Source organism: Pseudomonas sp. VI4.1 (genome assembly GCF_002029345.1).
Lineage (GTDB): Bacteria > Pseudomonadota > Gammaproteobacteria > Pseudomonadales > Pseudomonadaceae > Aquipseudomonas.
In genome coordinates this window covers 1-57,671 of record NZ_MULM01000165.1, presented here as the reverse complement: position 1 = coordinate 57,671, position 57,671 = coordinate 1, and the positions used below count along the sequence as shown (strand labels likewise).

Here is a 57,671-nt window from a genome sequence, read left to right as displayed (position 1 = left end):
CGGATCGAACTGGCGGATGATCGCCTGGCCCTTGAAATCGAACCCGATCGCCAGGTCGAAGTCGTTTCCGGCAATTTCCACCGCTTGATCGATCAACGCCGGCAGATCACACGGTGCCATCTGCCGGGTGCTGCGGCGGCTGAAGCTGAGCATGTGGGTGACGATCTTCGCCGCCCGGGCGCCCGCCTGTTGAATGCCATCGAGCAACTGCGGCACTTCCCGCGCCTGCAGGTATTGGTTGACCGTCTCCAGTTGAACGCCGATTTGCTCGGCCTGTTCAAGGTTTTTGGGCAGGTCGGGGGACAGGCGCCGACGAATGTTTTGCACGTTGTGCAGGATCGCCCCCAACGGGTTGTTGATCTCATGGGCCATGCCGGCGGCGAGACCGCCAACCGAGAGCATTTTTTCCGACTGCACCATCATTTCTTCCAGGGACAGGCGCTGGGTGATGTCGTCGATCCGGATCACCACACCACGCCCGGCGCCGCCCATCAGCGGATAGAACGTCAGGGCGTAGTGCCTGGGTTCTTCGTCCTTGAACCAGGTCACGCGCTCGATCTTGGCCACCGTATGCTGTTCGACGGTTTGCTTGAGCTGCGGCAGAAACGGCTTGAGCGGTTCGAACGCGAGGAAAATCGGCTGGTTCAATGCCTCGTCCAGGCGCGTGCCGGACAGGGCGCTGGCCTCCTGATTCCACTGGGTGACATAGAGTTGTTCATCGAGGGCAATCAATGCCGAGGGCATGGAGTCGATAATGCTGTTGAGGTAGTTCTGGAACCCGGTGAGCTTCTTTTCGATCTTGCTGCGCACCTGGACTTCCAGTTCCAGCTTGCGATTGGTATGACGGGTTTCTTCGGCCAGGCCCTGGGCCTGGTCATAAGCGGCCTGGGAATCGTCCCGAGCGCGTTTGAGTTGCTGCTCCCTGGCCTCGATGCGCGAGAGCATGGTATTGAAGGCCTCGGCCAGGCTGCCGATTTCGTCATGGTTGCCGCGGGAGGCGCGCAGGGCGTAGTTCTCCTCCCGGGTCACTTGCCGGGACAACTCTTCGAGCTGATGGATCGGCCGGGTGATCAGCCGTTTGATCTGCCGGGCGATCATCAGCCACAACAGCACGCTGAAGATCAGAATCCCGAGGCTGGCGGTCAGGGTGCCGGTGTAGAACGCCATCGGCAATTCGCTGCTGGCCACCAGCAGCAGGTGCCCCGGCGCAGTGCCCGGGCGGGGCAGGGTGATCACTTGATTGCTGCGAAACTCGGTGGCCTGCCAGGATTCGATGTGCCGGTAGCGCTCCGGCAGCTTCAGCTTTTCGCCATGCTGCAACTGCGCCAGGCGTTCGCCCTTGCCGTCATAAAGGGCCGCTGCGCGCAGGGGGGAATAGCTGTTGAGCTCGTTGAGCAAGCGTTCGGCGCTTTGCGGCGACTTCAGGGCGTCGGACACCAGGCTCGGGTTGGACACCAGGCGGCCGATGGTCTGCAAGGCCTGGGGTGCCATGCTTTCCTGAGAAATGTAGTACGCGGCGCTGATGAATGTCAGGTTGGCGACCAGCAGGACGGTGGTCAACAGCACCAGCAAGGCGGCCAGCAGTTTCTGGCCGACTGGAAGGTTTTCGAGGCGCTGGCGCAGTGGCATCAGGTTCATCGCTGAAAAGGAACAAGTGGCCAGCGTAGCCGCTGCTCAGTCGCTGGGCAATCCAAGGCTATGCAGATGGGTCCGCAACCGTTGCTGAAGTTGATTGAGGTGCGGCAGGTTCAACTGATGACGGGAGGCCACTTTGCAGGCATGCCCCAACAGGTAGCTGATTTCGGTCCGGCGCCGGTGGCTGACGTCCTGGTACATCGACGAATAGTTGGCGGCGGTGGCGTGGATCACCCGTTCGACTTCCGATTGCAGGTCCTCGGCGGCTGCCGGTTGGCCGCAACGCTCGAGCAGTTCCGTCAGTTCGCCGCAGAGGGTGGCGACTTCGCAATGATGGTCCTGCAGGCCGCCGTTGCGACAATCGTGCAGCACGGTCAACGGATTGATCGCACAATTGAGCGCCAGCTTTCGCCACAGCCGGGTCAGGATGTCGGTGCTCCATTCGTGGGGAATGCCTGCGGCGTCCAGGTCATCCAGCCAGATCGGCGCCACCGGATGACCGGCGTCCCCCAGCCAGGTGTAACCATGCCCGGCGAATACCACGCGCCAGTCGCCATCGCGAAAGGCCCCTTCGGTGCTTGAAGCGCTGATGCAGCGCGCCTGCGGCACTTGGGCTGCGACGGCATCCTGACTGCCAAGACCGTTCTGCAACAGAATCAGCTCGGCGCCGGGGGCCAGGCGCGGTGCCACCCGGGCCACGGCTTGCTCGGCGTCGTAGGCTTTGCAGGCCACCAGCAGTCGATTGATCGGCTCGGCGCTGTCGGGCGTCTCGGCGGGGACGGGGTAGCATTGCGCTGCACCGTGTTCGACCAGCGTCAACCCGCCCGCCGAGGCGTACGCCTGCAGGCGCGCGGCGTCGCGCACAATCAGCCGGACCGGCACCTCGGCTCGCGCCAGTCGTGTCGCCCATAAGGTGCCAAGGCTGCCGGCGCCCAGAACATGCCAGGTGGTGGACATCAGCTTTTTGCTCTGTTTAAGGCGCGCATGGGAGGCTCGCAGTGAATGATGGGAAAGACCCGTTATAATCAGCGCGGATTTTAACCGCAAGCCAGGCGTGCTCCATCGTGATCGAGCACGCCCTTTTATTGGAGAGATTACATGCCGTCGTTCGACGTGGTATCCGAACTGGACAAACACGAAGTCACCAACGCGGTCGAGAACGCCGTCAAGGAACTCGATCGCCGTTATGACCTGAAAGGCAAGGGCACCTTCGAGTTCAAGGAAAAGGACCTGACCGTCAACCTGACCGCCGAGGCCGATTTCCAGCTTGAAGCGATGATTGAGATCCTCAAGCTGGCCCTGGTCAAGCGCAAAATCGATGTGCAGTGCCTTGAAGTCAAGGATGCCTATGCCTCTGGCAAGCTGATGAAGCAGGAAGCGGTCCTCAAGGAGGGCATCGACAAGGAGCTGGCGAAGAAGATCGTTGCCCACGTCAAGGACGCCAAGCTCAAGGTCCAGGCTGCGATCCAGGGTGAGCAGGTGCGCATCACCGGCAAGAAGCGTGACGACCTGCAAGAAGCCATTGCCGCCCTGCGCGCCAAGACCTTCGACATGCCGCTGCAGTTCAACAACTTCCGCGACTGACCGTTCAGGCGGGAACCTCTCGGCGTTTTCGGCGTCCGAGGCCCGATGGCAGAAACGATCGAGCCCGCCAGGGGCGGGTCTTTTCTGCCGCTCATTTTTCGCGTGCCGGGTAGCCGGGAATCAGGAGAAAGAAGATGGATTTGAATGCTGAAGTGGACAATCTGGTCAAGGCATCCCAAGCCTGGATTCCGATGATCATGGAATACGGCAGTCGTGTACTGCTGGCGATCATCACCCTGGGCATCGGCTGGTGGCTGATCAACAAAGTGACGCAAAAGCTCGGCGGGCTGCTGGCGCTGCGTAACGCCGACCTGGCGCTGCAAGGCTTCATCAGCAGCCTGGCGAACATTATCCTCAAGGTGCTGCTGATCGTCAGCGTGGCCTCGATGATCGGCGTGGAAACCACTTCGTTCGTTGCCGCCATCGGTGCCGCCGGTCTGGCCATTGGCCTGGCCTTGCAGGGCAGCCTGGCGAACTTCGCTGGCGGCGTGCTGATTCTGTTGTTCCGCCCGTTCCGCATCGGCGACTGGATTGAAGCCCAGGGTGTGGCCGGTACCGTCGACAGCATCCAGATTTTCCATACCGTGCTGCGCACCGGCGATAACAAGACCATCATCGTTCCTAACGGCAATCTGTCGAACGGCATCATCACCAACACTAACCGTCAGCCGACCCGCAAGGTTGTGTTTGATGTAGGCGTGGATTACGAAGCGGACTTGCAGAAGGCCCGTGAAGTATTGCTGGAACTGGCGAAGGACCCGCGAGTATTGGCCGAACCTGCTCCGGAAGCGGTGATTTCCACCTTGGGCGACAGTTCGATCACTGTTTCCCTGCGTGTCTGGGTGAAAACGGCCGATTATTGGAGTGTGATGTTCATGTTCAACGAACAATCGCGCGATCGGCTGAAAAACGCCGGGATCGATATTCCGTTTCCGCAGCGGGTTATTCGAGTCGTTCAGGACTCCGCACCGGCGTAATGAACCGTTCAGTTCATGTTTGGCCTGTCGGCCAGGGATGTTCACTAGAGCCCGATTCGTTAAGCACAATGCAGTAGCCAATAAAAAAGGCCCATCCGAAGATGGGCCTTTTTTTTTATTGCCGCAAACTAACTGCTTTCGATTACAAGATCGACAGCGGGTAGTCGACGATCAGGCGGAACTCGTCGATGCTGCCTTCGCCTTGGTCGGCGTTGGCGCGGTGCCATGCTTGACGAATGCGGAAGGACAGGTCTTTGGCCGGGCCAGTCTGCACTACGTATTTGGCTTCAACGTTGGTTTCGTGGTGTTTGCCATCTTCGCCATACAGACCCGCGTAGGCGCTGTTGGTCGGAGTGTTGGAACCGTCGATATCCCAGCCTTTCACATAACGGGTCATGAAGCTCAGGCCCGGAACGCCGTACTCGGCCATTTTCAGGTCATAACGAACTTGTGCAGATTTTTCGTTCGGACCGTTGAAGTCGGAGTACTGGATGGAGTTGGCGAGGAAGATCGAGTCGCCGCCGCGGTTGTTCTTGCCCACGCCGATGTAGTCGAACGGCGTGTCGCCGTTGACTTTCTGGAAGCCGACGGTGAGGGTGTGCGCTTTCAGGAAGGAGAAAGCAGCTGCCAGGGAGAACGTGGTGTTGCTGATGTCGCCTGCTTCAGCGTCACCCGAATCGTCGGTGCGGTAGATGTTACCGTCCAGGTTAACCGACTGATCGCCACCCATTGGGATGGTGTAGTTCAGGTTGGCGTAGTACTGATCCCAGATGTCTTCCAGCTTGGCGCCGTAGAGCGATGCGCTCAGGTTTTCAGTGATGCCGTACTTGCCACCGAAATAATCGATAGTGTTGGCTTCAACGCCGGCGTAGTTGGCGTACAGGCCACCTTGGCTAGAGTTTTTGTCCTGGCTGCTCGCCGAGTAGAAGTGGCCGGCTTCGAGGTCAAGGTCTTTGACTTCGCTGCTCTGCAGTTGGAAACCGGTAGCAGTTTGCGGAAGGATACGGGAGCCGCCAACAGCGAACACTGGTGCGGTGCTTGGCTGCATCTCACCGAATTTCAGTTCGGTTTTGGAAATGCGAGCCTTGACTGCGCCACCGGCCTTGCCCTGGCTGTCATTGTTTTCGCCTGCAGCGTTAGTGCTCAGGTTGCCCGAACCCGAGTACTTGTCGGAGCCGTCCAGTTTGATCGCCAGGTAACCGAAGGCGTCAACCCCAAAACCTACGGTGCCTTGGGTGTAACCGGAGCTGAATACACCGTGGAAACCCTGGGTCCAGTCTTTATCGTCGACTGCGCCATCTTTCTTGTTACGGTTGAAATAGTAGTTGCGAAGCAGCAAGTCGAATTTTGCGTCTTCAACAAAACCTTTGGCTTCGGCCTGGTCGCCTACGAAAGGTGCGGCCGTTGCCAATTGAGTACCGGCTGCTGCTGCAACTGCCAGTGCGATCATGCTCCACTTCATCACGCGCATCGTGATTTGCTCCTTTGGTTTTTAGAAGAGTACTGCCGTCCCACCTGTTTTATTATCTGGGCGGCTCTTTCTTTTTGTGTCGGCGCAAACTTATATCACGCCGACCATGTTGGCGATACTTGCGTACCTCACCTTTCAGCTTCTTTACGACCCTGTCGCAAATGGCTGGGTAGATGTCGCAAATTTACAGCCCCGACGCAAGTGGATTGACAACTTCAGCGTCGTTTTTCCGGGCTTGAGTATCGGTAAAAAGAGTCCCTGATGAAACGTTTGAATCTCCATTGGGCAACCCTGCCACTGTTTTTATGTGCCTCGAAGGCTTCCGCTTCCAGCGGACGCTTTAAAGGCGATGTGGGTGTGAATGCAACAAGCGTGCACAAATCAGAAATCTCTTGCGATATTTTTCTGAAGGCCTGCCTGTCGCGGTAAAAACCTCATGAAACCTAGGGTTCAAGCCTGTTTTGTCGGGCCTTGACGCCATGGATTGCATGGTGTTGCGTCACCTTGGCCGTCGGCGTGACCATCAAAAACGTTACCGGTTCACCCCGCCAGTGAGTAAACGGCGGATGCCCGTCGCATCCAGCGTAGACGCACTGTGCGGTTTTGGTGCAAAAAATCCTGATCGCTGTGCTGATTTCACACAGTGCCGCCCTCTGGAAAATTCGAACGCATCGTTGTTAATCAGTCATTTCGGCGTTTTTTCGTCTGCGCCGGTTCCGTGTTGGTGCGTCTCGATGAAAAATGTCCCAGCTTGGGTCGCTTGTTCATGCTTGGGCTCGCTTTGATGGGTTTCGGCGTGAAGCACGCGCCGATCGCGGGTATGCTGCCGTCCTGTCGCTTGGTGCGCCGCCCCACCGGACGGGCGCTAAGCTGAAAATGAATGACCAGGCGGGAGTGCGCGCGATGTTCGCTTTAGATCCACGACTTCAACAAGACACGCTACCGATCGGGGATTTCCCGCTTTGCCGGTTGCTGTTGTCCAACGACTCGAACTATCCCTGGTTCATCCTGGTGCCACGCCGCGAGGATATCAGCGAGATATTTCAGTTGGATGTCGCAGATCAACAGCAGCTGTGGCAGGAAACGACTGCGCTGGCGGAAACGCTCAAGGACTCGTTCGACGCGGACAAATTGAACGTCGCGGCCCTGGGTAACGTCGTCAGTCAGTTGCACATGCATGTGATTGTGCGCAAGCGCGAGGACGCGGCGTGGCCAGCCCCGGTCTGGGGCAAGCACCCGGCGTTGCCTTACAGTGCCGAACAGGTCGCGGCAATACGTGAGCGGCTGCGTCTGGTGTTAACCGATGATTTCACGTTTTTTCTGGAGGGCTGAATCATGAGCCTGGAAGCACGCGTTACCGATCTGGAGAGCCAGATGGCATTTCAGGATGACACCATCCAGGCATTGAATGATGTGCTGGCGGCACAGCAGCGGGCGGTTGAACGCCTGCAATTGCAAATGGCGGCCTTGCTCAAGCGCCAGGAGGAAATGGTCGGCCAGTTCGAATCCTTCGAAGAAGAGGCGCCCCCGCCGCACTATTGAACCCGCGGGGTTCAATTGACGCGCAATAAAAAACCGCGAACAGCCAGGCTGTTCGCGGTTTTTTTCAGCCTTGAATCAGCGACGCGGCAACGCGGCGATCACATCTTCGGCTTGCAGGCCCTTGTCACGGTTCATGACGGAGAACTCAACGCGCTGGCCTTCGACCAGGACACGATGGCCTTCGCCCCGAATGGCCCGGAAATGCACGAAAATATCATCGCCGGAGTCACGGGAAATAAAGCCGAAGCCTTTGGAGGTGTTGAACCACTTGACGGTGCCCGTATCGCGGTTGCTCATGTCATAACTTGGCGACGCGGCGGCCGGTGACGATTTGTAGAAGCTGATGGCCAGGTGCAGGAGAACGGCGACCAGGGCAGCAAGCAGGCTGAACAGAACGGCAGGTTGACCGGCGATGACAGGCATCTTCGCGATCAGCGTCAGGGTTTGCAAGACAACAGCCAGGACCAGCAGGGCGCTGACCAGGTTTTGCAATTGATGACGCGTACCTTTGTTCCAGTAGGGAATGACAGGTGCAAGGGTGAGGTTGAGCAGGCCGAAAAAGGCCAGGTACAGCGCATCGGGTTGTTGCAGGTAAGGAACAGCTTCAGGTTGCAGGCTAGGGATGAAGGACAGCAGCAAGGCTGCTGCGCCCATTAGCAGGTGGACGATTTTCAACATTTTGATTAACTCACGTTAAGACGGATCACAAGGAAGAGCTGACGGAGCACGGTTCGCTTCAGAACAATAAGAGGCGTTGGACACGTACCCGCTATCAGCCTATGCGCAGCACCCGGAAAAATAGAGGCCGACGACACACCGCCTATTTAACAGCAAAGCCGCAGGCTACTCAAATCAAGGAGTCCGGCGGTTCGCCGGGGACGGTTTGGCGCAGATCACCGGGGCATCCAGGCTGCGGTGTGGCGACAGGCTTGCTACAGTGGTCCTGCACCTGTCGGATGAATTTCATCACCTTTAGGGGAAACGCATGGCAATCGATATCGGAATCAGTGAAGAGGATCGCAAGTCCATCGTCGAGGGGCTTTCACGCCTGTTGTCGGACACTTATGTACTGTATTTGAAAACCCATAACTTCCATTGGAACGTCACCGGTCCCATGTTTCGGACCTTGCACTTGATGTTTGAGGAGCAATACAACGAGTTGGCCCTGGCCGTCGACTCGATTGCCGAGCGTATTCGCGCGCTCGGCTTTCCGGCGCCGGGTGCCTATTCCGTTTATGCGCGTCTTTCTTCTATCAAGGAAGAAGAGGGTGTGCCCAGTGCCGATGACATGATCAGGCAATTGGTCGAGGGGCAGGAAGCGGTCACGCGGACCGCGCGCGGGATCTTTCCGCTGCTCGATAAAGTCAGTGACGAGCCGACGGCCGACCTGCTGACCCAGCGTATGCAGGTCCACGAGAAAACCGCGTGGATGCTGCGATCACTGCTGGACCAGTAACAGACTCGAGCGCGGATGACACCCGGCCAGTGTCGTTCGCGCTTGAATGATTGGGCACCCGGTGGTGTGGGAAATCGTTCTGACGGGGACGGTCTCCATCATCTGTCTTCAGCTGTCGGCTTATCCTACGTTGATGGTCATAAAGTCATCTGGAGATAACTTTGCGCCTGCGCTTTTATAAGAATCGCAACAGGGTTCTTATACAAACCAGGTATGGCAAAGGAGTGTCACCGGTATGGTTAATGAAGGCAGGCAAAGCGAGGCAAGGGGGGGGTTACCCAAGGATATAAGGATCGATCCATTTGTCAGAGAATTCGATATGGGGCTGGCCGAGCCATTTTCCCGGTCCGTACGCTTGAATGGTTTTGCGACCTGTTTGCGGCTTGAACAGGTCTATTGGGATATTTTGGGCGAAATCGCCAAGGTCAATCGTTGCTCGGTCAGTACGCTGCTGTCTCATGTGGACCGTGAAGTGCATTTGCGGCACGGCGGGGTGAAGAATTTCAGCGCTCTGGTACGGGTTGTCTGTGTGGTGCACAGCCTGAAGGAAGGAAGTTGCCCGGCTACGGCCTAGCGGTGGCAGTGGAATGCTCGAGTGTCGATCTGTGCAGTCTTACGGCTGCACAGGCTGCATTTAATGGATATAATCCCGCTCTTTGCCGCAAAACCCAGCGTGAGCGGTAGCAATCTGATCGCCGAGACAACCCCCATGCCGATGTACGACTATCAATGTGCTTCCTGTGGTCATCAGTTGGAAGCCATTCAAAAGATCAGCGCAGCACCGCTGGTCGACTGCCCTGCCTGCCAGGCGCCAGAGCTTAAGAAGATGCTGTCCATGCCGGGATTCCGCCTCAGCGGCAACGGCTGGTACGAAACCGATTTCAAGACCGGTTCGAAGAAGAACCTGGCCGGCGGCGACAAGGCCGACTAGGGTCAGGAACCTGAGTTGAACGACACGTGCGAGCTCTTGCATCGTCTGGCGCCTTTCACAGGGGCAGGATACAGGCAAGGTCTCCAACCGAATTTCGAATTACGAGAAGTGAAACTACTACCATGATGCGCAGCCATTATTGCGGCCAACTGAACGAAAGCCTGGAAGGCCAGGAAATTACCCTTTGCGGATGGGTTCACCGTCGCCGTGACCACGGTGGGGTGATTTTCCTCGATATCCGTGATCGTGACGGTCTGGCCCAGGTGGTGTTCGACCCGGACCGCGCTGAAACCTTCGCCGCCGCCGATCGTGTGCGCAGCGAGTACGTGGTCAAGGTCACCGGTAAGGTCCGCCTGCGTCCGGCCGGTGCCGGCAACGCCAACATGGCGTCGGGCATGATCGAAGTGCTGGGCTACGAGCTGGAAGTGCTGAACGAAGCGGAAACCCCGCCGTTCCCGCTCAACGAATTCTCCGACGTCGGCGAAGAAACCCGCCTGCGTTATCGCTTCATCGACCTGCGTCGTCCGGAAATGCTCGAGAAGCTGCGCCTGCGTTCGCGCATGACCACCAGCATTCGTCGCTACCTGGACGAGAACGGCTTCCTCGACGTCGAGACGCCGATCCTGACTCGCGCCACCCCGGAAGGTGCTCGCGATTACCTGGTGCCGAGCCGTACTCACGCAGGTAGCTTCTTCGCCTTGCCGCAATCGCCGCAGCTGTTCAAGCAACTGCTGATGGTGGCCGGCTTCGATCGCTACTACCAGATCGCCAAGTGCTTCCGCGACGAAGACCTGCGTGCCGACCGGCAGCCTGAATTCACTCAGATCGACATCGAAACCAGCTTCCTCGATGAAAAAGACATCATCGGCCTTACCGAAGGCATGATCCGCAACCTGTTCAAGGAAGTGCTGGACGTGGAATTCGCCGAATTCCCGCACATGACCTGGGACGAGGCCATGCGCCGTTACGGTTCCGACAAGCCGGACCTGCGTAACCCGCTGGAACTGGTTGACGTTGCCGACCAGCTCAAGGACGTTGAATTCAAGGTCTTCAGTGGCCCGGCCAACGATCCGAAAAGCCGCGTTGCCGCTCTGCGCGTACCAGGCGGGGCGAGCATGCCGCGCAGCAAGATCGACGACTACACCAAGTTCGTCGGCATCTACGGTGCCAAGGGCCTGGCGTACATCAAGGTCAACGAGCGCGCCAAGGGTGTCGAGGGGCTGCAATCGCCTATCGTCAAGAATATCCCTGAAGCAGCCCTGAACACGATCCTTGATCGCGTTGGCGCGGTTGACGGCGACATCGTGTTCTTCGGCGCCGACAAAGCCAAGATCGTCAGCGAAGCCCTGGGCGCGCTGCGGATCAAGGTCGGTAACGATCTGAACCTGCTGACGTGCGAGTGGGCACCGATGTGGGTCGTCGACTTCCCGATGTTCGAAGAGAACGACGACGGCAGCTTCACCGCCTTGCACCACCCGTTCACTGCGCCGAAATGCAGCCCGGAAGAGCTGGAAGCCAACCCGGCAACCGCGCTGTCCCGTGCCTACGACATGGTGCTGAACGGCACCGAGCTGGGTGGCGGTTCGATCCGTATCCACCGCAAGGAAATGCAACAGTCGGTGTTCCGTCTGTTGGGTATCAGCGAAGCGGAACAGGAAGAGAAATTCGGCTTCCTGCTCGACGCCCTGAAATACGGCGCGCCGCCGCACGGTGGCCTGGCCTTCGGTCTGGACCGTCTGGTGATGCTGATGACTGGCGCCCAGTCGATCCGCGAAGTGATCGCCTTCCCGAAAACCCAGAGCGCGGCTTGCGTCATGACGCAGGCTCCGGGTCTGGTCGATGCCAAAGCATTGCGCGAACTGCACATTCGTCTGCGCGAAACGCCAAAAGCTGAGTAAGGCTGACCTTGCGGGCGCATCTTCGGATGCGCCCTTTCTTTATAGGCAGGTCGAGATTTTTATTTGCCGGCTGGCGCGTCATGGCGTGGCGGGCAATGTTTCAAAGAGAATTCGGAGCGAGATATGGCGGGTCATTCCAAGTGGGCGAACATCAAGCACCGCAAAGAACGTCAGGATGCCAAGAAGGGCAAGATTTTCACCAAGTGGATTCGTGAGCTGACGGTCGCTGCCCGTCAGGGTGGCGGCGATCCGGGTTCCAACCCGCGTTTGCGACTGGCGCTGGACAAGGCCCTTGGCGCGAATATGAGCCGGGACATCATCGACCGTGCGGTGGCCCGCGGTGCCGGTGCGGCCGATACCGACGACATGGTCGAACTGACCTACGAAGGCTACGGCCCAGGGGGTGTGGCGGTGATGGTCGAGTGCATGACCGACAACCGCAACCGTACCGCCGCGGCTGTGCGCCATGCGTTCAGCAAATGCGGGGGCAACCTCGGTACCGACGGTTCGGTGGCTTACCTGTTCGAGCGCAAGGGCCAGATCTCGTTCGCGCCAGGGGTCGATGAAGACGCGCTGATGGAAGCGGCCATGGAAGCCGACGCCGATGACGTGGTCACCCACGAAGACGGGTCCATCGACGTGTTCACTTCGTTTGCCGGTTTCTACTCGGTGCGTAACGCCCTGGAAGCCGCCGGTTTCAAAGGTGATGACGCGGAAATCGTGATGCTGCCGACCACCAGTGCCGAACTGGACCTGGAAGGCGCCGAGAAGGTGCTCAAGCTGATCGACATGCTCGAAGACCTGGATGATGTGCAGAACGTTTATTCCAACGCGGACATCCCGGAGTCAGTGGCCGCACAGCTCGGATAAGGGCAACTATTATTCAATGTGGGAGCGCTTGCTCGCGATGACGGATTTTCAGGCAACATTGTTGCTGAATGTGGAACCGTATTCGCGAGCAAGCCCGCTCCCACATTTGTTATTCGTGTATTGAATACCGTGTTTTTTCTGAACCCGCAGGCGTTATGACTTTAATTCTTGGTATCGACCCCGGTTCGCGCATCACCGGTTATGGCGTGGTATGTGATACCGGCCGTGGCTGCGTATACGTGGCATCGGGCTGCATCCGCACCGGTTCCGGCGAGTTGCACGAACGCCTGCAAATCGTCTATCGCAGCGTGCGTGAGGTCATCCAGACCTACGGGCCGGTGACCATGGGCATTGAAAAGGTGTTCATGGCGCGCAACGCCGACTCTGCGTTGAAGCTCGGCCAGGCCCGCGGCGCAGCGATCGTTGCCGGTGCCGAAGAAAACCTGGAAATCGCCGAATACACCGCCACCCAGGTCAAACAGGCCGTGACCGGCACCGGCGCGGCCAATAAAGAGCAGGTGCAGATGATGGTCATGCACATGTTGAAATTGACCAGCAAGCCGCAAATTGATGCCTCGGACGCCCTGGCCATTGCCATTTGCCATGCCCACACTCGTTCCAGCCTGTTGCCGCATGGCCTGGGCGCGGCACGCAGTCGTGGCGGGCGCCTGCGTCTCTGATAGCATCAACAATCATTTTTTATGGAGCGGGGGTTTTGCGCCTGGGTCGTCGGCGCAAAACCCTTGTTCCGTCAGTCGCCAGCACTGATCTGGCCAACGCTCAAGGATCTGAAACGTGATTGGACGCTTGCGCGGCACACTGGCTGAGAAACAGCCGCCGCACCTGATTCTGGATGTAAATGGTCTGGGGTATGAGCTGGAAGTGCCCATGACCACGCTGTATCGCTTGCCGTCGGTCGGTGAACCGCTGACCTTGCACACCCATTTAGTCGTACGCGAAGACGCGCAGTTACTCTATGGCTTCTTCGGCAAGCGTGAGCGAGACTTTTTTCGCGAGTTGATCCGTCTCAATGGTGTAGGGCCGAAACTGGCCCTGGCCTTGATGTCGAGTCTGGAAGTCGATGAGCTGGTGCGTTGCGTGCAGTCCCAGGACACCTCGGCCCTGACCAAGGTGCCGGGCGTGGGCAAGAAGACTGCCGAGCGTTTGCTGGTGGAACTCAAGGACCGCTTCAAGGCCTGGGAAACGGTACCGGCGATGTTCGCCCTGGTGCCAAACCAGCCGGGCGGGCCGGACGCGGCTCCGGTCGCCACCGCCGAAAATGACGCGGTCAGCGCGCTGATTTCCCTGGGCTACAAGCCGCAGGAAGCCAGCAAGGCGATTTCCGCGATCAAGGAGAAAGGTTTGAGCAGTGAAGACATGATTCGTCGCGCCCTGAAGGGAATGATTTAAGTGATTGAAGCTGACCGTCTGATCGCCGCCACGGGTGCCCCCCGTGACCGCGAGGAAGTCCAGGACCGGGCCATTCGTCCCGTCAGCCTGGCCGAATACATTGGCCAGCCGACCGTTCGCGAGCAAATGGAATTGTTCATCCAGGCGGCCCGTGGACGTAACGAGTCCCTGGACCACACATTGATCTTCGGCCCGCCGGGTCTGGGCAAGACCACCCTGGCCAACATCATCGCCCAGGAAATGGGGGTGTCGATCAAAAGCACGTCGGGCCCGGTCCTTGAGCGCCCGGGCGACCTGGCTGCGCTCCTGACCAACCTTGAGCCGCACGATGTGCTGTTCATCGACGAGATCCATCGACTCTCGCCGATCGTCGAAGAAGTGCTGTACCCGGCGATGGAGGATTTCCAGCTCGACATCATGATCGGCGAAGGGCCGGCTGCGCGCTCGATCAAGCTCGACCTGCCGCCATTCACCCTGGTCGGCGCGACCACGAGGGCCGGCATGCTGACCAATCCGTTGCGTGACCGTTTCGGCATCGTCCAGCGCCTTGAGTTCTACAGCACCGCCGACCTGGCAACGATTGTCGGCCGTTCGGCGAACATCCTCGGCTTGCCGCTGGACCCGGAAGGCGCCTTTGAAATCGCCCGTCGTGCCCGCGGCACCCCGCGGATCGCCAACCGCCTGTTGCGCCGGGTGCGGGACTATGCCGAGGTTCGCGCCAAGGGCCACATCACCAAGCCGATCGCCGACCTGGCCTTGAACCTGCTGGATGTCGATGAGCGTGGCTTCGATCACCAGGACCGACGTCTGTTGCTGACCATGATCGAGAAGTTCGACGGTGGCCCGGTCGGGGTCGATAGCCTGGCAGCCGCGATCAGCGAAGAGCGTCACACCATCGAAGACGTGCTGGAGCCGTACCTGATCCAGCAGGGCTACATCATGCGCACACCGCGGGGGCGGGTGGTGACGCGGCATGCGTATCTGCATTTCGGTTTAAACATTCCGTCACGATTGGGCGAGATGCCCGTGGTAGACGAGTTCCTCGATGCAGTGGACGATTAATTAACTTTTTCGCGTTGAATTTTCGGGCATTGTGCTGTCCTAGGACCGTACTTTCGCGAGAAAGCCGCAGAACAATGAAAAACAGTTGCCTGGCCGGATTGGCAACCTGAGGAGTAAGCACTAGAGTATGCGCGCGCAAAACGGGCTTGGGCCTTTCGCATTTCGTTGTCGCGTTTATTACGAGGACACCGATGCGGGCGGCATCGTGTATTACGTCAATTACCTCAAGTTTATGGAACGGGCTCGAACCGAGCGGCTCCGGGAGCTGGGCTTTGCCCAGTCGGCGCTGGCAGGTGAGGACCTGTTGTTTGTCGTGCATTCCAGCGAAGCGCGTTACCACGCGCCGGCGCGACTGGACGACGAACTGCTGGTAAGCGCCGAGGTAATCGAATTGAACCGTGCCAGTCTGCGTTTCAAGCAGCAGGTCAGGCGGGCTACGGATGATGTGCTGCTCTGTGAAGGGCAGTTTCTGGTGGCCTGTGTGCGCACTGACAGTTTAAAACCCCGGGCCATTCCCGAAGCTCTACGTACGGCCTTTGCCGACGTGAGCGGCGCGGGTACACACTCAAAGCAGGAGATAAAGCGTGGAAGCTAACGTCGTCGACCATTCCTCCATGTGGAGCCTGGTCAGCAATGCCAGTATCGTGGTGCAACTGGTAATGCTGATCCTGGTAGCCGCATCGGTGACCTCATGGATCATGATCTTTCAGCGCAGCAACTTGCTGCGCGCCGGTCGGCGTGCCCTGGAGAGCTTCGAGGAGCGTTTCTGGTCGGGCATCGATTTGTCCAAACTCTACCGCCAGGCCGGCAGCAACCCTGATCCGGATTCGGGTGTCGAGCAGATCTTCCGTGCCGGTTTCAAGGAATTCTCCCGTCTGCGCCAGCAGCCTGGCGTTGATCCGGAAGCGGTCATGGAAGGCGTGGCCCGTGCCATGCGCGTCGCCATTTCCCGTGAGGAAGAGAAGCTCGAGCAGAGCTTGCCGTTCCTCGCCACCGTCGGTTCCGTCAGCCCCTACATCGGTCTGTTCGGTACGGTCTGGGGCATCATGAACTCCTTCCGTGGCCTGGCCACTGCCCAGCAAGCGACCCTGGCCACTGTGGCCCCAGGCATCGCCGAAGCGCTGATTGCCACCGCGATCGGTCTGTTCGCCGCGATCCCGGCCGTTATCGCTTACAACCGTTTTGCTGCCCGCAGCGAAACCCTGCTGAGCCGTTACTACACCTTCGCCGATGAATTCCAGGCGATCCTGCACCGCAAAGTGCACACCAGCGAAGAATAAGCAGGTAATTTCCAATGGCTTTAATCGCTCGAGCTCGCAAAAAGCGCAAGCCGGTCGCCGAGATGAACGTGGTGCCTTACATCGACGTGATGCTGGTACTGCTGGTCATCTTCATGGTGACCGCGCCGATGCTCAATCAGGGCGTGAAAGTTGATCTGCCCAAGGTTTCCAGCGAAGCCTTGCCGCAGGACAACAACACCCAGGTCCTGACCATTTCGATCAAGGCTGACAAGACCTATTACTGGAACCTTGGCAGCGAAGTCGACACCGAAAAGCAGCAGGACAAGGCCATGACCTTGCCGCAGATGACCAGCGCGGTGACCAAGATCATCAGCGCCGGCAACAGTAACGGCAAGCGCACCCAGGTGTTCATCCGCGGCGACAAGACCGTCGATTACGGTGCCGTCATGGGCGCCATGGGCGGGTTGCAGAAAGCCGGGGTCGGTAATGTTGGCTTGATTACCGAGGCACCCTGATGCAGCAAATGCGAGAGCCGTCCGCCTCGGAAAGCTATTTCTGGCCTAGTGTCTGGGCGCTGGTCTTGCACGTGCTGGTTTTTGGCATGCTGTTCGTCAGTTTTGCCTTCACACCGGAACTGCCGCCGGCCAAGCCGATTGTCCAGGCGACCCTGTACCAGCTGAAATCGAAAAGTCAGGCGACCACCCAGACCAATCAGAAGATTGCGGGTGAGGCGAAGAAATCCGCCGCGCGCCAGACCGAAGTCGAACAGATGGAACAGAAAAAGATCGAACAGGAAGCGATCAAGGCCGCGGAACAAAAGAAGGAAGACGCGGCTCAAAAAGCCGAAGAATCCAAGAAGGCCGACGAGACGAAGAAAGCGGAAGAGGCAAAAAAGGCTGATGAAGCCAAGAAAGCCGATGAAGCCAAGAAAGCTGACGAAGCGAAGAAGACCGCCGAAGCCAAAAAGGCCGAAGAGAAACAATTGGCTGATATAGCCAAGAAGAAGTCTGAAGAAGAAGCCAAGAAAGCAGCTGAAGAAGAGGCCAAGAAAGCGGCCGCTGAAGAAGCGAAGAAAAAGATCGTCGAAGACGCGAAGAAGAAAGCCGCCGAAGACGCCAAGAAGAAGTCTGAAGCTGAAGAGGCGAAGAAGAAAGTCGCCGAAGACGCGAAGAAGAAAGCTGCTGCCGATGCTGCGAAGAAGAAATCGCAGGAAGCGGCACGTAAATCCGCCGAAGACAAAAAGGCTCAGGCCCTGGCAGATTTGCTTTCCGACACGCCACAGCGTCAGCAGGCCTTGGCGGACGAGTTGGGTGACGAAGTCGCCGGCAGTTTCGATGATCTGATTCGTGCTCGCGCAGCAGAAGGCTGGGCTCGTCCACCTTCGGCACGCAAAGGCATGACGGTCGTGTTGCAAATCGGCATGTTGCCGGACGGTACATTGGCTACGGTCAGTGTCGCCAGGTCCAGTGGCGATGGTCCGTTTGATGCTTCGGCGGTAGCCGCGGTCAAGAATATTGGACGTTTGACAGAAATGCAGGGAATGAAACCGAGCGATTTCGCTCCCTATCGTTCATTCAAGATGACATTCACACCTGAGGATCTAGCCTTGTGAGAAACCTTCTTCGAGGAATGCTTGTCGTTATCTGCTGCCTGGCAGGTATGGCGACAGCAGATGAAAAAAACATTCTGGTTACCAGCGGCAGCGATCGGGCTACTCCGATCGCCGTCGTTCCATTCGGCAACCAGGGCGGCAGCGTGCTGCCGGACGACATGGCCGAAATCATCGGTAACGACCTGCGCAACTCGGGTTACTACTCGCCGATTCCAAAGCAGAACATGATCAGCCAGCCGAGCCAGGCCAGCGAAATCATCTTCCGTGACTTCAAGGCACTGGGTGCCCAGTACGTCATGGTCGGCAGCGTTGCACCGGCGGGCGGTCGCCTGCAGGTTCAATACGCACTGTTCAACGTCGCCACCGAGCAGCAAGTGCTGACCGGCAGCGTCTCGGGCAGCGTCGATCAACTGCGCGACATGTCGCACTACATTGCCGACCAGTCGTTTGAAAAACTCACCGGGATCAAGGGAGCGTTCTCGACGCGCCTGCTGTACGTGACCGCCGAGCGCTTCTCCGAGAAGAACACGCGCTACACGCTGCAGCGTTCGGACTATGACGGTGCCCGTGCCGTGACACTCCTGCAATCGCGCGAGCCGATCCTGTCGCCGCGTTTCGCACCGGACGGCAAGCGCATCGCCTATGTCTCGTTCGAGCAGAAGCGTCCGCGCATTTTCATGCAGAACATCGACACCGGTCGCCGTGAGCAGATCACCAACTTCGAAGGCCTGAACGGTGCGCCAGCCTGGTCGCCGGATGGCAATCGCCTGGCGTTCGTGCTGTCCAAGGACGGTAACCCGGACATTTACGTGATGAACCTGGGTTCGCGTCAGATCACCCGTGTCACCAACGGTCCCGGCATCAACACCGAACCGTTCTGGGGCAAGGATGGTTCGACCATCTACTTCACCTCCGACCGTGGCGGCAAACCACAGATCTACAAGACCAGCGCCGGTGGCGGTGGTGCGGAGCGTGTGACCTTCATCGGTAACTACAACGCCAACCCTAAGCTGTCGGCTGACGAAAAGACCCTGGTCATGATCCATCGCCAGGAAGGCTTCACCAATTTCAAGGTTGCGGCCCAGGATTTGCAGCGCGGCAGTGTAAAGATACTCACTGATAGCACTCTGGACGAGTCGCCTACTGTTGCGCCCAACGGCACCATGGTAATCTACGCCACCCGCCAGCAGGGCCGGGGAGTCTTGATGCTCGTGTCCATTAATGGACGCGTGAGGCTCCCGCTTCCTACCGCACAAGGCGAAGTCAGAGAACCGTCCTGGTCCCCTTACCTGAACTGACGCGGCGCTACACGTTGTACTTAACACATTGGGGTTCATTAGGAGTTTCACGATGGAAATGCTGAAGTTTGGTAAGTTTGCTGCTCTGGCTCTGGCTTTGTCCGTAGCCGTTGGTTGCTCGTCCAAAGGCGGCGACAATGCCGGTGAAGGCGCAGTGGCTGTTGATCCAAACGCTGGTTACGGCGCAAACACCGGTGCCGTTGATGGTTCCCTGAGCGAAGAAGCTGCTCTGCGCGCCATCACCACTTTCTACTTCGAATACGACAGTTCGGACCTGAAGCCAGAAGCCATGCGCGCTCTGGACGTTCACGCCAAGGACCTGAAAGCAAACGGCGCTCGCGTTGTTCTGGAAGGCAACACCGACGAACGTGGTACTCGTGAGTACAACATGGCACTGGGCGAGCGTCGTGCGAAAGCCGTTCAGCGTTACCTGGTACTGCAAGGCGTTTCCCCAGCTCAGCTGGAACTGGTTTCCTACGGCGAAGAGCGTCCAGTTGCTACCGGCAACGACGAGCAGTCCTGGGCTCAAAACCGTCGCGTCGAACTGCGTAAGTAATTCGCCATGCGAACGTGCCGTCGTGCTGTAACTGTTTTGGCTCTCAGCCTCGCACCCCTTGTGGTGTGGGCTGCGGTTCCTGTGGTCGAGGACAACTCCGGCTATAACAATAGCGGGAGCAGTTATCCGCCTGCAGGTTACGGTACGAACGGCGCCTATGCCGGGGGAGGGGTTTCGGCCCCTGTCTCGGCACAGGGCGAGCTGTTCAACCAACTGCAATCGATGCAGGAGCAGATCTCGCGCCAACAAGGCATCATCGAAGTTCTGCAAAATGATGTAGCGCGCATGAAGCAAGAAAGCCTGGAGCGATACCAGGACCTTGATCGGCGCATAGGATCCGGCGTTGCACCAGCCGCGACTCCTGATAATTCTTCCACCGGTGGCGATTTGAACGCCCCCGGTGCGGCAGCCGGCGCAGGTGCGGGAGCTGCTGCTCAAGCGCCTGCCGCGGGCAGCGAACCGGCGGATCCGGCGAAGGAAAAACTGTATTACGATGCAGCCTTCGACCTGATCAAGGCCAAGGATTTCGACAAGGCCAGCCAGGCTTTTGCCGCATTCCTGCGTAAATACCCGAACAGCCAATACGCGGGCAACGCCCAGTACTGGTTGGGCGAAGTGAACCTGGCCAAAGGTGATCTGCAAGGCGCAGGCCAGGCCTTTGCCAAGGTTTCGCAGTTGTATCCAAAGCACAACAAAGTGCCAGATTCGCTGTACAAGCTCGCTGATGTAGAACGTCGCCTTGGTCATCCCGACAAGGTCAAAGGCATTCTGCAACAGGTTGTGTCCCAATATCCGGGCACTTCCGCCGCTCAACTGGCCCAGCGCGATCTGCAGCGCATGTAAGGTTGTTGACCTGTTTCGAAGAAACCCGCGCTTGTCGCGGGTTTTTTCGTTAGAATTCACGCCCTTTTTATGAAACACGCTTTTTGGGATCTGCGCGTTGGCGGGGTTCCTTCAAGTGCCTGACGGAGGCAGACAGCCTGTTTAGCTGTCCTGCCCGTGGCGACTATGCAAGACACATTGAGAATTACCGAAGTATTTTACTCGTTGCAGGGTGAAACGCGGACTGCCGGGCTGCCCACTGTTTTTGTGCGCCTGACCGGTTGCCCATTGCGTTGCCAATACTGCGACAGCGCCTACGCCTTCAGTGGCGGCACCGTTCGCACCCTCGACGACATCCTCGAGCAAGTGGCCGGCTTCCGTCCGCGTTATGTGTGTGTCACCGGTGGCGAACCGTTGGCGCAACCCAATGCCATCCCATTGCTCAAGCAGTTGTGTGACGCCGGTTACGAAGTGTCGCTGGAAACCAGTGGTGCCCTGGACATCTCGGCAGTAGATTCCCGGGTCAGTCGCGTCGTCGACCTGAAAACCCCGGGCTCGAAAGAAGCACACCGCAACCGCTACGAGAACATCGAGCTGCTGACGCCCAACGATCAGGTGAAGTTTGTCATCTGCTCGCGGGAAGACTATGACTGGGCCGTGTCCAAGCTGATCCAGTACGGTCTGGACCGGCGTGCCGGCGAAGTACTGTTCTCGCCGAGTCATCACGACCTGAATGCTCGGGACCTGGCGGACTGGGTGGTGGCGGACAACCTGCCAGTGCGCCTGCAATTGCAGCTGCATAAATATCTTTGGAATGACGAGCCGGGGCGCTGAAATGACTGAACATCTTGATTCTTCTGAAAAACGTGCGGTCATCCTGCTGTCCGGCGGCCTCGATTCCGCGACGGTCGTGGCCATGGCCCGCGCCGAAGGCTACAGCTGCTACACCATGAGCTTCGACTACGGTCAGCGGTCTCAAGCAGAATTGCACGCCGCAGCACGCGTTGCCCGTGACCTGGGTGTGGTCGAGCACAAGGTGATCGGCCTCAACCTGAACGGTATGGGCGGCTCGGCACTGACTGACAGCAGCATCGACATTCCGGAGGCGCTGGGGGAAGGCATTCCAGTCACTTACGTGCCGGCGCGCAACACGGTATTCCTGTCGCTGGCGTTGGGCTGGGCTGAAGTGCTTGGCGCGCGTGACATCTTTATTGGTGTGAACGCCGTGGATTACTCCGGTTACCCGGACTGCCGTCCCGAGTTCATCGAGTCCTTCGAACGCATGGCCAACCTGGCGACCAAGGCCGGCGTAGAAGGGAAGGGTTTCCGTATCCAGGCGCCCCTGCAGAACTTGAGCAAGGCACAGATCGTCCAGGCCGGCGTAAAGCTGGGCGTCGATTACGGCCTGACCGTTTCCTGCTATCAGGCCGACGATAACGGCCGTGCATGCGGCAAATGCGACAGCTGCCGACTGCGTGCAGAAGGCTTTGCAGCGGCCGGAATCAGCGACCCAACCCCTTATTTTTGATTTATTTCAAATTAGGTGTTGAATAGTCCTTAAAAATCAGTATTATACGCGCCACCACACAGCGGGTCGTTAGCTCAGTTGGTAGAGCAGTTGGCTTTTAACCAATTGGTCGTAGGTTCGAATCCCACACGACCCACCATTTTTGTAGCAGTTTTAAAAGTCTGGAAGGCCCACGCAAGTGAGGATTTCCGGATTTTTTTTTTGCCTGCGATTTGAGTTCGGCTCGGTCCGGGGCAGCAGCGCCTGACGCAGATCAGAATCATCTTTTGCATCAAGGGGATATTCTGTAGCCTTGCGCAGCTTCAACGTTGTCCGTGCCTGACGATACTCACTTTCCCGGCGGTACCCTGAAGGGTCCGGAGCCGGGTGTATACTCGACTTTCGCGCGAAAGCGCCTGCAGGTCTTGCGAACATGACGCAGATTTCCGAACGCCTACTGGTTCAAGCCCACCTCGACGCCAAGCAGCCCAAACCGCTGACGGCCGAAGAAGAGGCTTACTATCGCACCGCCATTGCTGCCGAGCTCAAGGCTCAGGACGCGGTGCTGGTTGCGCATTTCTATTGCGATCCGGTGATTCAGGCCCTGGCCGAAGAAACCGGTGGCTGCGTCTCCGACTCGCTGGAGATGGCCCGCTTCGGCAATGCTCATCCGGCCAAGACCGTGGTGGTCGCCGGTGTGAAGTTCATGGGCGAGACGGCCAAGATTCTCAATCCTGAAAAACGCGTGCTGATGCCGACCCTGGAGGCCACCTGCTCCCTGGACCTGGGTTGCCCGGTGGACGAGTTCTCGGCGTTCTGCGATCAGCACCCGGAACGCACGGTGGTGGTGTATGCCAACACCTCGGCGGCGGTCAAGGCGCGGGCGGACTGGGTGGTGACGTCCAGCTGCGCGCTGGAGATCGTCGAGAGCCTGATGGATAACGGCGAAACGATCATCTGGGGGCCGGACAAGCATTTGGGCACCTACATCCAGCGCCAGACCGGTGCGGACATGTTGCTGTGGGACGGTGCCTGCATCGTTCACGAAGAGTTCAAGTCCAAGCAGCTCGAAGACATGAAGGCGCTGTACCCCGATGCCGCGATCCTGGTGCATCCGGAGTCGCCGACGGCGGTGATCGAACTGGCGGATGCCGTCGGTTCCACCAGCCAGTTGATCGCCGCGGCGCAAAGCCTGCCGAACAAGACGCTGATCGTCGCCACCGACCGCGGCATCTTCTACAAGATGCAGCAGCTGTGCCCGGACAAGGTCTTTATCGAAGCGCCAACGGCCGGTAACGGCGCAGCGTGCCGCAGTTGCGCACATTGTCCGTGGATGGCGATGAACACCCTTGAGCGCACGCTGAAGAGCTTGAAGGAGGGGGCGAATGAGATCTTTGTCGATCCGGCGTTGATTCCACAGGCGATTCGGCCGTTGAAGCGGATGCTCGACTTTACCCAGGCGGCGCGGATGAAATTGGCCGGTAACGCCTGAGATCGATCATCTAGCGCAAAAAACTGTGGGAGCGGGCTTGCTCGCGATAGCGGTCTGTCAGTCACATATATGTTGACTGAAACGCCGCTATCGCGAGCAAGCCCGCTCCCACAGTGGTTTTCGTATGGCTGGATTATTTGGTCTTCTTCGGGATGCGAACGAGCTGCGTGTCTGAATACATGTCATGCCAGCTGCGCTTGCGCTTGTCGAACAGCGACCAGAAGAACCCCAGCCCGACGCAGAGCAAGGATGCAATCGACACCACAAAGCGCAACAGCGCCTGCCACAGGCTGATGGATGTGCCGTCGGCGTTCTGCACGCGAATGCCCCAGACCTGCATGCCCAGGGTCTGGCCGGACCAGGTCCAGAACTTGGCGAAGAAACCGAACAGCACGAACAGCAGCAGCGTCGACAGCAACGGGTCACCGTCCAGCGCGCCGGCTTCGGTCAGGGCGCGCATTTTGTCTTCGCCGATGATCGCCATCTGGATGATCTTGTAAATGCCGCTGGTGACGATGAGCAGGGCGGTACACAACAGGAAATCATAAAACATCGCTGCCAGGCGACGCCCCAGGCCAGCGGCGGGAAACTCGCCCTGGGGTTTGAGCAGGTGTTTCGACATGGCAGGGCTCTCGGCGGAAAAAAGAAGCCATTTTACGGATTTATGCGCACAAAAAAGCCCCTGATGTCACCATCAGGGGCTTTTTCGTAACAGAAGGTTAGGCTTCTGCCTGTACCTCGTCAGCCTGCATGCCTTTCTGGCCTTGCACGGCGACGAAAGTCACTTTCTGGCCTTCTTTCAGGCTCTTGAAGCCGTTGCCCTGGATAGCGCGGAAATGCACGAACAGATCCGGACCGCTTTCAGGAGTGATAAAACCAAAACCCTTCTCGTCGTTAAACCACTTGACGGTACCGCTCTGACGTTGGGACATTTCTTATTTCCTTTGACGCAAAAAATTAATGACAGTCTCCTTCTCATGAAAGAGTACTGGGGCTGGTTGCAGGAGAGTAAGAAGACGTCGAACGGGATGTAGCTAACTTGTAGGCTACTGCCCAGGTCACGATTCCAAGCGACCCATGCAAACACAGTGAACAAACTCTACGCCAACTACGGGAGAAAAAACAAGCCCTGTGCACACCCCGGATTTGCTGGCGTCGGCGCGCATAGGCCGCAACTAGTGCGGGCTTATGCGTTGTCGTTGTTCAGTTGTTTTCAATCGTTATAAGCAAGGTTCATAAACGAAGCTTAGAGCGGGCGGCATGCACTGTTTTATGGCGATTGCGTTACACATTAGTGCACTGTTAACGCAATCGCGTTACTTATAGAAACAGTCAATCAGCCACGGTAGTAGCGTTGTGGAACAAATGGCAATTTGCTTACAAGCAAAGGCACTTTTTTCCCACGTACGATCGCCCATACCGGGGTGTCGAGCGCGGTGTAGGCCGTGTCGAGATAACCCATGGCCAGCGGGCCACCCAGGGTCGGACCGAAACCGCCGCTGCAAACGGTACCGATGATGTCGCCTGCCTCGTTGACGATCTCGGCCCCTTCGCGCACTGGCGTGCGTTCCTGAGGCAACAGGCCAACACGTTTGCGGCTGACACCGGCTTGCTGATGGGCGAATACGCTTTCAGCGCCAGGGAATCCACCGGCCCGCGCACCGTCGGCACGCCGAGGTTTGGAGATGGCCCACAGCAGGCTGGCTTCGATCGGGGAGGTCTGGGTGTTCATGTCGTGGCCGTAGAGGCACAGGCCGGCTTCCAGGCGCAGGGAATCGCGAGCGCCAAGGCCGATGGCCGCCACTTCGGGTTCGGCCAGCAGGGCGCGAGCCAGGGCTTCGGCGCTGGCGGCCGGGACGGAGATTTCGAACCCGTCTTCACCGGTGTAGCCCGAACGGCTGACAAAGCAATCCGCGCCCAGCAGTTGCACGCGGGCAAACTGCATGAAGGTCATCTTCGCCACTTCCGGCGCCAGGCGTGCGAGCACGGTGACGGCAGCCGGGCCTTGCAGCGCGAGCAGGGCACGCTCTTCGAACAGCGGCTCGATGGTGCACTGGTCGCCGATGTGCTGTCGCAGATGCGCCAGGTCCTGATCCTTGCAGGCCGCGTTGACCACCAGGAACAGTTCGTCGTTACCCAGGTTGGCGACCATCAGGTCGTCGAGAATGCCGCCGGTCTCGTTGGTGAACATCGCGTAGCGCTGCATGCCCACCGGCAGGTCGATGATGTCCACCGGCACCAGGGTTTCCAGGGCTTTGGCGGCATTCGCGCCGGTCAGGCGGATCTGGCCCATGTGCGAGACATCGAACAGCCCGGCCTGCTCACGGGTGTGCTGGTGTTCTTTCATCACGCCCAGTGGATATTGCACCGGCATGTCATAGCCGGCGAACGGCACCATGCGTGCGCCGAGTTCGATGTGCAGTGCGTGCAGCGGGGTTTTCAGCAATGGTTCGGTGGACATATTCAGCTCCTGAAAAAGTGTGCGGATGCGCGTGAGCATCAGCACTCGATAATGTTGACCGCCAAACCGCCACGGGCGGTTTCCTTGTATTTGCTTTTCATGTCGCGCCGGTCTGGCGCATGGTGCGGATGACCTTGTCGAGGGACACAAAGTGCTGACCGTCGCCGCGCAGGGCCATGCGTACCGCATTGATCGCCTTGACCGAGCCCATGGCATTGCGCTCGATGCACGGCACTTGCACCAGTCCGCCGATCGGGTCGCAGGTCAGGCCGAGGTTGTGTTCCATGCCTATTTCGGCGGCGTTTTCCACTTGTTGCACGGTGCCGCCGAGCACTTCGCACAAGGCGCCGGCCGCCATCGAGCACGCTACGCCGACTTCACCCTGACAGCCGACTTCGGCACCGGAGATCGAGGCGTTTTCTTTATAGAGAATGCCGATGGCTGCGGCCGTCAGCAGGAAGCGTACGACGCCATCTTCGGTGGCGCCGGGGATAAAGCGCATGTAGTAATGGAGTACAGCCGGGACGATTCCCGCTGCACCGTTGGTAGGCGCCGTGACAACACGGCCGCCGTTGGCGTTTTCTTCGTTGACCGCCAGGGCGTACAGATTGACCCAGTCCAGCACCGAGAGCGGGTCACGCAATGACGATTCCGGGTTCTTGCACAACTGCCGATGCAGCGCAGCGGCCCGGCGTTTGACCTTCAGGCCGCCGGGCAGGATGCCTTCGTTGCGGCAACCGGCAGCGACGCAGTCCTGCATGACTTGCCAGATGTTCAGCAGACCGGCGCGGGTTTCCGCTTCCGGGCGCCAGGCACTTTCGTTGGTCAGCATCACCTGGCTGATCGACAAGCCGTAGGTGCTGCAGTGACCGAGCAGGTCCTTGGCGCTTTTGAACGGGAAGGTCAGTTTTGTGGCGTCTTCGACGATCCGGTCGGCGCCGGCGGCGTCTTCATCGACGACGAAACCGCCACCGACGGAGTAGTACTCGCGGCTGCGGACCTGTAGGCCGGCGGCGTCGAATGCGCGAAAGATCATACCGTTGGGGTGATAGGCCAACGGTTTGCGGATCATCGCCAGGTGTTCTTTTTCGTTGAATGCAATGCTGTGCTCGCCGAGCAGGTTCAAGCGACCGCTGCCGCGAATTTCTTGCAGGCGAGCGGCGACTGTTTCGGTGTCCACGGTGTCGGGGTGTTCGCCTTCCAGGCCGAGCAGCACCGCCTTGTCGCTGCCGTGACCTTTGCCGGTGGCGCCGAGGGAGCCGTAGAGCTCGATCTTGACGCAGGTGGTCGCGGCCAGCAGCCCTTCACGGCGCAAACCTTCGACGAAACGTGCGGCAGCACGCATCGGGCCGACGGTGTGGGAACTGGAGGGGCCGATGCCAATCTTGAACAGGTCGAACACGCTTAAAGCCATGGTTGTTCTCCGGTTTCTTGTTATGGGGTCAGCATCAACTTTGAGTGAAATTCGATTTTGTAGGAGCTGGCTTGCAGCGAAGGCGGTGTGTCAGGCAACATTTGTGTCGGCTGATCTTCCGTCTTCGCTGGCAAGCCAGCTCCTACAGTGGTTTTGTGGTGTTCTTGAACAGGGGGGCGAGCGAACCCGCCCCCTCATTCGTTTAAGCGTAGCTTTCGATCGACGGGCAGGCGCAAACCAGGTTGCGATCACCAAACACGTTGTCGACCCGGCCGACCGGTGGCCAGTACTTGCCTTCGATCAGCGACGCGACCGGGTAGACCGCTTGCTCGCGGCTATACGGGTGCGTCCACTCGCCCACCAGTTCCGCGGCAGTGTGCGGGGCGTTTTTCAGTGGGTTGTCGTCCTTGTCCAGGGTGCCGTTTTCCACCGCGCGGATTTCTTCGCGGATGCGGATCATGGCGTCGCAGAAGCGGTCCAGTTCTTCCTTGGATTCGCTTTCGGTCGGCTCGATCATCAGCGTGCCGGCGACCGGGAAGGACATGGTCGGGGCATGGAAACCGAAGTCGATCAGGCGCTTGGCGACGTCATCGACGCTGATGCCGCTGCTGTCTTTCAACGGGCGCAGGTCGAGGATGCATTCGTGCGCCACCAGACCGTTGCTGCCGGTGTACAGGACCGGGTAGTGCTCTTCGAGGCGACGGGAAATGTAGTTGGCATTGAGGATCGCCAGCTGCGAGGCGCGCTTGAGGCCGGCACCACCCATCATGCGGATGTACATCCAGGTGATCGGCAGAATGCTTGCGCTGCCGAAAGGGGCGGCGCAGACCGCACCTTGCTTGCGTTCCATCTGGGCGTGGCCCGGCAGGAACGGGGTCAAGTGCGACTTGACGCCAATCGGGCCGACACCCGGGCCGCCACCGCCGTGGGGAATGCAGAAGGTCTTGTGCAGGTTCAGGTGGGACACGTCGCCGCCGAACTTGCCCGGGGCGCAGAGGCCGACCATCGCGTTCATGTTGGCGCCGTCGATGTACACCTGGCCGCCATTGTCATGAATGATGCCGCAGATTTCGCGGATGCCTTCTTCGAACACGCCGTGGGTCGAGGGGTAGGTGATCATCAATGCCGCGAGATGCTCGCGGTGCTCGATGGCCTTGGCCCGCAGGTCTTCGATGTCGACGTTGCCGCGGGCATCGCAGGCGGTCACGACCACGCGCATGCCGGCCATGTTGGCGGTGGCCGGGTTGGTGCCGTGGGCGGACGACGGGATCAGGCAGATGTCGCGGCGATCTTCGCCACGGCTCTGGTGATAGGCACGAATCGCCAGGAGGCCGGCATATTCACCTTGGGAACCGGCGTTCGGCTGCAGCGAGATCGCGTCGTAACCGGTGGCGGCGCAGAGCATCGCTTCCAGCTCATCGGTCAGTTGCTGGTAACCGGCGCTTTGCTCGGCCGGGGCGAACGGGTGCAGGGCGCCGAATTCGGCCCAGGTCACCGGGATCATTTCGCTGGCGGCGTTGAGTTTCATGGTGCAGGAACCCAGCGGGATCACGGTGCGATCCAGCGCCAGGTCCTTGTCGGCGAGCTTGCGCAGGTAGCGCATCAGCTCGGTTTCCGAGTGATAACGGTTGAACACCGGGTGGCTGAGGATCGGCGACTGGCGCACCAGCGCGGCCGGGAGGGTGTTCTGCACGGCGGCGGCGAGGGTGGCGAAGTCCGGCAGGGTTTTGCCGTCGGCCAGCAGGGCCCACAGGGTTTCCACGTCAGCTTGCGACGTGGTTTCGTCGAGGGACAGGCCCAGACGCTCGGCGTCGACGACGCGCAGGTTGATCTGCCGGACGCGCGCCTGGTCGTGCAGCTTGGCGGTGTTGGCGCCGGTCTTGATCGTCAGGGTGTCGAAGAAGCTTGCCTGCTCGACAGCCAGACCGAGTGTGCTCAAGCCTTGGGCCAGAATCGCGGTCAGGTGATGAACGCGGTTGGCGATCTGGGTCAGGCCTTGCGGGCCGTGATAGACGGCGTACATGCTGGCGATGTTGGCCAACAGCACCTGGGCGGTGCAGATGTTGCTGGTGGCTTTCTCGCGGCGGATATGCTGCTCGCGAGTCTGCATCGCCAGGCGCAGGGCCGGCTTGCCGAAACGGTCCACGGAGACGCCGACCAGACGGCCCGGCATGTCGCGCTTGAATGCATCCTTGGTGGAAAAATACGCCGCGTGCGGGCCACCGAAGCCCAATGGCACGCCGAAGCGTTGCGCACTGCCGATGGCCACGTCGGCGCCGAATTCGCCCGGCGGGGTCAGCAGGGTCAGGGCCAGCAGGTCGGCGGCGACGGCGACCAAGGCGTTGGCAGCGTGGAAGCGCTCGGTCAGCTCGCGATAGTCGAACACATCGCCGTTGCTCGCCGGGTATTGCAGCAGGGCGCCGAAGAACGGCGTCACGTCAGTCAGTGCTTGTTCGTCGCCGACCACCACGTCGATGCCCAGCGGCTCGGCACGGGTGCGCAGCACGTCGAGGGTTTGCGGGTGGCAATGCACGGAGGCGAAGAAGGCGTGGCTGCCCTTGTTCTTGCTCAGGCGTTTGCAGAAGGTCATGGCTTCGGCGGCGGCGGTGGCTTCATCCAGCAGCGAGGCGTTGGCGATCGGCAGGCCGGTCAGGTCGCTGATCAGGGTCTGGAAATTCAGCAGCGCTTCGAGACGGCCCTGGGAAATCTCCGGCTGGTACGGGGTGTAGGCGGTGTACCAGGCCGGGTTTTCCAGGAGGTTGCGCAGGATCGGCGACGGCGTGTGGGTGCCGTAGTAGCCCTGGCCGATGTAGGTCTTGAACAGCTGGTTCTTGCCGGCGATGGATTTGATCAACGCCAGTGCGTCGGCTTCGCTCAAGCCGTCGTCCATGCCGAGCACGCTGGTGCCTTTGATGCTTTCCGGAATGACGCTGGCGCTCAGGGCTTCCAGGGAGTCGAAACCGAGGCTGTTGAGCATGGCTTGCTCATCGCCTGCACGCGGGCCGATGTGGCGGGCGATGAATTCGTTGGCGGTGCTTATGTTTACAACGGCAGGATTTACTTGAGTCATGTCGGCGCTCCTCAGGCTTCGGCGTTGGCTTTGATCAGGCGGTCGTAGGCGTCCTGATCCAGCAATTTGGCAACAGCCGAGGCGTCGGTTGGCTGGAAGCGGAAGAACCAGCCTTCGCCCAGCGGATCTTCGTTGACCAGTTCCGGGCTGCTGTCCAGCGCCGGGTTCACTTCCAGGATTTCTCCGTCCAGGGGCATGTACACGCCGCTGGCCGCTTTTACCGATTCCACGGTGGCGGTTTCAGCGCCTTTGTCGTAGGACTGCAGCTCAGGCAGTTGTACGAAAACCACGTCGCCCAGGGCATTCTGCGCGAAAGCGGTGATACCAACTGTGACGCTACCGTCAGCTTCGGTGCGCAGCCATTCGTGATCTTCAGTAAAACGCAATTCGCTCATGGAAACTCCTAAGGGGGCCAGACTCGTCTGGTGGACGCGATGGTGAATGCTGGGGCAATGCCCTGTTTTATGAGTGGTTACTAAGCAAATTCGCGGCCAATGTTGTTTATTCCTTATAAATCAATAACTTATGTGAATTTGTAAGGCGAGGTGATGTATCGGCTGTAGCGAAATCGCTACAACGCGAGGCAAAGAAAAAAGCCTAGAGGGATCAAAGCCTTGCACAGCGGTGATCAGAGGAGGGTGTAGCGATATCGTTCCGCTGTAGCGCTTTCCGTACAGGTGGAGGTCGCTTTTGAAGAGGATCCATTGGCCGGACACAAAACCTGCGGGAGCGGGCTTGCTCGCGAAGAGGGCGTGTCAATCGACATTAATGTTGGCTGATACACCGCCTTCGCGAGCAAGCCCGCTCCCACAGGGGGGTTGTATGGGGAATGAGATCGCATTCCCAGGCTTACGGCTTGTTGGGAATCCCGTACTTGCGCAACCGATGGGCGATGGCGGTGTGGGAGGTCTGCAGACGGCTGGCCAGTTGGCGAGTGGAGGGGTAGCTGACGTAGAGTTTTTCCAGCAGCGTCTTCTCGAACTCTTCCATGGCTTGCTCGAGGCTATCGACCTCGCTGTCGCTTTGACGCGCCACGGAAGTACCGGCGATGTCCAGATCGCCGATGTCCACCAGGCTGCTTTCGCAAATCGCTGCGGCGCGGAAGATCACGTTCTGCAGTTGCCGCACGTTGCCCGGCCAGCGGTTACCCAGCAATGCCGGATAGGTTCCCGGCGCCAGGCGACAGACCGGGCGCTGGATCTGCGCGCAGGCCTGCTGCATGAAATAGCGAGCCAGCAGCAGGATGTCCTGGCCGCGTTCGCGCAGCGGCGGGACTTCGACGTTGAGGACGTTGAGACGATAAAACAGGTCTTCGCGGAATGAACCTTCGCTGACCATTTTTTCCAGGTCGCGATGGGTCGCGCTGAGGATCCGCACGTTGACCTTGACCTCACGATCCCCGCCGACACGGCGGAAGCTGCCGTCATTGAGGAAGCGCAACAATTTCGCCTGCAAGTAAGGCGACATCTCGCCGATCTCATCGAGAAATACCGTGCCCTGGTTGGCCAGCTCCATCAGCCCCGGTTTGCCGCCCCGTTGCGCGCCGGTGAACGCGCCGGGGGCGTAGCCGAACAGCTCGCTTTCGGCGAGGTTCTCCGGCAATGCCGCGCAGTTCAACGCCAGGAACGGTGAGCCGTGCCGGGTACTGATGGCGTGACAGGCACGCGCCACCAGTTCTTTGCCGGTGCCGGTTTCACCCTGGATCAACAAGGGCGCATCGAGCGCCGCCACTCGTTGGGCGCGGGCCTTGAGTGTTCGAATGGCCGGCGACTCGCCCAACAACGCATCGAAACCCTCGGCATGGTCGTGGTGCAGCGCCGAGAGGCGTTCGCCAATGCGGTTCGGTTGATACAGGGTCAGCAAGGCGCCGGCATTGGTGATCGGCGTGGCGTCCAGCAACAGGGTCTGGCCGTTGACGGTGATCTCGCGCAGCGGAAGACGGAAACCATGCTCCAGCAAGGCGTCGAGCAATAGCGGATCGGCGAATAAGTCGGCGACGCTTTCACCGGCCGGTTCGCGACCGTAAAGCGCGATCAACGCCGGGTTGGCCAGCAATACCTTGCCGGCACTGTCCAGGGCCAGTACCGGGTCGGTCATGGCCGCGAGCAATGCATCGAGCTGCAAATGCCGACGCTGCCCGGGGAGGATGTCGACCACCGTCACCGCCTGCACGCCGCGTACGCTGAACAGCGCATCGCGCAGCTCTTCGAGGACTTGCGGGCTCAGGGTCGGGGCGTCGATGTAGACGTTGGGCGGCACCATTTCCACCGCGTCCAGGTTGAGATTGCGTCCACCGAGCAAGGCCAGGACTTCCTGGGTGATGCCGACGCGGTCGATAAAGCTGACGTGGATACGCATGGGGCGGTTTTTGGTTCTGGCGTGCGGAGGGTGGCAAGTATGCCTTGGCGCGGACCAATGATGAAATCCTGCGCAGGACTTAAGGGTGGAGAACGCTGGACCTGTGGGAGCGGGCTTGCTCGGAAAACGGTGTGTCAGGCGATATCGATATTGACTGGGCCGCCGCCTTCGCGAGCAAGCCCGCTCCCACAGGAGATCGAAGTTTACCTGGACGAACGCGGACTAATGTGGGAGCGGGCTTGCTCGCGAAGGGGCCGGTATCGTCACCACCACAACGGGCGATGTGAACCCAGTTCCCCAGCCGGAATAGCCCACTGCAGCGGCGTCCCGGTCATTTTCAGCGGCACCTGTAACCGATGCGCCGGCCCCCAGGGCGTTTGCTCGACCAATAACCCTTGATCGCTTTGCTTCTCCGCCCGCAGCGGCTCATCCGTCCCGGCACCACCCTCGACCAACAACTTCGCCGTCCGCGCCAGGGACAATCGCGCCGAGCCGCCCCGTCCGCTGCTCAACCGCTCTGCCAGCAACCTGATCGCACTGGCCGCCATCAAATACCCGGTGGCGTGATCCAGCGCTTGCAAGGGCAAGGGCGTCGGTTTGTCCGCCTGCTGCCAGTGCATGCCGGCTTCGGCTATGCCGCTGCTCATCTGTACCAGGCTGTCGAAGCCGCGGCGGTTCTGCCACGGGCCGCTCCAGCCGTAGGCGTTCAGGCAGACGTCGATCAGCCCGGGAGCCAATAGCTGGCGTTCGGCGAGGCCATACCCCAGACGCTCCAAGGCATCGGCGCGATAGCCGTGCAGCAGGATGTCGGCGTCCTTGAGCAGGCCTTCAAACAGCTCGCGATCGGCCTTGTCATGCAGATCCAGACGCGCGCAGCGTTTGCCCAGGGTGACTTCAGGCACCACGCCCGGTTCGTTCCAGGTCGGTGGATCGACACGCAGGACGTCGGCGCCGAGCCCGGCGAGAAAACGGCTGGCGACCGGTCCCGCGAGTACGCGAGTCAGATCCAGCACCTTGATCCCGGCCAGCGGTTGCGCCACCGAACCTTGCCAGGGTTTTGCGTTCCGGCTGCTGTTGGCGGCGAACTGAACCAGCTGTTCGGCATTTACGGCCTGACCTTGGGGATGGGCCTGCCACTGCGCCCAGGATCGCATCTCGGCGGCGCAGCCTCCAGCGTCGACCACCGCCTGTTCCAGATCGGTGTTGGTCCACTGAGCCACCTTGCTCGCCATCGCTGCGCGGTCGGCACAGACACCCAGCACGTGTTCGGCAGCGGAGCGGTGATGGGGGGCGTTGGTGTGCAGGCGGATCCAGCCATCCTTGGTCGCGTAGTCGCCCGCGATCGGGTCCCACAGCGGCGGCACGCTCCAGCCCATCGGGCGGATCGAGGTCGAGAACCAGAACGAGGCCAGGCGCCGGTCGACCTCAAGGTGGGGCAGGCGCCCGGTTTGTTGATTGAGCAATTCGCCGATGGCCTGGCCGGCGGCGGCGATGCTGGCGCACGCCAGGTCTGTCACGGCAAACGCCGAGGGCAGGGCGCCACTGGAAGTGAACGGGATCGGGGTATGAGGCAAGCCGAGTGCGGCTTGAATGGACGTGAGTAGATCAGTCATCGAAGGCCCTCCGGAGCGAGAGGGCAGCATAGATCAAAAGATCGATAGATCGCAGCCTGCGGCAGCTCCTACAGGGATCGGCGCAGGCTGCGATCTATTGCGGGCTACACCCGGAACTGATCCATCAATTCCATCTGCCGGGTGGTCAGGGCGTTGAGGTGGTTGCTGATCTGCGCCGATTCGGTGGCTTGTCCGGTGAGGGTTTCGGTCACGGTGCGGATGGCCGAGACGTTGCGATTGACCTCTTCGGCGACGGCGCTTTGCTGTTCGGCGGCGCTGGCGATTTGCAGGTTCATGTCGCTGATCACGGTGACCGCGTCGCTGATTTTGCTCAAGGCCTGCACCGCCTGCTGGATTTGTCCGGCGTTGCTGTGGGCCTGGGTCTGGCTCGAATGCATGGTGGCCACCACGCCGCGGGTGCCGGTCTGGATGCGCTCGATCACCTGGCGGATTTCTTCCACCGAGTCTTGCGTGCGTTTGGCCAGGTTGCGCACCTCATCGGCGACGACCGCAAACCCGCGCCCGCTCTCGCCGGCACGGGCCGCTTCGATTGCCGCGTTGAGCGCCAGCAGGTTGGTTTGCTCGGCGATGCTGCGGATCACTTCCAATACCGAGCCGATCTGTTCACTGTTGACCGCCAGGGCTTCAACTTCAGTCACCGCCTTGCTGACTTCCTCGGCGAGCTGATTGATGTCGCGGGTGCTGCGCTCGATGATCGACAGGCCGTCGCGGGCCGACTGATCGGCACCTTTGGCTGCGCTCGCGGCATTCGACGCACTGTTGGCGACGTCATGGGCGGTGGCGCTCATTTCATTGGATGCGGTGGCGACCTGGTCGATTTCGCGGAATTGCACCTGCATGCCTTCGCTGGTTTGACGGGCAATTTCCGAGGATTGGTCGGCGGTGCCACGGGCGTCAGTGATGCTTTGCTTGATCTGCGCGATGGTTGGTTGCAGCTTGTCGAGGAAACGATTGAACCAGCTGACCAACTCGCCCAGTTCGTCTTTCTTGTTGTAGTGCAGGCGCTGAGTCAGGTCGCCGTCGCCGCTGGCAATCGCCTTGAGCATCTGGGCCACGCTATTGATCGGCCGGGTCACGCCGGACGCAGTGAGCCAGATCAGCAACAGGCCGATCAAGCCAGCGACTACCGCCACCAGCACCGCCTTGATCGTGCCGCTTTGCTGGGCACCATCGAGCACCGCTTGCAGCTTCACCGAGTCGGCCAGCAGCACTTGTTTGGGCAGGTCGATCACCACGCCCCAGGCTTTGGATTCGGCAATCGGGCTGACCGGGTACACCGCACGGATCAGGTCGCCCTGTTCGAGTATTTTCGGCGCGCCTCCACCCAACAATTGCAGGACGTCCTTGCCGTCCGGGCCCAGCGTGTCACTGATGCTTTTGCCGACTTTGCTCGCGTCCGCGCTATAGCCGGCGAGTACGCCGCTGCCGGAGACGATCAGCATGTGGCCGGCGCTATTGAACAGCTCGCGTTGAGATTCGACAGACGCCGCTTGCAAGGCGTCGAGGGCGATATCCACCCCGACCACACCGATGGATTTGCCAGCCACCAGCAGCGGTACGGCAATGGTGGTCATCAGCATTTCCTTGCCGGCGACGGTGTCGGCATAGGGGTCCAGCAGGCAGGTGCGCCTGCTGTCGCGGGGGCAGGTGTACCAGCTGTTATACGGCGTGCCGCTAAGGCTCAAGGTGGTCTTGATCATGTCGTCTTCGACCATGATCGTATTGATACCGGCCCCGCCGGCACGGCTCCAGTAGCTGGCGAAACGACCGGCCTCATTGGACTGACGCGCCGCATCGTTGGCGAATTCGCGATCCTTGCCGTCCAGGCCATCGGGTTCGAAGGCCAGCCAGATCCCCAGCACCTTGCTGTTGCGCTCGAAGGCGGTCTTCAGGCTCTGGTTCAACTCTTCGCGCAGGGCCCCGGCTTCAAGCGAGCGCTTGGCGGCCATGCTGCGCATGTCCTTGATCTGATCAGCCAGGGCGGTCACCACCAGCAGGTTTTCGCCGAAAGTCTTCTGCACGCGCACGGCTTGTTCGGCCGCCTTGGCCTGGAGCAGATCCTGCACGCTGGCGGTGAGCATTTTGCTGCTGGAGGCACTGACCAGCTGGTCGTTCTGATTGGTCTGGTAGATGTTCATGCCGACGATCAGGAGGACCACGCCCAGCAGGCACAGGCCGGACAGCAGGACGATTTTCAGGCGGATGGAGAGAGCGTCGAACATAGGGCGAACTCGCGAATGGATGAGGTGTTGGCTGCGGGTCGGGGGTAGACCCGGTTCGCCAAGTCCATTCAGCGCCAATCCTGAACCATCGGCGCGGGGTCGGGTTGCATGAGGGCAAGCCGACGGGTGGTCGTATGTGGCGAGTGTCAGGCAGGTCGAGAGAGACGTTCCGGCCGCGACCAGATCCACGCATTCCCCAGGCTCATGCCCGCGATCGCCAGGTAAATCGGCCAGCCATGATCGAGCATGAACAACATCAACCCGGCGCACAGCAGCATGCTGACGGTGGCGCTGACCTTGGCTCGACGGGCAATGATTTTGCCGTTGCGCCAGTTGCACAGGATCGGTCCGAACAGCCGATGGTTTTCCAGCCAGGCGCTCAGGCGCGGCGAACTTTTAGTGGCGGCCCAGGCGGCGAGCAGGATGAACTCGGTGGTCGGCAGGCCGGGTACGACGATGGCGATCAGGCCGATGCCGAGGCTGATGTAGGCCAGCAGGCCGAAGAGGATGCGGGCGAGTCTGGAGGTGGCGGGCAGAGGCATGGGCTCGAGGGGGTTTTTCAAGCTTGATCGGGATCCTGCTGGTTTGCTCGGTCCCTGTGGGAGCGGGCTTGCTCCCACAGGGGATTGCATTCAATCAGGCGAGTTCGGGGGTGGTGGCATAGGCCTGTTCCAGCAACACGGTAAACCGGTTGAACGCATCGACCGCCGCCTGTTCCACTTCGGCTTCTTCCTGTGCCGTGAACGCCAGCCCGTCGAGGGTTTTCACAAAGCTTTTCCAACCTTCGGCACGGCCACCGGCGGGTTCGCCAAGGTGCCGGGCACCGAAGGTGTCGCTCAAGCCCAGGCCAACGGCACGCTTGATCAGAAACGCGGCGCCAAGCTTTGAACCTTCGGAGACGAATAGCCAGCCCAGCGCCTCGGCTTTGGTTGGGTTCTTCACGGCTCCGGCGACTGGTGCTGGCACTTCGGTGTCCAGGTCCGCCAGGTCGGCCTTGGCTGCTTCAGCACGGCAGCGGGCCGGCAGGTCCGGGACGATGGCTGTCAGTTCGACATCGTTGTACAGCGACACCAGTTCCGACTGGAACAGATACTGCGCCACCACGAAACGCGCGAAATTGGCCTGGGTTTCAAACGGTGCGTGGGCTTTGACCAAGGCATCAAGCCTGGTGTGAGGCTCGTTAGTGATCTGGTTCAAGCGTTGCGAACGCAGAGCAGGGCGTTGAGCGGTGTCCTGAGGGGTCATGAGAAATCCTTGAGAAAAAGAGGCGCCTGGTAACGAGACGAATGGGCAGGCGCCGGACAGTAAAAAATCCTCACTGTGCGGCGCTGAACAACCGCGCAGCGAGGTGCAGGCGATCAGATATCCCAGACCAGATTGATTGCGAAGTTGCGGCCTGGTTGAGTCAGGCGATCGAGGTTGGCCGGTTGAGTCACCGAGGCTTCGCCGACGCTGTCGTAACCGCGCACGTCATCCCACTGCCAGTATTTTTTGTTGGTCAGGTTGTAGAGGCCGGCATTGATGGTCACATCGTCGGTCACCTTGTAGAAGCCGGCCAGGTCGAGCACGCCGTAACCCGGGGTCTTGAACTGGGTGCTGGTGCCGTCGGGGCTTTTGAAGCTGGTGCTGTCGACGCGGGTTTTGCGCTTGACCAGAGTCCAGTTCAACTGGGCACCGTAGTTGTCCTGGTCATAACCCAGGCCGAACACGCCGGTCAGCGGGTTGATGCTGTTAAGCGGCTGGCCGCTGTCATCGTTACGACCATACAGGTACGCCACCGAGCCTTGGGTATAGAGACCGGTCGGGGCTCCGAAACTGTCCAGGTTCAGACGGCCCTTGAACTCCAGGCCCTTGATGGTGGCATGTTTGATGTTGTTGCTCTGGAAGGTGGTTTCGGTGTAGCCGGGCGTGATGGCGTTCTCGTCGATGAAGTCGCGGTATTTGTTATAGAACACCGCCACATCGAAAGTGCCTGCCTCGAACTGGCCGCGCAGGCCTGTTTCATAGCTCTTGCTCTTTTCCGGCTCAAGGTCTGGATTAGGCGCGACCTGATAGCCGCCGGCCAGGTTTTCGAAACGACCATACAGGGCCTTGGCGGTCGGAGTACGGAAGCCTTCGGCGTACTGGCCGTACCAGGTGTAATGGTCGTTGAAGCTATAGGTGGTGCCAAATTTTGGCGACAGGCGATGCCAGGTCTTGGTGTCGTCGTTCACCTCGCCGTTACCGCTCTGGTCGGCGGTGACCAGGAACTCGTCCGTGATGTGTGGCTTGAGCTGGGTGTAGTCGTAACGTACGCCGGGTATGAAGGTCCAGTTGTTCCAGCTGATTTGATCCTGGGCGAACAGGCTATAGGTGCTGATGGTCGGATCCGGGAAATCGCTGGCCGGGGTCAGGGTGTCGGCGGCGCTGGGGGCGCCGATGGTCTGGCAGGCGCCAGACACAGTCAGGCAGGTGCCACTGCCGGTACGCAGGCCAGTGACTTTGTCCTGTTTGATGGTGGTGCCGTAGGTGACGACGTGGTCAGTGTCGGCGACGGCAAACGCCTTGTCTGCCTGGACGTCGAATACCCATTGGCGATCCTTGTAAGTGGTATTGCGGTTGCGCAGTACCGTGCGCGACGGCGCGTAGATTTCTTCGGTGCTCTGGTCAGTCTTGGCGATCTGGTAGTTCAGCGTCCACTTGAGGTTGTCAGCCAGGGCGCTGTCCAGACCGAAGCGGTACTCCAGGCCGAATCGTTCGCGGGTGACAGTATCGTTACCTGTGCGGGATTTGTAGAAGCCGAAACCGCGTCCCGCGTTGAACGGTCCCCCCACTGCACTGAGCTGATTAGTGTCGCGGTCGTCCTTGTAGTGCTCGTAGGTCAGCCCGAAGCGAGCGTCGTCGGCGTAGTTCCAGCCCAACTTGGCCAGCACGTTGGTGGTCCTCACATCCTCGGGGTTGGCCTCGGTGCGGTTCAGCCCGGTACCGCCGGTCTCGCCGTAGGAGTCTGTTGCATGACCATTACGCTGACTCAGGTGCAAAAGGCCGTCGAACTCGCCGGTGCGGCCGGCTACGGTGCCGGAAGTCAGCCAGCTGTCGTCGGCCGAGCTGTAACCGGTTTTCAGGCGCGCGCCCACGTCCTTGCCAGGCTTGATGATGTCGTCCGGATCCAGCGTGTAGTAACTGACCGCGCCGCCGATGGCGTTGCTGCCGTACAGCACCGAGGCCGGGCCGCGGAGGATTTCCACTCGCTTGACGATTTCAGGGTCAACATAGTTGCGGTTGGTCTGGGCATACGGGCCGTTGAAGAAACCGTCGGGCACTTGCACCCCATCGACCTGGGTCAGGACGCGGTCACCGTCAATGCCACGGATGTTGTAGCCAGTGATGCCGGCGCGCTGACCGGCGCCACCGACTGACACACCTGGTTCATAGCGCACCAGATCCTTGATGTTATTGACGTTGTCGCGGTCCAGCTCTTCGCGAGTGTAAACGGTCACCGTACTCGGCACGGTGTTCACGTCCTGTTCGGTACGGGTGGCGCTGATGGTCACCCGCTCCAGATTGAGCGCGCCGCTGGCGCTGCGCTTCTCCAGCACGATGTTGTGGTTGCCCAGTTTGCGATAGCTCAGGTTGGTCCCCACCAACAGGCGATCCAGGGCTTTCTCCGGTGGCAGGGCCCCCCGCACGCCCGGCGAGGCCACACCTTGCGCCAGTTCGGCCGGCAAGCCGACTTGCCAGCCTGTCACCGCGGTAAACGCATTAAGCGCCGACACCAGCGACTGCTGGGGAATGGCGAACGAGTAATCGCCCATGTTGCGGGTCGGCTGCCCGTCGGCGGTGGCCGCCATGAGCGGCGCGCTGCCGGCCATCAGGATGGCGGCAGTCAGCAGCGACAGCATGCGCGAAGGTGAAGAGGATTGGCGGGTAGGACGAGGGGACATCGAATAGCGCTCCGTGTCGCACGAATCTTTATAGGTGCTGATTGGCATTTAGAGATGCGAATCAATTGCATTGGCTATAACGAGACGAACGACCTTCAGCTATCGAGTAAAAATAATTCTCATTCAGTTAATTATGACCAGCGCCGGGAATTCTTGAAGCCGGGCCGAGGTGATGTGGGCCAGCGAGCGTACAACATCCAGCGGCTGATCGAGACGGTAGTTGCCGGTCACCGCGACGTCGGCCAGTTGCTCATTGTTATTGATGATCCAGCCGGGATAGTAGCGACGCAACTCTGCCAGCACCTGGTTCAGCGGGCAGTTTTCGAACACTAGCCGGCCCTGGACCCAGGCCAGGTCGGTGGCGGCATCGAGCTTGGCCGGGCGATCGAAACCGTTGGGGCCGATGCGGATGCTTTCCCCGGCGGACAAACGCACCCGCGCGTCGCTGCGGGTTGCCTGCAAGTCGACGTCGCCACGCTGCACCCGCACCTGTGCCACGCCATCGAGGTAGCGCACCGCAAACGCGGTATCGCGCACGCTGGCCTTGACCGGGCCGGCGTCGATTTGCAGCGGCTGGGCGCGATTGGCCGACACGTCGAAAAACGCCTCGCCCTGATACAGGCGGGCCACGCGCTGCTGATCGTTGATGTGCTGGAGAACGCTGAATTGGTATTGAGCAGGACTTTCGAACCGTCCTCCAGTTGCAAACGCTGACGCTCACCGACCACGGTCAAATGATCGGCCTGCAGGCGCATCGGCAAGTTGCTGAAGCTGAACAAACCGAGGATCAGCACGGCAGCCGTGGCCAGGGGTTCACGTGCGGTCGCAGGCGCGACAGCACGGTCACCTTTGGCGGTTGGGCGGCCAGGCTTTGCGCGCATTGCAGCACCTGCGGGCCGTCCCAGATCGCCTGGGCCCTGGCAAACGCTTCGGCATGCAGGGGATCGGCAGCGAGCCAGGCATGGAACTGTCGGGTCTGTTCCTCGCTCGGATTGGCCAGCACGATCAGCCAGTCCAAAGCCTGGTCCATTGCGCTGGCGGGGTCCCGTGCCGGGGAAGGGGCAGGGGGGCGGTGGGTGTCCGTCACGGTGTTTCCTCGGCAGTGTCTGCGCACGGCTGTTTTTTTAATCAAGCCCGAAAGAGAGGCAAGGGTAGCAAAGCCTTGCGGGCTCAGTCGCCGTTCACGCGCTCGGCAACACCGATGCAGATCGCCATGATCAGCTTCAGTTCTTTTTGCACGGTGCTCAACGATACGCCGAGCTTTTCGGCAATCTCCAGGTAACTGTGCCCGTGCAGACGGCTGAGCATGAAAATCTGCTGCTGGCGGGCGCTGAGTCGGTTGAGGCTCACGTTCAGACGCTCCAGCAATTGTTCGGCATGGGCGGCGTCCTCGGCGCTGCTCACGGGGGAGGCGACGGCCTGCACCACGTCCAGCGGCACGTCGTCGAGCAGGGTGCGCGAGTGGATGCGACGCGCACGCAAATGGTCCAGCGCCAAGTTGCGGGCGGTCTGGAACACGAAGGGTTCAAGGTGATCGATGGCCCGTTCACTGAGCGCCCGGGTCACGCGCAGGTAGGTTTCCTGCAAGAGGTCTTCGGCGGTGCTGTGATTGTTGACCATCCGCTCCAGGGTGCGCAGCAGTGAGACTCGCTGGGCGATGAAGACGTGATTGAAGCGCAATTGACTCACGGGAGGACCTGATCCATGTCGAGCGAATGATAATGCTTATCATCCGCTCTACTGGTCAAGCACTCAATTGTGAAGGTTTATGCGCGGCTTTGCAGATAGGTGGCGTAATCCGGGATCCGGTGCGGGTGCGCCTGATCCATCAATGGGCTGCTCAGCAGATAGTCGGCGCTGCATTCGTTGCAGGCGACGGGAATGTTCCAGACCGCCGCGACCCGCAGCAGTGCCTTGATGTCCGGGTCATGGGGCTGCGGTTCGAACGGGTCCCAGAAGAACACCAGCATGTCGACCCGCTGCTCGGCGATTCGCGCGCCGAGCTGCTGGTCGCCACCCAGGGGGCCGCTGATCATGCTTTCCACTGGCAAATCCAGGCGTTGTTGCAACAACAATCCGGTGGTGCCGGTGGCGACCAGTTCGTGTTGCGCAAGCTGGTCTTTGTGCCGCTCGGCCCAGTCCAGCAGGAACACCTTGCAGTGGTCATGGGCGACCAGGGCGATACGCTTGCGCGCCGCCAGGGTCTTTTGCGTGAAGCTGATACCGATCATGGGGTGTTCCACAGGCAATGGGTGGGGCGGCTTGGTGGCGATGGCGATCTTTCGGACGTCTTCGCTGGCAAGCCAGCTCCTACAGGAAGCTTCGCTTACTCGGCGTTGCACAGCGCCAGGCAGTTATCGAGCATGCGGTTGGAGAAGCCCCATTCGTTGTCGTACCAGGCCAGGACCTTGAGCAGCTTGCCGCTGGACTTGGTGTGGTTGGCGTCGAAGATCGACGACAGCGGGTTGTGATTGAAGTCGCTGGAAACCAGCGGCAGGGTGTTGTAGCCGAGAATCTTCGAATGCCGGCTGGCTTCCTTGAGCAATGCGTTCACTTCATCCGCCGACGCTTCGCGCTTGAGCTGCACGGTCAGGTCCACCAGCGATACGTTGATCACCGGTACACGCACGGCCATGCCGGTCAGTTTGCCCGCCAGTTCCGGCAGCACCAGGCCGACCGCTTCGGCCGCGCCGGTCTTGCTCGGGATCATGTTCTGGGTGGCGGAACGGGCGCGGTACGGGTCGCTGTGGTAGACGTCGGTCAGGTTCTGGTCGTTGGTGTAGGCGTGGATCGTGGTCATCAGGCCGCTTTCGATGCCCAGCTCGCGATGCAGCACCTGGGCCACCGGGGCCAGGCAGTTGGTGGTGCATGACGCATTGGAAATGATCTGATGCGACTGACGCAGGATATCGTGGTTGACCCCATACACCACGGTGGCGTCGGCGCCTTTGGCCGGGGCCGAGATGATCACTTTGCGCGCGCCGGCAGTAATATGCGCGGCGGCCTTGGCCCGGTCGGTGAACAGGCCGGTGCATTCGAATACGACATCAATCTTTTCCGCCGCCCAGGGCAGCTCGGCCGGGTTGCGAATGGCACTGACCGAAATGCGGTCGCCGTTGACGGTCAGGCTTTCCTGGTCGTGCTGGACATCGGCGGCGAACGTGCCATGAACAGTATCGTACTTGAGCAAGTGAGCGTTCATCGCGCTGTCGCCCAGATCATTGATGGCAACGATCTGCAGGTCCTGGCGATAGCCTTGGGTATACAGTGCACGAAGCACGTTACGGCCAATACGGCCAAAACCATTGATTGCGATTCGAAGAGTCATTTAACAGGGCCGCCGTCGTTTTGTTGTTGGAATTACAAGATTATTCGCATAAAAATAGAAAACAAGCCTTTTTAATGGCAATATTTTGTTCAATCTACAACGAGTGACCTGAATCAACTGGTCCGACCGATCAAGAAAACCGTCTGTCATCCCAAACACAACGGCCCTTGTTCAGCATAGACAATCAGGTCGCCACATCCGTTAGCCTGGAGTTCTACACATGCATCCCCGCGTCCTTGAGGTCACCGAACGGCTTATCGCCCGTAGCCGCGCAACACGTGAGGCTTACCTTGCACTGATTCGTGGTGCCGCCAGCGACGGGCCGATGCGCGGCAAGCTGCAGTGCGCCAACTTCGCCCACGGCGTCGCCGGTTGCGGTAGCGATGACAAGCACAGCCTGCGGATGATGAATGCCGCCAACATCGCAATTGTTTCGTCATATAACGACATGCTCTCGGCGCATCAGCCGTACGAAGTCTTCCCTGAGCAGATCAAACGGGCCCTGCGTGAAATCGGTTCGGTCGGCCAGTTCGCCGGTGGCACCCCGGCCATGTGCGATGGCGTGACCCAGGGTGAGCCGGGGATGGAACTGAGCCTGCCCAGCCGTGAAGTGATCGCGCTGTCCACCGCCGTGGCCCTGTCCCACAACATGTTCGACGGCGCGCTGATGCTGGGCATCTGCGACAAGATCGTGCCCGGCCTGATGATGGGCGCCCTGCGCTTCGGTCACTTGCCGACGATCTTCGTCCCGGGCGGGCCGATGGTCTCGGGCATTTCCAACAAGCAGAAAGCCGACGTGCGCCAGCGTTACGCCGAAGGCAAGGCCAGCCGCGAAGAGCTGCTGGAATCGGAAATGAAGTCCTATCACAGCCCCGGCACCTGCACGTTCTATGGCACTGCCAATACCAACCAGTTGCTGATGGAAGTCATGGGCCTGCACTTGCCGGGCGCCTCTTTCGTCAACCCGAACACGCCGTTGCGCGATGCCCTGACCCGCGAAGCGGCGCATCAGGTCACGCGCCTGACCAAGCAGAGCGGTGATTTCATGCCGATCGGCGAAATCGTCGACGAGCGTTCGCTGGTCAACTCGATCGTGGCGCTGCACGCCACCGGCGGCTCGACCAACCACACCCTGCACATGCCGGCCATCGCCATGGCGGCGGGCATTCAATTGACCTGGCAGGACATGGCCGACCTCTCCGAAGTCGTGCCGACCCTGAGCCACGTCTACCCCAATGGCAAAGCCGACATCAACCACTTCCAGGCAGCGGGCGGCATGTCGTTCCTGATCCGCGAACTGCTGGCAGCCGGGCTGCTGCATGAAAACGTCAACACGGTGCTTGGCCACGGCCTCAGCCGCTACACCCTGGAACCGTTCCTCGATAACGGTGAGCTGGTCTGGCGCGAAGGCCCTACCGAAAGCCTCGACGAGACCATCCTGCGCCCGGTCGCTCGTGCATTTTCGCCAGAAGGCGGTTTGCGCGTGATGGAAGGCAACCTCGGTCGCGGTGTGATGAAAGTCTCGGCGGTGGCCTTGGAAAATCAGGTCGTCGAAGCGCCAGCCATGGTGTTCCAGGATCAGCAGGATCTGGCCGATGCATTCAAGGCCGGGTTGCTGGAGAAAGACTTCGTCGCCGTGATGCGCTTCCAGGGCCCGCGCTCCAACGGCATGCCGGAACTGCACAAGATGACGCCGTTCCTCGGCGTGCTGCAGGATCGTGGCTTCAAGGTGGCCCTGGTGACCGACGGGCGCATGTCCGGGGCTTCCGGCAAAATCCCGGCGGCGATTCACGTCAGCCCCGAAGCTTATGTGGGCGGCGCTTTGGCGCGGGTGCAAGAGGGCGATATCATCCGCGTCGATGGCGTCACCGGCACTCTGGAGCTTAAGGTGGACGCCGAAGCATTCGCCGCGCGCGAACCTGCCAAGGGCCTGTTGGCCAATAACATCGGCAGCGGGCGCGAACTGTTCGGTTTCATGCGCATGGCCTTCAGCTCCGCAGAGCAGGGCGCCAGCGCCTTTACTTCTGCCCTGGAGACGCTTAATTGAAACTGGCTTTGGTCGGTGACATCGGTGGGACCAACGCACGTTTCGCGTTGTGGAAAAACCAGCAACTGGAGTCGATCCAGGTGCTGGCGACGGCAGATCACGCCAGCCCCGAAGAGGCGATCAGCCTCTACCTGGGCGGACTCGGCCTGGCGCCGGGTTCGCTCGGTTCGGTGTGCCTGTCGGTGGCGGGCCCGGTCAGCGGCGATGAATTCAAGTTCACCAACAATCACTGGCGGCTCAGTCGCCAGGGGTTCTGCCAGCAGTTGCAGGTGGACCAACTGCTGCTGGTCAACGATTTCTCGGCCATGGCGTTGGGCATGACCCGCTTGCAGCCGGACGAGTTCCGGGTGGTCTGCGAAGGTACCCCGGAACCTTTGCGCCCCGCGGTAGTGATCGGCCCCGGCACTGGCCTGGGTGTCGGTACCTTGCTGGACCTGGGTGAAGGCCGATTCGCCGCATTGCCGGGGGAGGGCGGTCACGTCGATTTGCCCCTGAGCAGCCTGCGCGAAACCCAGCTGTGGCAGCACATCTTCAACGAGATCGGCCATGTCAGCGCTGAAACCGCATTGAGCGGCAGTGGCTTGCCGCGGGTCTATCGGGCGATCTGTGCGGTAGACGGCCACGAGGCCGTGCTCGATACCCCGGAATCGATTACGGCAGCCGGGCTGGCGGGTGATCCGATTGCCCTGGAAGTGCTTGAACAGTTCTGCTGCTGGCTCGGTCGTGTGGCCGGCAACAACGTGCTGACCACCGGTGCACGCGGTGGCGTGTACATCGTGGGTGGGGTGATTCCGCGGTTTGCCGACTTCTTCATCGAAAGCGGTTTCGCCCGGTGCTTTGCCGACAAGGGCTGCATGAGCGATTACTTCAAGGGCATTCCGGTGTGGCTGGTGACGGCGCCGTATTCGGGGCTGATGGGCGCAGGGGTAGCGCTGGAGCAATCCATCCCGGCCTGAAATGCGATCAAAATGTGGGAGCGGGCTTGCTCGCGAATGCGGTGTGTCAGGCGACATCTGTGCTGGATGTCAGTCCGCCTTCGCGAGCAAGCCCGCTCCCACATTGTTTCTGCGGTGTTTGTAAAAACGGTGCATCAGGCATAATCCGTCCCAACTCAAATAACAAGGACGCCTCCAGTGAGCTCAGTCAACAAGTCGATTTTGTTGGTCGATGACGATCAAGAGATACGCGAGTTGCTGGACACCTACCTGACCCGCGCCGGTTTCCAGGTCCGGACCACGCCCGACGGTGCCGGCTTTCGCCAGGCGATGAACGAGGCGCCGAGCGACCTGGTGATCCTCGACGTGATGCTCCCGGACGAAGACGGTTTCAGTCTGTGCCGCTGGATTCGCCAGCACCCGCGTCAGGCCCAGGTGCCGATCATCATGCTCACCGCCAGTTCCGACGAGGCCGACCGTGTCATCGGCCTGGAGCTGGGCGCCGACGACTACCTGGGCAAACCCTTCAGTCCCCGTGAGCTGCAAGCACGCATCAAGGCGCTGCTGCGCCGCGCGCAGTTCGGCCAGGAGCGCTCCGGCAGTGAAGTGCTGGCTTTCGATGACTGGCGCCTGGACATGGTCAGCCATCGGCTGTTCCACATCGACGGCGAAGAAGTGATTCTCTCCGGTGCCGATTTCGCCCTGCTGAAGCTGTTCCTCGATCACCCTCAGGAAATCCTCGACCGCGACACCATCGGCAATGCCACCCGTGGCCGCGATCTGATGCCCCTGGATCGCATCGTCGACATGGCGGTCAGCCGCCTGCGCCAGCGCCTGCGCGACACCGAAAAACCGCCGCGGCTGATCCGTACCGTGCGCGGCAGCGGCTACCAACTGGCAGCCAATGTGGTTGCCAGTAATGGCCACTGAGTTTTTCCGCCAACTCGCCGCCAAGGTGCCCGTGCCGCGTTCACTGCTCGGGCGGATGTTATTGCTGACCTTGCTGGCGGTGCTGTTCGCCCAGGCGCTGTCGAGCGTGATCTGGGTTTCGCAGCTGCGCGCCACCCAGCTCGAGGGGCTGGTTACCAGCGCCCGCAGCCTCGCGCATTCGATGACCGCCAGCGTCAGTTATTTCCGCTCATTGCCGGTGGCGTTCCGGCCGCTGGTGCTCGACCAGTTGCGCAGCATGGGTGGCACCCGGTTCGTGGTGACCCTCAACGACAAACCCTTGGGCATGGAGCTGCTGCCGATCACCCCACGCAAGGCGGCGGTGCTCAAGGCGGTGGATGAAGTGCTGCGCCAGTCCCTGGGGCAGGACACGGATATCTCGGTGACGTTTGTCAGCCCCGAAGACCTGCGGATTTTCAACGGTGGGCTGAAACTCGACGAGTTGCCGCGCTCCTGGGCGCATTACGCGCTGACCCTGGAACCGGTCAATCCGCCGGTGCTGGTCACCCAGATCCAGATGGCGCCGGGGGAGTGGCTGTACATCGCTTCGCTGTTGCCCGAGCCCTATACCAGCCTTGAAGAGCAGGGGCTGCCGGCGCAACAGGTCTGGTTCATCGTCCTGACCAGTGGTTTTTTGTTGTTGTTCATCGGCCTGCTGGTGCACTGGCAGAGCCGGCCGCTCAAGCGTCTTGCACGGGCGGCACGCGATATGTCCCTGGGGGCCGAAGTCGAACCGGTGGCCGAGGGCGGTGGCAGTGAAGTGGTGGAAGTGGGCCGTGCCTTCAACGCGATGCGCGAACGAATCAGCCGTTATCTCACCGAACGCAGTCAGTTGTTCAGCGCGATTTCCCATGACCTGCGCACGCCGATCACCCGCTTGCGGCTGCGGGTCGAACTGCTGGAGGATGAACAGCTGCAAGCCAAGTTCGGTCGCGACCTGGATGAGTTGGAGCTGCTGGTCAAAGGCGCGCTGCAATGCGTGAAAGACACCGACATTCACGAGAATATCGAACCGGTGGACCTCAACCATGTGCTCGATTGCCTGGTGGAACCGTACCTTGCACCCAACGGCAATGGCCGGGTGACCCAGCAAGGTCGGGCACTGGCGCCTTATCCGGGCAAGCCGTTGGCGCTCAAGCGGTGCATTGGCAACCTGATCGACAATGCCCTGAAATATGGGCAGAACGCGCACCTGCACATCGATGACGATGACAGCGCGTTTGTCTTGCATGTCGATGATGAGGGGCCAGGGGTGCCGGAGCAGCGGCTGGAGCAGGTGTTCGAACCGCACTTCAGGTTGGCGGGGCAGCAGCAGGGGTATGGGTTAGGCTTGGGGATTGCGCGCAATATTGCCCATAGTCATGGGGGCGAGGTCAGCCTGCAGAATTTGCGGGAGGGTGGGTTAAGGGTGACATTGCAGTTGCCTCGCAGTGTTGATTAGCAACACCGCGTTATCGTTCTTCGGCGTCAGATCAATCAACTCATTCTCAGGAGAAATGTCACAAAACGGTGACATAACCCACCCCCTTCGTTACAAGCCCGCCACCGCCCGTTGTTTAGACTGCCCCCAGTCATAACAACAAAAAAAAGGCACCCCATGGACACCTTCCAACCCGCCTTCAGCAGTTGGCTCAACGCACCGGCCCATCAGCAATGGCTCGCCGCAGAAGGCCTGCGCCTGCTGGCGTTCGCCAAGGCCGCAACGCTCGCCGAAGGCTTCGGCAACCTCGATGAAAAGGGTCGCCTGCCGGCCAACGCCCAAGCCGAAACCATGAACACCGCGCGCATGACCCACAGTTTCGCCATGGCCCACATCCAGGGCCTGCCGGGTTTTGCCGAGCTGGTGGATCACGGGGTCAAAGCCCTCAGCGGTCCGCTGCGCGATGCTGAACACGGTGGCTGGTTCGCCACCCCGGAACACCGCGACGGCAACACCGGCAAAGCCGCCTACCTGCATGCTTTCGTCGCACTGGCCGCGAGTTCTGCGGTAGTCGCCCAACGGCCCGGCGCCCGAGCGTTACTCATTAATGCGATCGACATCATCGACACGCATTTCTGGAGCGAGGAGGAGGGCGCGGTGCGCGAATCCTTCAACCGCGACTTCAGCTGCGAGGAAGCCTATCGCGGCGCCAACAGCAACATGCACGCCACCGAAGCCTTCCTCGCGCTGGCCGACGTCACCCGGGACAACCGCTGGCTGGTCCGCGCCCAGCGCATCGTCGAGCGCGTTATCCATACGCACGCCGCCGCCAACGACTACCTGGTGGTCGAGCATTTCGACCGCGACTGGCAGCCGCTGCGCGAATACAACCACGCCAATCCGGCCGACGGTTTCCGCCCCTACGGCACCACGCCCGGCCACGGTTTCGAATGGGCGCGGCTGTTGCTGCACCTCGAAGCGGCGCGGGTCCGGGCCGGGATGCCGGCGCCAGGCTGGCTCGCCACGGATGCGCAAAAACTGTTCGAGCACAATTGTCGTCAAGGGTGGAGCGTCGACGGTGCGCCGGGCATCGTCTACACCCTCGACTGGGACAATCGCCCCGTGGTTCGTCATCGCCTGCACTGGACCCATTGCGAAGCCAGCGCCGCCGCCAGCGCTCTGCTCAAGCGCACGGGCGAGGAATACTACGAACACTGGTACCGAGTGTTCTGGGAGTTTTGTGACAGTCATTTCATCGACCGCCGAGACGGCAGCTGGTATCACGAGCTCGATCCGCAAAATCGCCCGAGCGCCGATATCTGGGCCGGCAAACCCGACCTGTATCACGCCTGGCAAGCCGTGTTGATCCCGCGCCTGCCGCTGGCGCCCAGCATGGCCACGGCGCTGGGGCAGTTGGCCCAGAGCGTTCCTGTGTAACCATGTGGTGACATTCGAGCGTCCCTTCGTTACCTGCGAAGGGATGACTCCTGTTTAAAATCCATGCAGCGCAAGCACCAGACTTGCATGCATAACAACAAGAAAGGTACTTCTAGATGAATGCGATTTCTCGCCTCGCTACTGTCATTTCTCTTGCCTCGCTGCTTCCCCTTTCTGCATTCCCGCTGAGTGCCCTTGCCGCTGACGCCAAAGGTTCGGTGGAAGTCGTTCACTGGTGGACCTCCGGTGGTGAAAAGGCAGCGGTCGATGTGCTCAAGGCTCAAGTCGAAAAAGACGGCTTCACCTGGAAGGACGGCGCAGTCGCCGGTGGTGGCGGTTCCACGGCCATGACCGTCCTCAAGAGCCGCGCCGTTGCCGGTAACCCGCCGGGCGTCGCCCAGATCAAGGGGCCGGACATCCAGGAGTGGGGCAGCACTGGCCTGCTCAGCACCGATGCGCTGAAAGACGTTGCCAAAGCGGAGAACTGGGACAGCCTGCTGATCAAGAAAGTCTCCGACACCGTGAAATACGACGGCGACTACGTGGCTGTGCCGGTGAACATCCACCGCGTCAACTGGCTGTGGATCAACCCGCAAGTGTTCAAGAAAGCCGGGATCGAAAAAGCGCCGACCACCCTCGAAGAGTTCTACGCCGCCGGCGACAAGCTGAAAGCCGCAGGCTTCATCGCGCTCGCCCACGGTGGCCAGCCTTGGCAGGACAGCACCGTATTCGAAGACGTGGTGCTCTCGGTCATGGGCGCCGACGGTTACAAGAAAGCCCTGGTCGACCTGGATCAGAAAACCCTCTCGGGTGCCGAGATGACCAAGGCCTTCGCCGAGCTGAAAAAAATCACCGGCTACATGGACCCGAACCGTGCCGGTCGTGACTGGAACATCGCCGCCGCCGATGTCATCAACGGCAAGGCCGGCATGCAGATGATGGGCGACTGGGCCAAGAGCGAATGGACCGCCGCCAACAAAGTCGCGGGCAAGGACTACCAATGCGTGCCGTTCCCGGGCACCGAAAAAGCCTTCACCTACAACATCGACTCGCTGGCCGTATTCAAGCTCAAGGCTGACCGCAAAGGTGACATCGCCGCCCAGCAAGACCTGGCCAAGGTCGCTCTGGGTAAAGACTTCCAGAAAGTCTTCAGCATCAACAAAGGCTCGATCCCGGTGCGCACCGACATGCTCAACGACATGAGTGGCCTGGGCTTCGATGCTTGCGCGCAAACCGCGGCCAAGGACTTCCTGGCGGACGAGAAGACCGGCGGCCTGCAACCGAGCATGGCGCACAACATGGCCACTTCCCTGGCCGTGCAGGGCGCGATCTTCGACGTGGTCACCAACTTCATGAACGACAAGAACGCTGACCCGGCCAAGGCCAGCGCGCAACTGGCATCGGCTGTCAAGGCTGCCCAGTAATCCCTGACTCTGAGTGACCCCCTGTAGGAGCTGCTTGCAGCGAAGGCGGTGTGTCAGCCAATACATGTATCGACTGACCCACCGCTTTCGCTGGCAAGCCAGCTCCTACAGGGGACCGCACTCCGATCCTCACTTCTCCACCTGGATTATCCCGATGAGCTCTGTGGCGGTTTTCAGCAAAGCCTCACCGTTCGATGCGCTGCAACGCTGGTTACCCAAGTTGGTACTCGCGCCGAGCATGCTGATCGTATTGGTTGGCTTCTACGGTTACATCATCTGGACATTCGTTCTGTCCTTCACCAACTCCAGCTTCATGCCGAGCTACAAGTGGGTCGGCCTGCAGCAATACATGCGCCTGATGGACAACGATCGCTGGTGGGTCGCGAGCAAGAACCTCGCGCTCTTCGGCGGCATGTTCATCGGCATCAGCCTGGTGCTGGGGGTGTTCCTCGCCGTGCTGCTGGATCAGCGCATTCGCAAGGAAGGCTTCATCCGCACCGTTTACCTGTACCCGATGGCGCTGTCGATGATCGTCACCGGTACCGCGTGGAAATGGCTGCTCAACCCGGGCCTGGGCCTGGACAAGATGCTGCGTGACTGGGGCTGGGAAGGCTTCCGTCTCGACTGGCTGGTGGATCAGGATCGCGTGGTCTATTGCCTGGTGATTGCTGCCGTGTGGCAAGCCTCGGGGTTTGTGATGGCGATGTTCCTCGCCGGCCTGCGCGGAGTCGATCAATCGATCATCCGTGCCGCGCAAGTCGACGGTGCGAGCCTGCCGACCATCTACCTGAAGATCGTGTTGCCGAGCCTGCGGCCGGTGTTCTTCAGCGCCTTCATGATCCTCGCGCACATCGCGATCAAGAGCTTCGACCTGGTGGCGGCGATGACCGCTGGCGGTCCCGGCTACTCCTCCGACCTGCCCGCGATGTTCATGTACTCCTTCACCTTCAGCCGTGGCCAGATGGGCATCGGTTCGGCCAGCGCCATGCTGATGCTCGGTGCCGTACTGACCATCCTCGTGCCGTACCTGTACTCCGAGCTGCGAGGCAAGCGCCATGACTAATCAACTCGGCAAACCGGCGCTCAGCTTCAGCCGAATCGCGATCTACGCCACCTTGTTGCTGGCGGCGGCGGTGTATTTGATTCCGCTGATCGTGATGCTGCTGACCAGCTTCAAATCGCCGGAAGACATCCGCACCGGCAACCTGTTGAGCTGGCCGACCGTGATCGATGGCATCGGCTGGATCAAGGCCTGGGACGTGGTCGGCGGCTACTTCTGGAACTCGGTGAAAATCACCGTGCCGGCGGTTTTGATCTCGACCTTTATCGGTGCAATGAACGGCTACGTGCTGTCGATGTGGCGCTTCCGCGGTTCGCAACTGTTCTTCGGTCTGTTGTTGTTCGGCTGCTTCCTGCCGTTCCAGACCGTGCTGTTGCCGGCCTCGTTCACCCTCGGCAAGTTCGGCCTGGCCAATACCACCACCGGTCTGGTGCTGGTGCACGTGGTCTACGGCCTGGCGTTCACCACGCTGTTCTTCCGCAACTACTACGTGAGCATTCCGGATGCGCTGGTCAAGGCTGCACGCCTGGATGGCGCGGGCTTCTTCACGATTTTCTGGAAGATCCTGCTGCCGATGTCGATCCCGATCGTGATGGTCTGCCTGATCTGGCAGTTCACCCAGATCTGGAATGACTTCCTGTTCGGCGTGGTCTTCGCCAGTGGCGACGCCCAGCCGATTACCGTGGCCCTGAACAACCTGGTCAACACCAGCACCGGGGCCAAGGAATACAACGTTGATATGGCCGCCGCGATGATCGCCGGGCTGCCGACACTGCTGGTCTACATATTCGCTGGCAAGTATTTCCTGCGTGGGCTGACGTCCGGCGCGGTCAAGGGGTAGAACATGGCAACTCTCGAATTACGCAACGTTAACAAGACCTACGGCGCCGGTTTGCCGGACACCCTGAAAAACATCGAACTGAAGATCGATGACGGTGAGTTCCTGATCCTGGTCGGTCCCTCGGGCTGCGGTAAATCCACGCTGATGAACTGCATCGCCGGCCTGGAAAACATCAGCGGCGGGGCGATTCTGGTGGACGACGCCGACATCAGCGGCATGAGCCCCAAGGATCGTGACATCGCCATGGTGTTCCAGTCCTACGCGCTGTACCCGACGATGAGCGTGCGCGACAACATCGCCTTCGGCCTGAAGATTCGCAAAATGCCCGCCGCCGAAATCGACGCAGAAGTCGCTCGTGTCGCCAAACTGTTGCAGATCGAACATTTGCTCAGCCGCAAGCCCGGCCAGCTCTCCGGTGGGCAGCAACAGCGGGTGGCGATGGGCCGTGCCCTGGCGCGGCGGCCGAAGATTTACCTGTTCGACGAACCGCTGTCCAACCTCGATGCCAAGCTGCGGGTCGAGATGCGCACTGAAATGAAACTGATGCACCAGCGCCTGAAGACCACCACGGTCTACGTGACCCACGACCAGATCGAAGCCATGACCCTGGGCGACAAGGTGGCGGTGATGAAGGACGGAATCATTCAGCAGTTCGGCACGCCGAAAGACATCTACAACAACCCGGCCAACCTGTTCGTGGCGAGCTTCATCGGCTCGCCGCCGATGAACTTCATCCCCCTGCGTTTGCAGCGCAAGGAAGGTCGCCTGGTGGCGCTGCTCGACAGCGGCCAGGCGCGCTGTGAATTGCCGTTGGGCATGCAGGACGCCGGGCTCGAAGACCGCGAAGTGATCCTCGGCATGCGCCCGGAACAGATCGTGCTGGCGGGCAGCGAAGCGAATGGCTTACCGACCATCCGCGCCGAAGTCCAGGTCACCGAACCGACCGGTCCCGACACCCTGGTGTTCGTCAACCTCAACGGCACCAAGGTCTGCTGCCGCCTGGCGCCGGACGTTGCACCGGCCGTGGGCGAGACCCTGACCTTGCAGTTCGATCCGTCGAAAGTGCTGTTGTTCGATGGGGCGACCGGGGAGCGGTTGGGGGTGGCCGGTGTGCCGAAAACCGAGGCCCACGCTGCCAACGTAGCGCAATTCAAAGGCCGCTGAAGATCAAAACTGTAGGAGCGAGCTTGCTCGCGATGGACGCCAACGATTACGCGTTTTTTCTGAATGAACGCGTCGCCCTTGAGACCATCGCGAGCAAGCTCGCTCCTACAGGAGGATATGCGCTGAGCAGCCTGTCGCTCTCCGTAACCGATGTCACCGCGTTAAATAAAAACAGTTAATAACAATAAAACGAGGATGTAGGGATGAAGAAGAACAACAACGCTCAGCTTATCTGCCAGTTATCAGCGATTGCGGCAATGACGCTGGCCGGCAGTGTGCAGGCGGCTGACGCGTTCAGCGCCGATTCCGAATGGATGACTGGTGATTGGGGTGGCGAGCGGACCCGACTGATCGAGCAGGGCGTCGACATCAAGATGGACTACGTCGGTGAAGTGGGTGGCAACCTCCACGGCGGCTACAACAACGACAAGACGGCGCGTTACGCCGACCAGTTCGGCCTGGGCGTGGCGCTGGACCTGGAAAAACTGATGGGCTGGGATAATACCCAGGCCAAGATCCAGCTCACCAACCGTAACGGTGAGAACATCTCCAATGACCGTGTCGGCGACCCGCGTGCCGGCACCTTGAGTTCCTCCCAGGAAGTCTACGGCCGTGGCCACATGGTTCGCCTGACCCAACTGTGGATCAAGCACCAGTTCCTCGACGGTAAACTGGACGTCAAGGCCGGTTACTTCGGCGAAGGCGAAGACTTCAACACCTTCCCCTGCGAGTTCCAGAACCTGGCGTTCTGCGGCTCCCAAGTGGGCAACTGGGCGACCAATATCTGGTACAACTGGCCGGTCAGCCAGGCCGCGGTCCGCGTGAAGTACAACATCTCGCCCGAGTTCTATGCGCAGATCGGCGCGTACAACCAGAACCCCTCGCAACTGGAGCACGGTAACGGCTTCAAGCTCAGCGGCAGTGGCACCAAGGGCACGGTATTGCCGGTGGAACTGGTCTGGTTGCCTAACCCTGGCAACCTGCCGGGCGAATACCGTGTCGGTTACTACAAAAGCACGGCCAAGGCCGATGACGTTCGCGAAGACGACAACGGTGATGATGCGGCCACCAGCGGCAACGCCTACCGCAGCCACAGCAGCAAGTCCGGCTACTGGTTCGTGGCGCAGCAACAACTCACCAGCCACAACGGTGACGCGTCCCGCGGCCTGAACATCGCCGCCAACGCCACGTTCCACGACAAGGACACCAACATCGTCGACAACTACCAGTCGCTGATGTTTGTGTACAAGGGCCCGTTCGATGCACGTCCAAAAGATGACATGGGGATCGGTTTCGCCCGTATCCATGTCAACGATGACGTGAAGAAAAACGCCGAGTTGGTCAACGCGTCCAATGGTGTCAGCGACTACCAGGATCCGCTGTTCTCGCCGCTGCGCAACACCGAGTACAACTACGAGGTCAACTACGGCTTCCACGTGACCAACTGGCTGACCGTCCGCCCCAACCTGCAGTACATCACTCACCCGGGCGGTGTGAATGAAGTTGATGACGCGCTGGTGGCCGGCTTGAAAATTCAGTCGGTGTTCTAACGTTGTTGCGATAAGCTCCTCTCCATGTGCGCATTTTTGCGGACGGCCAAGGCTGTCCGCTTTTTTTTGGGGCGGCGCAACCCGCAGAACAAGATGATTTTCAGGATCGCGGCACATGCATGAGCATCCGCTACAACGCTTCTTCAAATCCTTGCGCGAACGTCCGGTGTTCGCGTGGGAGCGCTATCAGATGCGCGATGTGCTGGTGATCGATCATCCGCTGTGTCAGGCGGTGTTCAGTCGGCAGGGCGCGCAGTTGTTGCACTTTCAGCCCCGGGACCAGAAACCCTGGCTGTGGTGCGCAGCCAAATGGCCGCATGTCGGGGCGATTCGTGGCGGGGTGCCGGTGTGCTGGCCCTGGTATGGGCGCCATCCGAGCGAAAACGCCTGGCCGTCCCACGGCTGGGCCCGGCTGCTCGACTGGAAGCTGCTGGACAGTAGCAGTGACGACGCTGGCGTGCATCTGCACTGGCAACTGCAGTTATGTGACTGGCAAGTGGACCTGCATGCGCACCTGGGCGAACGCATGGAATTGCGCCTGTGCACCGAGCATCAGGACAGCCTGCCGTGCCAGTTGAGCCAGGCGTTGCACGCGTATTGGCGTATTGGCGACGTCGGTGAGGTAGCGCTGTCTGGACTCGAGGGTGCGCACGGCTATGACCACTTGAACCGCCAGGTTTGCCAGCAGGAAGGCGAGTTGCGAGTCGAGGGCGGCTGTCAGCGGGTGTTCCAGCAGGAAGGGGAATTGCAGCTCAACGACCACGCCTGGCAGCGGGCGTTGTGCATCGACACCGGCGACGATGCGGACACGGTGGTCTGGCACCCCGGGTCACGGCCGTTGCTGGGGGTGAGCTGGAATGAGATCGGCGAGTTTGTCTGCGTGGAAGCGGCGAGCGGCGGGACCGATAGCCTGAGCCTGGCGCCGGGGCAGAAAGCGCATTTGAGTTTGCAGGCGCGGGTTGGGGTTTAGGCCAAAATCTTTAGCGCCTGGACTGGCCCCTTCGCTGGCAAGCCAGCTCCTACAGTGTCCGCGTCGAGTACAAAAATTTGCGACCGCCGCTCAACCTGTAG

General features: G+C 60.3%; 52 protein-coding genes, 1 tRNA gene and 4 pseudogenes (1 of these 57 running past the window's edge). 36 read left to right on the top strand and 21 right to left on the bottom strand.

Translation table 11 applies throughout. The features are described 5' to 3' along the window. On the bottom strand, nt 1-1,629 hold the 5' portion of the coding sequence (locus BZ163_RS20150) for a PAS domain-containing sensor histidine kinase (RefSeq protein ID WP_128872297.1). Its footprint begins 408 nt before the window's first position; 1,629 of the gene's 2,037 nt are visible here — the first part of the coding sequence; the start codon lies at nt 1,627-1,629; the stop codon falls past the left edge of the window. Nucleotides 1,630-1,674: 45 nt separating this feature from the next. Then, entirely contained in the window at nt 1,675-2,592 is a 918-nt protein-coding gene (locus BZ163_RS20145; protein WP_128872296.1) for a putative 2-dehydropantoate 2-reductase, read from the bottom strand. Nucleotides 2,593-2,733: 141 nt separating this feature from the next. On the opposite strand from BZ163_RS20145, the gene BZ163_RS20140 reads away from it, so the two are divergent. Then, nucleotides 2,734-3,219, top strand: coding sequence for a YajQ family cyclic di-GMP-binding protein (locus BZ163_RS20140; RefSeq protein ID WP_007906601.1), 486 nt, complete (start codon nt 2,734-2,736; stop codon nt 3,217-3,219). A gap of 134 nt (nt 3,220-3,353) precedes the next feature. Then, complete coding sequence (locus BZ163_RS20135; RefSeq protein ID WP_128872295.1) at nt 3,354-4,196, top strand: mechanosensitive ion channel family protein; 843 nt, start codon at nt 3,354-3,356, stop codon at nt 4,194-4,196. 142 nt (nt 4,197-4,338) lie between these two features. On the opposite strand, the gene BZ163_RS20130 is transcribed toward BZ163_RS20135, so the two are convergent. Continuing rightward, nucleotides 4,339-5,667, bottom strand: a complete 1,329-nt coding sequence (locus tag BZ163_RS20130; RefSeq protein WP_128872294.1) for an OprD family porin — start codon at nt 5,665-5,667, stop codon at nt 4,339-4,341. Nucleotides 5,668-5,928: 261 nt separating this feature from the next. Here BZ163_RS20130 and BZ163_RS34910 point away from each other — a divergent pair, with 261 nt between their 5' ends. The 3 genes from BZ163_RS34910 (at nt 5,929) to BZ163_RS20120 (ending at nt 7,209) form a co-directional block, all read left to right on the top strand. Beyond that, the gene (locus BZ163_RS34910) at nt 5,929-6,096 is read left to right on the top strand and encodes a hypothetical protein (protein WP_168187387.1); all 168 of its coding nucleotides are present in this window, start codon (nt 5,929-5,931) and stop codon (nt 6,094-6,096) included. A 474-nt stretch (nt 6,097-6,570) separates the two neighbouring features. Further along, complete coding sequence (locus BZ163_RS20125) at nt 6,571-6,999, top strand: HIT domain-containing protein (RefSeq protein ID WP_128872323.1); 429 nt, start codon at nt 6,571-6,573, stop codon at nt 6,997-6,999. Between the two features lie 3 nt (nt 7,000-7,002). Then, the gene (locus BZ163_RS20120; protein ID WP_128872293.1) at nt 7,003-7,209 is read left to right on the top strand and encodes a SlyX family protein; all 207 of its coding nucleotides are present in this window, start codon (nt 7,003-7,005) and stop codon (nt 7,207-7,209) included. Between the two features lie 75 nt (nt 7,210-7,284). Here BZ163_RS20120 and BZ163_RS36260 read toward each other — a convergent pair whose 3' ends face one another. Then, on the bottom strand, nt 7,285-7,887 hold the full coding sequence (locus BZ163_RS36260) for a cold-shock protein (RefSeq protein WP_128872292.1): 603 nt from the start codon (nt 7,885-7,887) through the stop codon (nt 7,285-7,287). A gap of 307 nt (nt 7,888-8,194) precedes the next feature. On the opposite strand from BZ163_RS36260, the gene BZ163_RS20110 reads away from it, so the two are divergent. The 19 genes from BZ163_RS20110 to nadA all read left to right on the top strand — a co-directional run bounded on the left by BZ163_RS20110 (nt 8,195) and on the right by nadA (nt 23,364). Further along, nucleotides 8,195-8,665 (top strand): Dps family protein, encoded by a 471-nt coding sequence (locus tag BZ163_RS20110; RefSeq protein WP_128872291.1) that lies wholly within the window; start codon nt 8,195-8,197, stop codon nt 8,663-8,665. Nucleotides 8,666-8,900: 235 nt separating this feature from the next. After that, nucleotides 8,901-9,239: a ribbon-helix-helix domain-containing protein gene (locus tag BZ163_RS20105; RefSeq protein ID WP_128872290.1), complete on the top strand. Its 339-nt coding sequence runs from the start codon at nt 8,901-8,903 to the stop codon at nt 9,237-9,239. Between the two features lie 135 nt (nt 9,240-9,374). After that, nucleotides 9,375-9,596, top strand: coding sequence for an FmdB family zinc ribbon protein (locus BZ163_RS20100; protein ID WP_003209804.1), 222 nt, complete (start codon nt 9,375-9,377; stop codon nt 9,594-9,596). Nucleotides 9,597-9,718: 122 nt separating this feature from the next. After that, nucleotides 9,719-11,494, top strand: coding sequence for an aspartate--tRNA ligase (aspS, locus tag BZ163_RS20095; RefSeq protein WP_128872289.1), 1,776 nt, complete (start codon nt 9,719-9,721; stop codon nt 11,492-11,494). A 123-nt stretch (nt 11,495-11,617) separates the two neighbouring features. Further along, complete coding sequence (locus BZ163_RS20090) at nt 11,618-12,364, top strand: YebC/PmpR family DNA-binding transcriptional regulator (protein ID WP_008072427.1); 747 nt, start codon at nt 11,618-11,620, stop codon at nt 12,362-12,364. A 155-nt stretch (nt 12,365-12,519) separates the two neighbouring features. After that, on the top strand, nt 12,520-13,044 hold the full coding sequence (ruvC, locus tag BZ163_RS20085; protein WP_128872288.1) for a crossover junction endodeoxyribonuclease RuvC: 525 nt from the start codon (nt 12,520-12,522) through the stop codon (nt 13,042-13,044). Between the two features lie 115 nt (nt 13,045-13,159). After that, entirely contained in the window at nt 13,160-13,774 is a 615-nt protein-coding gene (ruvA, locus tag BZ163_RS20080) for a Holliday junction branch migration protein RuvA (protein ID WP_064679388.1), read from the top strand. Continuing rightward, nucleotides 13,775-14,836, top strand: a complete 1,062-nt coding sequence (gene ruvB / locus BZ163_RS20075) for a Holliday junction branch migration DNA helicase RuvB (RefSeq protein WP_128872287.1) — start codon at nt 13,775-13,777, stop codon at nt 14,834-14,836. 127 nt (nt 14,837-14,963) lie between these two features. After that, entirely contained in the window at nt 14,964-15,431 is a 468-nt protein-coding gene (gene ybgC / locus BZ163_RS20070; RefSeq protein WP_128872286.1) for a tol-pal system-associated acyl-CoA thioesterase, read from the top strand. Further along, nucleotides 15,421-16,116: a protein TolQ gene (gene tolQ / locus BZ163_RS20065; protein ID WP_046049659.1), complete on the top strand. Its 696-nt coding sequence runs from the start codon at nt 15,421-15,423 to the stop codon at nt 16,114-16,116. Before ybgC ends, tolQ begins: the two co-directional genes overlap by 11 nt. A 23-nt stretch (nt 16,117-16,139) precedes the next feature. Next, nucleotides 16,140-16,592: a protein TolR gene (tolR, locus tag BZ163_RS20060; RefSeq protein ID WP_162493657.1), complete on the top strand. Its 453-nt coding sequence runs from the start codon at nt 16,140-16,142 to the stop codon at nt 16,590-16,592. Then, nucleotides 16,592-17,689 carry a cell envelope integrity protein TolA gene (tolA, locus tag BZ163_RS20055; protein WP_128872285.1) on the top strand — a complete coding sequence of 366 codons (1,098 nt, stop codon included), beginning with the start codon at nt 16,592-16,594 and terminating at the stop codon, nt 17,687-17,689. Before tolR ends, tolA begins: the two co-directional genes overlap by 1 nt. Before the next feature lie 47 nt (nt 17,690-17,736). Further along, complete coding sequence (tolB, locus tag BZ163_RS20050; RefSeq protein ID WP_371916822.1) at nt 17,737-18,987, top strand: Tol-Pal system beta propeller repeat protein TolB; 1,251 nt, start codon at nt 17,737-17,739, stop codon at nt 18,985-18,987. Nucleotides 18,988-19,039: 52 nt separating this feature from the next. Beyond that, nucleotides 19,040-19,543, top strand: a complete 504-nt coding sequence (gene pal, locus BZ163_RS20045; RefSeq protein WP_064679382.1) for a peptidoglycan-associated lipoprotein Pal — start codon at nt 19,040-19,042, stop codon at nt 19,541-19,543. A gap of 6 nt (nt 19,544-19,549) precedes the next feature. Further along, nucleotides 19,550-20,386 carry a tol-pal system protein YbgF gene (ybgF, locus tag BZ163_RS20040; RefSeq protein ID WP_128872283.1) on the top strand — a complete coding sequence of 279 codons (837 nt, stop codon included), beginning with the start codon at nt 19,550-19,552 and terminating at the stop codon, nt 20,384-20,386. A gap of 165 nt (nt 20,387-20,551) precedes the next feature. Then, complete coding sequence (gene queE, locus BZ163_RS20035; RefSeq protein ID WP_128872282.1) at nt 20,552-21,199, top strand: 7-carboxy-7-deazaguanine synthase QueE; 648 nt, start codon at nt 20,552-20,554, stop codon at nt 21,197-21,199. A 1-nt stretch (nt 21,200) separates the two neighbouring features. Then, nucleotides 21,201-21,893, top strand: coding sequence for a 7-cyano-7-deazaguanine synthase QueC (gene queC, locus BZ163_RS20030; RefSeq protein WP_128872281.1), 693 nt, complete (start codon nt 21,201-21,203; stop codon nt 21,891-21,893). A 63-nt stretch (nt 21,894-21,956) separates the two neighbouring features. After that, nucleotides 21,957-22,032, top strand: a tRNA-Lys gene (locus BZ163_RS20025). A gap of 273 nt (nt 22,033-22,305) precedes the next feature. Continuing rightward, nucleotides 22,306-23,364 carry a quinolinate synthase NadA gene (gene nadA / locus BZ163_RS20020; protein WP_128872280.1) on the top strand — a complete coding sequence of 353 codons (1,059 nt, stop codon included), beginning with the start codon at nt 22,306-22,308 and terminating at the stop codon, nt 23,362-23,364. Between the two features lie 133 nt (nt 23,365-23,497). Here the strand turns inward: nadA and BZ163_RS20015 are convergent, their stop codons facing one another. From BZ163_RS20015 to gap, 17 genes and pseudogenes are all read right to left on the bottom strand, one after another. Next, nucleotides 23,498-23,986 carry an RDD family protein gene (locus tag BZ163_RS20015; RefSeq protein WP_128872279.1) on the bottom strand — a complete coding sequence of 163 codons (489 nt, stop codon included), beginning with the start codon at nt 23,984-23,986 and terminating at the stop codon, nt 23,498-23,500. A gap of 97 nt (nt 23,987-24,083) precedes the next feature. Further along, nucleotides 24,084-24,296 carry a cold-shock protein gene (locus BZ163_RS20010; RefSeq protein ID WP_003175786.1) on the bottom strand — a complete coding sequence of 71 codons (213 nt, stop codon included), beginning with the start codon at nt 24,294-24,296 and terminating at the stop codon, nt 24,084-24,086. Nucleotides 24,297-24,700: 404 nt separating this feature from the next. Continuing rightward, a complete protein-coding gene (gene gcvT / locus BZ163_RS20005) occupies nt 24,701-25,825 on the bottom strand; it encodes a glycine cleavage system aminomethyltransferase GcvT (protein ID WP_128872278.1) in 1,125 nt (374 codons plus the stop codon). A gap of 38 nt (nt 25,826-25,863) precedes the next feature. Further along, nucleotides 25,864-27,239, bottom strand: a pseudogene (locus BZ163_RS20000) (L-serine ammonia-lyase). A 202-nt stretch (nt 27,240-27,441) separates the two neighbouring features. Then, entirely contained in the window at nt 27,442-30,309 is a 2,868-nt protein-coding gene (gene gcvP, locus BZ163_RS19995; RefSeq protein ID WP_128872277.1) for an aminomethyl-transferring glycine dehydrogenase, read from the bottom strand. Between the two features lie 11 nt (nt 30,310-30,320). Further along, on the bottom strand, nt 30,321-30,704 hold the full coding sequence (gcvH, locus tag BZ163_RS19990; protein ID WP_128872276.1) for a glycine cleavage system protein GcvH: 384 nt from the start codon (nt 30,702-30,704) through the stop codon (nt 30,321-30,323). 454 nt (nt 30,705-31,158) lie between these two features. Continuing rightward, the gene (locus BZ163_RS19980) at nt 31,159-32,667 is read right to left on the bottom strand and encodes a sigma-54-dependent transcriptional regulator (RefSeq protein WP_128872275.1); all 1,509 of its coding nucleotides are present in this window, start codon (nt 32,665-32,667) and stop codon (nt 31,159-31,161) included. 263 nt (nt 32,668-32,930) lie between these two features. Next, nucleotides 32,931-34,280, bottom strand: coding sequence for a CoA transferase (locus tag BZ163_RS19975; RefSeq protein ID WP_128872274.1), 1,350 nt, complete (start codon nt 34,278-34,280; stop codon nt 32,931-32,933). A 104-nt stretch (nt 34,281-34,384) separates the two neighbouring features. Next, nucleotides 34,385-34,915, bottom strand: a pseudogene (locus tag BZ163_RS36525) (methyl-accepting chemotaxis protein); the annotation flags it as partial. Nucleotides 34,916-35,290: 375 nt separating this feature from the next. Continuing rightward, nucleotides 35,291-36,250, bottom strand: a pseudogene (locus BZ163_RS36520) (cache domain-containing protein); the annotation flags it as partial. Nucleotides 36,251-36,669: 419 nt separating this feature from the next. Beyond that, on the bottom strand, nt 36,670-37,065 hold the full coding sequence (locus tag BZ163_RS19965) for a YbaN family protein (RefSeq protein ID WP_128872322.1): 396 nt from the start codon (nt 37,063-37,065) through the stop codon (nt 36,670-36,672). Nucleotides 37,066-37,159: 94 nt separating this feature from the next. Next, complete coding sequence (locus tag BZ163_RS19960; protein WP_128872272.1) at nt 37,160-37,768, bottom strand: biliverdin-producing heme oxygenase; 609 nt, start codon at nt 37,766-37,768, stop codon at nt 37,160-37,162. A gap of 113 nt (nt 37,769-37,881) precedes the next feature. Further along, nucleotides 37,882-40,446, bottom strand: coding sequence for a TonB-dependent receptor (locus tag BZ163_RS19955; RefSeq protein ID WP_128872271.1), 2,565 nt, complete (start codon nt 40,444-40,446; stop codon nt 37,882-37,884). A gap of 123 nt (nt 40,447-40,569) precedes the next feature. Next, nucleotides 40,570-41,533 (bottom strand): annotated as a pseudogene (locus BZ163_RS19950) (FecR domain-containing protein). Nucleotides 41,534-41,616: 83 nt separating this feature from the next. Next, on the bottom strand, nt 41,617-42,135 hold the full coding sequence (locus tag BZ163_RS19945; protein WP_128872270.1) for an RNA polymerase sigma factor: 519 nt from the start codon (nt 42,133-42,135) through the stop codon (nt 41,617-41,619). A 77-nt stretch (nt 42,136-42,212) separates the two neighbouring features. Beyond that, on the bottom strand, nt 42,213-42,677 hold the full coding sequence (locus BZ163_RS19940) for a methylglyoxal synthase (protein WP_128872269.1): 465 nt from the start codon (nt 42,675-42,677) through the stop codon (nt 42,213-42,215). 95 nt (nt 42,678-42,772) lie between these two features. After that, nucleotides 42,773-43,774 carry a type I glyceraldehyde-3-phosphate dehydrogenase gene (gene gap, locus BZ163_RS19935; RefSeq protein WP_128872268.1) on the bottom strand — a complete coding sequence of 334 codons (1,002 nt, stop codon included), beginning with the start codon at nt 43,772-43,774 and terminating at the stop codon, nt 42,773-42,775. A gap of 220 nt (nt 43,775-43,994) precedes the next feature. Between gap and edd the strand changes: the two genes are divergently transcribed. From edd to BZ163_RS19875, 12 genes are all read left to right on the top strand, one after another. Further along, nucleotides 43,995-45,821: a phosphogluconate dehydratase gene (gene edd / locus BZ163_RS19930; RefSeq protein ID WP_128872267.1), complete on the top strand. Its 1,827-nt coding sequence runs from the start codon at nt 43,995-43,997 to the stop codon at nt 45,819-45,821. Then, complete coding sequence (locus BZ163_RS19925; RefSeq protein ID WP_128872266.1) at nt 45,818-46,777, top strand: glucokinase; 960 nt, start codon at nt 45,818-45,820, stop codon at nt 46,775-46,777. Before edd ends, BZ163_RS19925 begins: the two co-directional genes overlap by 4 nt. 177 nt (nt 46,778-46,954) lie before the next feature. Further along, nucleotides 46,955-47,686, top strand: coding sequence for a response regulator (locus tag BZ163_RS19915; RefSeq protein ID WP_008155851.1), 732 nt, complete (start codon nt 46,955-46,957; stop codon nt 47,684-47,686). A 31-nt stretch (nt 47,687-47,717) separates the two neighbouring features. Then, entirely contained in the window at nt 47,718-49,145 is a 1,428-nt protein-coding gene (locus BZ163_RS19910; protein WP_371916823.1) for an ATP-binding protein, read from the top strand. Between the two features lie 156 nt (nt 49,146-49,301). Continuing rightward, nucleotides 49,302-50,561, top strand: a complete 1,260-nt coding sequence (locus BZ163_RS19905) for an AGE family epimerase/isomerase (protein ID WP_128872263.1) — start codon at nt 49,302-49,304, stop codon at nt 50,559-50,561. 116 nt (nt 50,562-50,677) lie between these two features. Continuing rightward, nucleotides 50,678-51,985: an ABC transporter substrate-binding protein gene (locus tag BZ163_RS19900; RefSeq protein WP_128872262.1), complete on the top strand. Its 1,308-nt coding sequence runs from the start codon at nt 50,678-50,680 to the stop codon at nt 51,983-51,985. A gap of 154 nt (nt 51,986-52,139) precedes the next feature. Further along, nucleotides 52,140-53,048, top strand: coding sequence for a carbohydrate ABC transporter permease (locus BZ163_RS19895; protein WP_084319029.1), 909 nt, complete (start codon nt 52,140-52,142; stop codon nt 53,046-53,048). Continuing rightward, entirely contained in the window at nt 53,041-53,886 is an 846-nt protein-coding gene (locus tag BZ163_RS19890; protein WP_128872261.1) for a carbohydrate ABC transporter permease, read from the top strand. The genes BZ163_RS19895 and BZ163_RS19890 overlap by 8 nt, the downstream gene beginning before the upstream one ends. 3 nt (nt 53,887-53,889) lie before the next feature. Continuing rightward, on the top strand, nt 53,890-55,050 hold the full coding sequence (locus BZ163_RS19885; RefSeq protein ID WP_128872260.1) for an ABC transporter ATP-binding protein: 1,161 nt from the start codon (nt 53,890-53,892) through the stop codon (nt 55,048-55,050). Nucleotides 55,051-55,073: 23 nt separating this feature from the next. After that, a complete protein-coding gene (locus tag BZ163_RS34905; protein ID WP_168187385.1) occupies nt 55,074-55,229 on the top strand; it encodes a hypothetical protein in 156 nt (51 codons plus the stop codon). Between the two features lie 24 nt (nt 55,230-55,253). Continuing rightward, on the top strand, nt 55,254-56,600 hold the full coding sequence (locus BZ163_RS19880; protein ID WP_128872259.1) for a carbohydrate porin: 1,347 nt from the start codon (nt 55,254-55,256) through the stop codon (nt 56,598-56,600). 115 nt (nt 56,601-56,715) lie between these two features. After that, complete coding sequence (locus BZ163_RS19875) at nt 56,716-57,570, top strand: D-hexose-6-phosphate mutarotase (RefSeq protein ID WP_128872258.1); 855 nt, start codon at nt 56,716-56,718, stop codon at nt 57,568-57,570. The last annotated feature ends 101 nt before the right edge of the window (nt 57,571-57,671 follow it).

Excerpts from the sequence above, each read along its gene's own strand:
- pal (WP_064679382.1), top strand. The coding sequence starts at position 19,040 with ATGGAAATGCTGAAGTTTGGTAAGTTTGCTGCTCTGGCTCTGGCTTTG.
- tolB (WP_371916822.1), top strand. The coding sequence starts at position 17,737 with ATGGCGACAGCAGATGAAAAAAACATTCTGGTTACCAGCGGCAGCGAT.
- BZ163_RS20145 (WP_128872296.1), bottom strand. The coding sequence starts at position 2,592 with ATGTCCACCACCTGGCATGTTCTGGGCGCCGGCAGCCTTGGCACCTTA.
- tolA (WP_128872285.1), top strand. The coding sequence starts at position 16,592 with ATGCAGCAAATGCGAGAGCCGTCCGCCTCGGAAAGCTATTTCTGGCCT.
- BZ163_RS20135 (WP_128872295.1), top strand. The coding sequence starts at position 3,354 with ATGGATTTGAATGCTGAAGTGGACAATCTGGTCAAGGCATCCCAAGCC.
- ruvC (WP_128872288.1), top strand. The coding sequence starts at position 12,520 with ATGACTTTAATTCTTGGTATCGACCCCGGTTCGCGCATCACCGGTTAT.
- BZ163_RS19975 (WP_128872274.1), bottom strand. The coding sequence starts at position 34,280 with ATGACTGATCTACTCACGTCCATTCAAGCCGCACTCGGCTTGCCTCAT.
- BZ163_RS20130 (WP_128872294.1), bottom strand. The coding sequence starts at position 5,667 with ATGCGCGTGATGAAGTGGAGCATGATCGCACTGGCAGTTGCAGCAGCA.
- gcvH (WP_128872276.1), bottom strand. The coding sequence starts at position 30,704 with ATGAGCGAATTGCGTTTTACTGAAGATCACGAATGGCTGCGCACCGAA.
- BZ163_RS20090 (WP_008072427.1), top strand. The coding sequence starts at position 11,618 with ATGGCGGGTCATTCCAAGTGGGCGAACATCAAGCACCGCAAAGAACGT.
- BZ163_RS19980 (WP_128872275.1), bottom strand. The coding sequence starts at position 32,667 with ATGCGTATCCACGTCAGCTTTATCGACCGCGTCGGCATCACCCAGGAA.
- BZ163_RS19965 (WP_128872322.1), bottom strand. The coding sequence starts at position 37,065 with ATGCCTCTGCCCGCCACCTCCAGACTCGCCCGCATCCTCTTCGGCCTG.
- BZ163_RS19905 (WP_128872263.1), top strand. The coding sequence starts at position 49,302 with ATGGACACCTTCCAACCCGCCTTCAGCAGTTGGCTCAACGCACCGGCC.
- BZ163_RS20010 (WP_003175786.1), bottom strand. The coding sequence starts at position 24,296 with ATGTCCCAACGTCAGAGCGGTACCGTCAAGTGGTTTAACGACGAGAAG.
- BZ163_RS20105 (WP_128872290.1), top strand. The coding sequence starts at position 8,901 with ATGGTTAATGAAGGCAGGCAAAGCGAGGCAAGGGGGGGGTTACCCAAG.
- ybgC (WP_128872286.1), top strand. The coding sequence starts at position 14,964 with ATGCGCGCGCAAAACGGGCTTGGGCCTTTCGCATTTCGTTGTCGCGTT.
- BZ163_RS20100 (WP_003209804.1), top strand. The coding sequence starts at position 9,375 with ATGCCGATGTACGACTATCAATGTGCTTCCTGTGGTCATCAGTTGGAA.
- queC (WP_128872281.1), top strand. The coding sequence starts at position 21,201 with ATGACTGAACATCTTGATTCTTCTGAAAAACGTGCGGTCATCCTGCTG.
- BZ163_RS19890 (WP_128872261.1), top strand. The coding sequence starts at position 53,041 with ATGACTAATCAACTCGGCAAACCGGCGCTCAGCTTCAGCCGAATCGCG.
- gcvT (WP_128872278.1), bottom strand. The coding sequence starts at position 25,825 with ATGTCCACCGAACCATTGCTGAAAACCCCGCTGCACGCACTGCACATC.
- BZ163_RS19960 (WP_128872272.1), bottom strand. The coding sequence starts at position 37,768 with ATGACCCCTCAGGACACCGCTCAACGCCCTGCTCTGCGTTCGCAACGC.
- queE (WP_128872282.1), top strand. The coding sequence starts at position 20,552 with ATGCAAGACACATTGAGAATTACCGAAGTATTTTACTCGTTGCAGGGT.
- BZ163_RS19900 (WP_128872262.1), top strand. The coding sequence starts at position 50,678 with ATGAATGCGATTTCTCGCCTCGCTACTGTCATTTCTCTTGCCTCGCTG.
- BZ163_RS19885 (WP_128872260.1), top strand. The coding sequence starts at position 53,890 with ATGGCAACTCTCGAATTACGCAACGTTAACAAGACCTACGGCGCCGGT.
- ybgF (WP_128872283.1), top strand. The coding sequence starts at position 19,550 with ATGCGAACGTGCCGTCGTGCTGTAACTGTTTTGGCTCTCAGCCTCGCA.
- BZ163_RS19895 (WP_084319029.1), top strand. The coding sequence starts at position 52,140 with ATGAGCTCTGTGGCGGTTTTCAGCAAAGCCTCACCGTTCGATGCGCTG.
- BZ163_RS19955 (WP_128872271.1), bottom strand. The coding sequence starts at position 40,446 with ATGTCCCCTCGTCCTACCCGCCAATCCTCTTCACCTTCGCGCATGCTG.
- BZ163_RS20015 (WP_128872279.1), bottom strand. The coding sequence starts at position 23,986 with ATGTCGAAACACCTGCTCAAACCCCAGGGCGAGTTTCCCGCCGCTGGC.
- BZ163_RS36260 (WP_128872292.1), bottom strand. The coding sequence starts at position 7,887 with ATGTTGAAAATCGTCCACCTGCTAATGGGCGCAGCAGCCTTGCTGCTG.
- edd (WP_128872267.1), top strand. The coding sequence starts at position 43,995 with ATGCATCCCCGCGTCCTTGAGGTCACCGAACGGCTTATCGCCCGTAGC.
- BZ163_RS20140 (WP_007906601.1), top strand. The coding sequence starts at position 2,734 with ATGCCGTCGTTCGACGTGGTATCCGAACTGGACAAACACGAAGTCACC.
- BZ163_RS19880 (WP_128872259.1), top strand. The coding sequence starts at position 55,254 with ATGAAGAAGAACAACAACGCTCAGCTTATCTGCCAGTTATCAGCGATT.
- gcvP (WP_128872277.1), bottom strand. The coding sequence starts at position 30,309 with ATGACTCAAGTAAATCCTGCCGTTGTAAACATAAGCACCGCCAACGAA.
- BZ163_RS19940 (WP_128872269.1), bottom strand. The coding sequence starts at position 42,677 with ATGATCGGTATCAGCTTCACGCAAAAGACCCTGGCGGCGCGCAAGCGT.
- nadA (WP_128872280.1), top strand. The coding sequence starts at position 22,306 with ATGACGCAGATTTCCGAACGCCTACTGGTTCAAGCCCACCTCGACGCC.
- BZ163_RS19875 (WP_128872258.1), top strand. The coding sequence starts at position 56,716 with ATGCATGAGCATCCGCTACAACGCTTCTTCAAATCCTTGCGCGAACGT.
- aspS (WP_128872289.1), top strand. The coding sequence starts at position 9,719 with ATGATGCGCAGCCATTATTGCGGCCAACTGAACGAAAGCCTGGAAGGC.
- gap (WP_128872268.1), bottom strand. The coding sequence starts at position 43,774 with ATGACTCTTCGAATCGCAATCAATGGTTTTGGCCGTATTGGCCGTAAC.
- BZ163_RS20125 (WP_128872323.1), top strand. The coding sequence starts at position 6,571 with ATGTTCGCTTTAGATCCACGACTTCAACAAGACACGCTACCGATCGGG.
- BZ163_RS20110 (WP_128872291.1), top strand. The coding sequence starts at position 8,195 with ATGGCAATCGATATCGGAATCAGTGAAGAGGATCGCAAGTCCATCGTC.
- BZ163_RS34910 (WP_168187387.1), top strand. The coding sequence starts at position 5,929 with ATGAAACGTTTGAATCTCCATTGGGCAACCCTGCCACTGTTTTTATGT.
- BZ163_RS20120 (WP_128872293.1), top strand. The coding sequence starts at position 7,003 with ATGAGCCTGGAAGCACGCGTTACCGATCTGGAGAGCCAGATGGCATTT.